Origin of the sequence: Xylanibacter oryzae DSM 17970 (assembly GCF_000585355.1) — a bacterium.
In the GTDB taxonomy this organism is placed as follows: domain Bacteria; phylum Bacteroidota; class Bacteroidia; order Bacteroidales; family Bacteroidaceae; genus Prevotella; species Prevotella oryzae.
This window is the reverse complement of record NZ_KK073873.1, coordinates 1,957,045-2,014,715: the sequence shown is the minus strand read 5'-3', so window position 1 is coordinate 2,014,715 and position 57,671 is coordinate 1,957,045. Positions and strand designations below refer to the sequence as shown.

37 protein-coding genes (2 of these 37 only partly in view) are annotated in these 57,671 nt (G+C 37.5%); 20 read left to right on the top strand and 17 right to left on the bottom strand.

Annotated elements, in window-relative coordinates:
• The 10 genes from sov to XYLOR_RS08025 all read left to right on the top strand — a co-directional run.
• Positions 1-897, top strand: partial view of a T9SS outer membrane translocon Sov/SprA gene (gene sov / locus XYLOR_RS08070; protein WP_036878319.1) — the final stretch only. It extends 6,597 nt beyond the left edge of the window; 897 of the gene's 7,494 nt are visible here — the last part of the coding sequence; the start codon falls outside the window, past its left edge; its stop codon occupies positions 895-897.
• Positions 898-2,034: 1,137 nt separating this feature from the next.
• Positions 2,035-2,271 (top strand): hypothetical protein, encoded by a 237-nt coding sequence (locus XYLOR_RS13810; RefSeq protein ID WP_154655707.1) that lies wholly within the window; start codon positions 2,035-2,037, stop codon positions 2,269-2,271.
• Between the two features lie 204 nt (positions 2,272-2,475).
• Entirely contained in the window at positions 2,476-4,239 is a 1,764-nt protein-coding gene (locus tag XYLOR_RS08060) for a fimbrial protein (RefSeq protein ID WP_154655706.1), read from the top strand.
• A gap of 60 nt (positions 4,240-4,299) precedes the next feature.
• The gene (locus XYLOR_RS08055; RefSeq protein WP_154655705.1) at positions 4,300-5,409 is read left to right on the top strand and encodes a hypothetical protein; all 1,110 of its coding nucleotides are present in this window, start codon (positions 4,300-4,302) and stop codon (positions 5,407-5,409) included.
• Between the two features lie 40 nt (positions 5,410-5,449).
• Positions 5,450-7,198, top strand: a complete 1,749-nt coding sequence (locus XYLOR_RS08050; protein WP_036878311.1) for a DUF4906 domain-containing protein — start codon at positions 5,450-5,452, stop codon at positions 7,196-7,198.
• Positions 7,199-7,320: 122 nt separating this feature from the next.
• The gene (locus XYLOR_RS08045) at positions 7,321-9,117 is read left to right on the top strand and encodes a hypothetical protein (protein ID WP_036878310.1); all 1,797 of its coding nucleotides are present in this window, start codon (positions 7,321-7,323) and stop codon (positions 9,115-9,117) included.
• A 63-nt stretch (positions 9,118-9,180) separates the two neighbouring features.
• Positions 9,181-10,338, top strand: coding sequence for a fimbrial protein (locus XYLOR_RS08040; RefSeq protein WP_245601974.1), 1,158 nt, complete (start codon positions 9,181-9,183; stop codon positions 10,336-10,338).
• Positions 10,339-10,361: 23 nt separating this feature from the next.
• Entirely contained in the window at positions 10,362-11,285 is a 924-nt protein-coding gene (locus XYLOR_RS08035) for a FimB/Mfa2 family fimbrial subunit (protein ID WP_084608574.1), read from the top strand.
• 18 nt (positions 11,286-11,303) lie between these two features.
• The gene (locus XYLOR_RS08030; RefSeq protein ID WP_036878307.1) at positions 11,304-13,049 is read left to right on the top strand and encodes a DUF4906 domain-containing protein; all 1,746 of its coding nucleotides are present in this window, start codon (positions 11,304-11,306) and stop codon (positions 13,047-13,049) included.
• 77 nt (positions 13,050-13,126) lie between these two features.
• Positions 13,127-13,852 (top strand): sensor histidine kinase, encoded by a 726-nt coding sequence (locus XYLOR_RS08025; RefSeq protein ID WP_051508946.1) that lies wholly within the window; start codon positions 13,127-13,129, stop codon positions 13,850-13,852.
• A gap of 72 nt (positions 13,853-13,924) precedes the next feature.
• On the opposite strand, the gene XYLOR_RS08020 is transcribed toward XYLOR_RS08025, so the two are convergent.
• The 17 genes from XYLOR_RS08020 to XYLOR_RS13380 all read right to left on the bottom strand — a co-directional run bounded on the left by XYLOR_RS08020 (position 13,925) and on the right by XYLOR_RS13380 (position 38,170).
• Positions 13,925-14,761: an FAD/NAD(P)-binding protein gene (locus XYLOR_RS08020; RefSeq protein ID WP_036878306.1), complete on the bottom strand. Its 837-nt coding sequence runs from the start codon at positions 14,759-14,761 to the stop codon at positions 13,925-13,927.
• Complete coding sequence (locus tag XYLOR_RS08015; RefSeq protein WP_036880943.1) at positions 14,754-15,770, bottom strand: 4Fe-4S dicluster domain-containing protein; 1,017 nt, start codon at positions 15,768-15,770, stop codon at positions 14,754-14,756. Before XYLOR_RS08015 ends, XYLOR_RS08020 begins: the two co-directional genes overlap by 8 nt.
• A 4-nt stretch (positions 15,771-15,774) precedes the next feature.
• Complete coding sequence (locus tag XYLOR_RS08010; protein WP_036878305.1) at positions 15,775-16,557, bottom strand: 4Fe-4S dicluster domain-containing protein; 783 nt, start codon at positions 16,555-16,557, stop codon at positions 15,775-15,777.
• Positions 16,550-17,017 carry a hydrogenase iron-sulfur subunit gene (locus tag XYLOR_RS08005; protein WP_036878304.1) on the bottom strand — a complete coding sequence of 156 codons (468 nt, stop codon included), beginning with the start codon at positions 17,015-17,017 and terminating at the stop codon, positions 16,550-16,552. Before XYLOR_RS08005 ends, XYLOR_RS08010 begins: the two co-directional genes overlap by 8 nt.
• A 12-nt stretch (positions 17,018-17,029) precedes the next feature.
• A complete protein-coding gene (locus XYLOR_RS08000; protein WP_036878302.1) occupies positions 17,030-19,033 on the bottom strand; it encodes a CoB--CoM heterodisulfide reductase iron-sulfur subunit A family protein in 2,004 nt (667 codons plus the stop codon).
• A gap of 12 nt (positions 19,034-19,045) precedes the next feature.
• Complete coding sequence (locus tag XYLOR_RS07995; RefSeq protein ID WP_036878300.1) at positions 19,046-19,891, bottom strand: CoB--CoM heterodisulfide reductase iron-sulfur subunit B family protein; 846 nt, start codon at positions 19,889-19,891, stop codon at positions 19,046-19,048.
• Positions 19,892-19,899: 8 nt separating this feature from the next.
• Positions 19,900-20,448 (bottom strand): 4Fe-4S dicluster domain-containing protein, encoded by a 549-nt coding sequence (locus XYLOR_RS07990; protein WP_036878298.1) that lies wholly within the window; start codon positions 20,446-20,448, stop codon positions 19,900-19,902.
• 280 nt (positions 20,449-20,728) lie between these two features.
• Positions 20,729-23,317 carry an ATP-dependent chaperone ClpB gene (gene clpB, locus XYLOR_RS07985; protein ID WP_036878297.1) on the bottom strand — a complete coding sequence of 863 codons (2,589 nt, stop codon included), beginning with the start codon at positions 23,315-23,317 and terminating at the stop codon, positions 20,729-20,731.
• Positions 23,318-23,418: 101 nt separating this feature from the next.
• A complete protein-coding gene (locus XYLOR_RS07980; protein ID WP_036878295.1) occupies positions 23,419-23,931 on the bottom strand; it encodes a DUF4252 domain-containing protein in 513 nt (170 codons plus the stop codon).
• A 165-nt stretch (positions 23,932-24,096) separates the two neighbouring features.
• The gene (locus XYLOR_RS13405) at positions 24,097-25,755 is read right to left on the bottom strand and encodes a fimbrillin family protein (protein WP_084608572.1); all 1,659 of its coding nucleotides are present in this window, start codon (positions 25,753-25,755) and stop codon (positions 24,097-24,099) included.
• 64 nt (positions 25,756-25,819) lie between these two features.
• Positions 25,820-27,538, bottom strand: a complete 1,719-nt coding sequence (locus XYLOR_RS07970; RefSeq protein ID WP_084608571.1) for a fimbrillin family protein — start codon at positions 27,536-27,538, stop codon at positions 25,820-25,822.
• Between the two features lie 64 nt (positions 27,539-27,602).
• Positions 27,603-29,303, bottom strand: a complete 1,701-nt coding sequence (locus XYLOR_RS13400) for a fimbrillin family protein (RefSeq protein WP_084608570.1) — start codon at positions 29,301-29,303, stop codon at positions 27,603-27,605.
• Positions 29,304-29,367: 64 nt separating this feature from the next.
• Positions 29,368-31,026 (bottom strand): fimbrillin family protein, encoded by a 1,659-nt coding sequence (locus XYLOR_RS14115; RefSeq protein WP_084608568.1) that lies wholly within the window; start codon positions 31,024-31,026, stop codon positions 29,368-29,370.
• Between the two features lie 64 nt (positions 31,027-31,090).
• On the bottom strand, positions 31,091-32,803 hold the full coding sequence (locus XYLOR_RS13390; protein ID WP_084608569.1) for a fimbrillin family protein: 1,713 nt from the start codon (positions 32,801-32,803) through the stop codon (positions 31,091-31,093).
• Between the two features lie 64 nt (positions 32,804-32,867).
• On the bottom strand, positions 32,868-34,526 hold the full coding sequence (locus XYLOR_RS14110) for a fimbrillin family protein (protein WP_084608568.1): 1,659 nt from the start codon (positions 34,524-34,526) through the stop codon (positions 32,868-32,870).
• Between the two features lie 160 nt (positions 34,527-34,686).
• Positions 34,687-36,285, bottom strand: a complete 1,599-nt coding sequence (locus XYLOR_RS07945) for a fimbrillin family protein (RefSeq protein WP_084608567.1) — start codon at positions 36,283-36,285, stop codon at positions 34,687-34,689.
• A gap of 64 nt (positions 36,286-36,349) precedes the next feature.
• Entirely contained in the window at positions 36,350-38,170 is a 1,821-nt protein-coding gene (locus tag XYLOR_RS13380) for a fimbrillin family protein (protein ID WP_084608566.1), read from the bottom strand.
• Between the two features lie 1,352 nt (positions 38,171-39,522).
• Here XYLOR_RS13380 and XYLOR_RS07930 point away from each other — a divergent pair.
• The 10 genes from XYLOR_RS07930 to XYLOR_RS13360 all read left to right on the top strand — a co-directional run.
• A complete protein-coding gene (locus XYLOR_RS07930) occupies positions 39,523-41,325 on the top strand; it encodes a DUF4906 domain-containing protein (RefSeq protein ID WP_084608565.1) in 1,803 nt (600 codons plus the stop codon).
• A gap of 12 nt (positions 41,326-41,337) precedes the next feature.
• The gene (locus XYLOR_RS07925; RefSeq protein ID WP_036878288.1) at positions 41,338-42,162 is read left to right on the top strand and encodes a fimbrillin family protein; all 825 of its coding nucleotides are present in this window, start codon (positions 41,338-41,340) and stop codon (positions 42,160-42,162) included.
• Positions 42,163-42,277: 115 nt separating this feature from the next.
• Positions 42,278-43,954 (top strand): fimbrillin family protein, encoded by a 1,677-nt coding sequence (locus XYLOR_RS13375; protein WP_084608564.1) that lies wholly within the window; start codon positions 42,278-42,280, stop codon positions 43,952-43,954.
• 64 nt (positions 43,955-44,018) lie between these two features.
• The gene (locus tag XYLOR_RS13370) at positions 44,019-45,626 is read left to right on the top strand and encodes a fimbrillin family protein (RefSeq protein WP_084608559.1); all 1,608 of its coding nucleotides are present in this window, start codon (positions 44,019-44,021) and stop codon (positions 45,624-45,626) included.
• Between the two features lie 64 nt (positions 45,627-45,690).
• Positions 45,691-48,387 (top strand): fimbrillin family protein, encoded by a 2,697-nt coding sequence (locus XYLOR_RS07905; protein WP_084608563.1) that lies wholly within the window; start codon positions 45,691-45,693, stop codon positions 48,385-48,387.
• A 64-nt stretch (positions 48,388-48,451) separates the two neighbouring features.
• Entirely contained in the window at positions 48,452-50,047 is a 1,596-nt protein-coding gene (locus XYLOR_RS07900; RefSeq protein ID WP_084608562.1) for a fimbrillin family protein, read from the top strand.
• Positions 50,048-50,111: 64 nt separating this feature from the next.
• Positions 50,112-51,776, top strand: a complete 1,665-nt coding sequence (locus XYLOR_RS07895; protein ID WP_084608561.1) for a fimbrillin family protein — start codon at positions 50,112-50,114, stop codon at positions 51,774-51,776.
• Positions 51,777-51,840: 64 nt separating this feature from the next.
• The gene (locus tag XYLOR_RS07890) at positions 51,841-53,706 is read left to right on the top strand and encodes a fimbrillin family protein (RefSeq protein WP_084608560.1); all 1,866 of its coding nucleotides are present in this window, start codon (positions 51,841-51,843) and stop codon (positions 53,704-53,706) included.
• Between the two features lie 64 nt (positions 53,707-53,770).
• A complete protein-coding gene (locus XYLOR_RS13365) occupies positions 53,771-55,378 on the top strand; it encodes a fimbrillin family protein (protein WP_084608559.1) in 1,608 nt (535 codons plus the stop codon).
• A 64-nt stretch (positions 55,379-55,442) separates the two neighbouring features.
• A protein-coding gene (locus XYLOR_RS13360) for a glycine-rich protein (protein ID WP_154655704.1) crosses the window boundary here: on the top strand, positions 55,443-57,671 show its 5' portion. 540 nt of this gene lie beyond the right edge of the window; 2,229 of the gene's 2,769 nt are visible here — the first part of the coding sequence; the start codon lies at positions 55,443-55,445; its stop codon lies off the right edge, out of view.

The window sequence follows — 57,671 nt, the reverse complement described above, 5'->3', positions numbered from 1 at the left end:
AAGTTTGATGTGGCAAATGGTACTGTCAATAAATACAGTGCTGATGTGATGATACCTGCATTTTTGTCTGCATACACATCCAGTGGCGGTGGTTTGGATATTTTCCCTACACTTGCACGCCTGTTGCCCAACTGGACATTGCGTTACAGTGGCCTGAGCCAGTTGCCTTGGTTTCGAGATCATTTCAGAAGTATCAATATCAACCATGCCTACCGTAGCATTTTCGCCGTTGGCTCATATAGCAGTTTCAGCACTTTTCATGAGTATATGGACGGACTTGGTTTCATAACCGATGCTACCACAGGTAACCCTGTTCCAAGTAGCATGTATAATGTCAGCTCAGTCAGTATCAATGAGTCATTCTGCCCATTGCTGGGTATGGATGTTACGTTCAACAATAATCTGACCTGTAAACTTGAGTACAGGTCTACACGTGTATTAAACCTGAGCATGACGAGTGTTCAGATAAACCAGTCGACCAGTAAAGACTGGGTTCTTGGTATGGGTTATAAACTTAACGACTTCAATCTATTTAATACCCGCAGTCATCATAAAGTTAATACATCCGGTAGTAATTCTAATATCAAGAGTCAGGATAAAAATAATTACATGCAGGGTAGGGATGATGCATTTAATAGCAACCTTAATGTCAGAATGGATGTGTCGTATCGCCGTCAGTCGGCTATAACAAGAGATATTGCTACAATGACCAGTGCTGCCAGTAGCGGCAATACAGCATGGAAGTGGACCTTTAGTGCTGATTATACATTAAGCAGACTTATCACGCTTACTGCTTATTATGACCGTCAGACCAATACTCCTCTGCTAAGCAGTAGCAGCTATCCAATTACCACTCAAGACTTTGGACTGAGTATGAGGTTCTCTCTTACAAGATAAATGGTCCATATTTAATTATTTCTTGATTGCGTTTTGCTTTCAGTCGGAGCTTAAAATGCTGACTGTCAGCTTGTTCGGCTGAAGGCAAATTCTCAACTAGTATAATTATCCGTTTTCGCCGATTATTCCCGGCACGTCCTTATTTATTGGTAAGGATTGTCTAGTATATAATAATTGGTGCGTTTTGCATAGTAAATCAGTGATGTGATGAAAAATATTTATAGATAATCTGTGAGAATAGCTAAACTAATAAGTTCCGAATGCATGTATATCGAATCATAAAAGCTATACTCTGAGAACTTTCGACATACGTCGAATAAGCTTGCGACCTAGGTCAAACGATCGTTCGACCTAGGTCGCAAGCTTGTAAAGCATTGTTTTGGTAATAAAAAGGTATTGCTTTCGTGTATTGAAAAGAGTCCTATTATGAAAACACACAGAAAGGCACAATGAAAATACCCAAAGATGGACAATATAAGTCCCATAAAAATTGCCTTCAGCCGAATAAACTTATAGTCAGTAACTTAAGTACCGACTGAAGGCAAAAAAGAAATAACTTTTTCAATATAAAATAATTTATCATTACATAAACGGGACAGTGATTAAAGTGTAATAACGTGAAATTAATGTTTGTTATTACCTAGTATTTGTTCTTTATTTCCACATTAATAACCTAAATTACGTATTTTATTAATTTATCGGTATAAAAATTTGTTTTATTTTTCAAATAGACATACCTTTGAATTTACAAAAAAAATTAATAAAAAGATATGAAAGAAGTGGGTGTTAAATATGTTAATATGTTTGCGAAATTGAATAATTTTGCTAACACACACACACACACACCTATATAGGCTCTTAATTTTTTTGAAGAAGATATATTATATATCTTCAAAAAAATGGTTGTTTTTATTTTTCTGTAGTTATTGTTATGCATGGAATTTTAATGTTTTAGCTAATGGCCTTTATAATTTCTTGGCCGTTATAAGCCTTTGTGTGCTTTTATCAAAATTACATTACCAAACTATTTATAAATTACCATTGCTTTTAACAAAGAAGCATAGTATTTCTGATAATAATAAATTTAAAATTATAATCAGGAATAATATAACATTATCAATTTTTATGAATAAGATTATGAAAAAAAAATCTTTTAGAATTAGTGATATAGCGTTATTGGCTTTATCTATGTCTGGCTTTTTTACATCTTGTAATAACGAATATCTAGTTAATACCAATAAACAAATAGGGGATCTGACATTAAAATTTACACTAAACCCTCAAACACGTGGTGCAGTCTATAAAGATCCGGGTATAGTCACAGAAAATAAACGATGTAATGATACCATAGAACAACAAGCATCATGCTGTTAATATGATGAACGAAGAAGTAGATATGGGTCGACTCGATTCCTTCCCATTTCTATTATCTCGCAGTGCCGACTAATATGTTCTCAGCGGAGACTCCCCCGGGTAGGCACTTGTGGTCGTGAGATTACAACGGTCATAGACTATGGCATGATGCTTTTAAAATTGAATTATGAGAATAAAATATTATTAAAGAATAAAATGAAATATATGTACTACATATTAAAACTATTAGCAGTATGTACACTTCTTATCTCGTGTGGATCAGAGACATCTGTATCTGAAGATGACATTTCGGAATCTTCATTGATACACTTGTCTCTGACATCCAATAAAACAGGTAATGGTAATATTAATACAAGGGCTAATGGAACTCTGCCTACAGATAATGGAGCGACGGCCGGTAATAACGAAGGCTATATTAATCATGTGTGTGCAGCATTGTTCGATACATCAGACCGTCTTGTTACTCTCCATGAGTATGATTATGCCAGGGGTTCTACAGAGACTATTGTAACCCGCAAGGATGCTACCCGGATGCTTGTATTTGCCAATGTACCGCTAGGTGTTTTCTCGGGTAAATACACTCTTAATGATTTCTATACAGTATCACAGAATTTGGGGTATACCACATCCGTAGACGGCAAGAGTATGACAGGGGTTACCACAGCAAACTCTCAGAGTATGAAGTCCCTGCCGATGTTGTCAGCAGTGCAGTCACTTGACTGGTCTTCCGGTGCAGTCCTTAATCCAACCGTAGGTCTTACCCGTATGGTAGCGCGCGTTGCACTGACAAGCCTTACCAAGACTTTCAGCGGTCCATATTCAGGTTGCAGCTTTACACCCACGGAAGTCTTTATGTATAATGCAAGCAACCAGCTTACCAATTGGAGTACACAGACAGTTTCGGGTAATGTAAGCGGAGAGAACACAGGTGCCAATGCCAACACCTTATATCTGGGCAGTGGCAAAATAAGTACTTATAGCGATCCATACTATTTCTATGTGTTCCCTCATAGCAGCACCAATCCTACAAAACTGGTAATAAAGGGCACCTTCAAGACTAATAGTGGCAGTACATACACCACCTACTATCCAATAACTGTAAACAGTAGTGCAAGTGGCAATATTATCTCGGCAGTACCATCAAGTACGGGTGATTCAAAGATAAGTCCTAATACTACTTATGACCTATCTGTAACTCTGAATGGTACGGGTGTAGCGAATGTGTCAGATGAACTTATTCCAACCAATGTTACCGTAACCACGAGTGTAGCCGGTTATACGAGTGCTACCATTCCTGAATATTTTGGTCCAAAGATAGGAGATATTTTATATTCAGATGGTTCATGCAATAGCTCTCTTATTTCAGGTAATATTCCTATCGCAATCGTATTCAGTACAACAACGAGTGCTGCAGACAAGGCAAAAGGTTTTGTTCATGGTTATGCCATGGCACTAAAGAATGTAAGTAACAGTTTGATTTGGGGACCAGAAGGTTCTACTCCTACCGGAAGTGCAAACACCACATTGGATATTACAGATTATGATGGCCTGACATATACAAGTCTGATAGATAACACTAGTTATCCTGCTGTAGTTGAAAATTATAGTCCTGCACAACTTGCTCCAGATGCAACAAGCGGATGGTATCTACCAAGTATAGGTCAGTGGTATCAGATACTTATAAATCTAGGAGGAATGTCAACAGTATTCCAAGATGATAGAAAAAATGGAACTTTACATTGGGACAATTCGTCAACGGTCTTTGTCAATGCAATAAATGCAGCTATGAATAAAGTAGGAGATGGTAATTATGATCCATTTACGACGGAATATCAATTTTATTGGAGTTCGTCTGAATACGATGCAGATAATGCATATATCCTGCTAATTTCAACTTCTAATAGTCTAGGCCTTACTAATATCGGCAAGAGTGACAATTCCAGCGTTAGACGAGTTATAGCTTTCTGACCTATTTGTTAATATATAGAGAATAAGATTTTAAAATACAATTAATTAAAATTAGAGATTATGAATAAAAATTATTTAGTTATCGCAGTGCTCATGTCTGTCATAACGCTGATGTCATGTACCTCTTCTGATAAAGAAGACAATGTGGATCCAAATGCTTGTCCGGCAAAAGTTTATCTTAATTTAAACACAAGCAGTTTGACTCGTGTAACAACAGATCCTACAAATGATGAAAAAACGATAAATGGCGGGTATGCCTGTGCCTTTGATGCCAGTGGGGCTAAAATCGGAGATGTTCAGCATTTCGACAGCTATGTAAGTACGAGCAAACCCCAAATAAATACTACAACTCAGGCCTCTCAGATAAGTGTGTCTGCAAATGTTAGTTCTGCGCAAACCGATTTTGCAAGTGTAACAAAGAGAAACCTTTTTGAAGGTGTCACTACTTTGTTGGCTAACACTACATCAAATGTACAGACTTATAACAGTCAGGATGCCAAGAAACTGCCAATGTATGGCAATACTACTCTTTCTTTTTCGAATAATTCGGCAACTCCAACGGTAAATCTAGACCACCTTGTATATAAGGTACAATCATCCTCAATAAGCAGTAATTTTAGCAATACAGGTTATGAAGGTGCTACTTTTGTACCCAAAGAGGTTTTCCTTTATAATGCGAATACCACCTGTACCCTAGATGGAGCAACGGGAAGTGTTCCTGCATCAGGTGAAAGTTCGGACGCAAGTTGCGCCTTTACTGCAACTAATACTTCATATCTGAGCAGCGGTGCTATTGCCTCTTATAATCCTGCAACGCCGACTATTTATACTTTTTATGCTTTTCCTAACACAACATCCGCTCCTACAAAACTCGTAATAAAGGGTACTTTCACTCCTAGTGGTGGTACAGCTGTGACGGTTTACTATCCAATTGTTATAAATAAGTATCAAAGTAATACACGTATAAGTCTTGATGGTGGTAGTACATATATAAATTCAGCACAGACAGATGACTCTAAAGTGTTGATGAACCATTACTATGCAATAAGTATAGTGATAAATGGTAGAGGGGTGGATCATGTAACAGACGAAATAAACCCGTCTTCAGCCACAGTTCAGATGCTTGTTAATGGGTGGACATCATATCAACAGATTGTAACTGTAAAATAGTGCTGATAAGAGTTTTTTCTGATGAAATAGTTTAATATATATGAAGAAGTTTATATTGAGAGAATTGCAAAATATCAAAAAACATATAATAAGGCATTGTTCATATTTATTGTTTTTGATGGCTTGTATGTCTTTACCATCATGCAGTTCTGTAGATATCCCAGAAATTTCTTCCGACCATGTATCGCTGACTGTAAATATAAGCAGGCAAAGCCCTACAATAGTTACACGAGCTATAAGTGATGCCATTGATAACATAGATATCCTTGTATTTGATGGTCAGGGCAATCTGATAGGCAGTGCTTATACATCAACTAGTCCAACTTCTGTTACATTGCCAGTAAGGGTTAGTGCAGGCTGTACAATATGTGCAGTAGCAAATACAGGCAGTAGTTCCTATCTTGATGGTATAAGTACGCTTGCAAAGTTGAGAGCAAAGGTTACGGCACCTGTATCAGACCCTGCATCAACATTGGGTATAATGTATGGTGAAACACCCAACGTGACAATAACGAACTCGACAGCTGCGCAGTCAGTGTTACTTAAGCGTATTTACAGTAAGTACACATTTACGATAACTCCGTCAAAAGAGATAACGATAACAGATTATCAATTATGTAATGTCCCTAATGAATGCTTTATTGCTCCGGATAGTTCAAGTAATCCGACTACAGGTTATAGTGGTATAAATTATAGTCCTGTTACGACATTGGTCTCTTCCGGTGGTGTAGTTACAGCCGGCCCTTACTATGTACTTGAGAATCTGGCCGGTAATAATAACTCTTTAACGGCATCAGAACAACGAACAAGTGCTAATGCCCCATCCTGTGCTTCTTATATATTGATAAATGCAAAAAGAGATGCTGGATGGGGAACTGGTTGGAAGTCAACCTATCGTATATATCTTGGAGGTGTGACTAATGACATATCTCCTGTTTTAGATTGCACCGATTTTAATATCTATCGTAATTACAATTATAATTGTAATGTATCAATATCTGGTAGTGGAATAAATGATATCCGTGTAACGTATTCCCCATATACTACACGTACAGATATCTATACAGGTGATGCCATCATAGGAAACTATCTTTATTCAGATGGAACATCCGGAACCACATTTAAATCAGGGCAGACTGTAGGAATAATCTATTCGAATGAACTTAATTTTGAACAATATAATGTAGATGGTTGCCGTCATGGAAAGGTTCTTGCTCTTAAAAATGCAAATGGAGGAGCCTGTTGTAATTGGTCAGGTGAATTTCAAACAAGTAATCCACCTGTTTTTTGTACAACTATGAAGGCAACGTATGAAGATATAGCTAGTGGATATGTCGGTACTCTAGATAAGGGTATGGCTGATTCACAATCAAATAACGCATGGTATTATTGCCATACTTACAATGACGGTATAACAAAGTCATTTACGAATACAGGTTGGTATCTTCCAAGTGGAGGTGATTGGTGGGATGTGATGGAGAATTTAGGCACATGGACTGCTGATCAGTATACAACAATAAAGGGTATGCGTACAAGTACAATAGGTATTAATAATGATATAATATTGAATCTGCCAGCAAGTACGTATTTTGATAACTTGAATACAAAACTGTTAAATGCCGGTGGAGATAAAATTAGTCTTAATACAGGTGCATTTAGTTTTTACACTGCGTCTGAGCACGACACTAATGGCGCTCTGAGGTTCATGTTCAACAGTGCTCGTATCTACTTGGGCTACAACAATAAGAATCTCACCATCAACTATGCTAGGGCAGTACTAGCATATTAATCGATTTATCAATTTAAAACTTTAAGTTTTTAGAAAATGAAAGATCAGTAAAATAAAGCCTTTTGACATAAAAATAAATGTACGATGGCATTGCTTTTAGAATATTGATGTTATAAGAATGGATGAAAACATATAAAATGAAAAATATATACTATATATCAAAACTATTAGTATTATGTATATTGCTTGGCTCATGTACCTCTGAGGCTCTTACGCCTGGATCAGATTTTTCAGAAAATGCATTTATCCATCTGTCTCTAACATCTAATAAGTCAGAAAATGATAGTAACAAAACTCGTGCAAATGGTCCTCTTCCTACTGATAATGGAGGAACTCCGGGCGGTAATGAAAAAACTCTAAATCATATATGTGCGGCTTTGTTTAATTCAGACGGTAATCTTGTTACTATTCATGAATATGATTATATATCAGGTACTACCGAAACGATAATGACACGTAAGGATGCAACACAAATACTTGTATTCGCAAATATCCCCTCGGGTGCTTTCTCCGGTAAATATACGATTAGCGATTTCTACACTGCATCTATTGATTTGGGCTATACTACATCCGTAGACGGAAAGGTTAAAACATGGGTCACAACAGCAAACTCACAGAATATGAAAGCACTCCCAATGATGTCGCCGGTGCAACCACTTCACTGGTTATCTAATACCATATTAAGCACAACAGCTAACCTGACTCGTGTCATATCGCGTGTAGCCATAACCGGACTTACAACAGATTTTAGTGGCCCTTCTTCCGGTTGTAGTTTTACTCCGACAGAGATCTTTATGTATAATGCTAATAATCAACTTACAAATTGGAATTCGAAGACTGCTACCGGCAATGTAAGTGGAGAATATATAACATCTAATATAAATACTTTATATCTTGGTAGCGGAATAATCAGTACTTATAGTGGTCCATATTATTTCTATGTGTTTCCACACGACAGTGATAATCCTACAAAACTTGTAATTAAAGGTCAATTTACCACAAATAGTGGTATTACATATTACACATACTATCCAATAACTATAAATAGTAGAGCTAATGGCAATATACTATCTAACATAACAGAAGGTACCGGTGATTCAAAGATAAGTCAGAATACTACTTACAGCATGGCTGTAACATTGAATGGAACAGGTGTTCCTAATGTGTCAGATGAACTTATACCGACAAATGTTACTGTAACCACTAGCGTAACTGATTTTACAAAAGCAATGGTCCCATCATATTTTGGTCCCAAAATAGGTGATATATTTTATTCAGACGGTTCATACAGCAGTACGCTTATTTCGGGTAAAACTCCTGTGGCAATAGTTTTTAGTACAACCACAAGTGCGACAGATAATACAAATGGTTTTATACATGGTTATGCCATGGCATTGAAGAATGCAGGTACAGGTGTTATCTGGGGACCTGGAAATACAAACCTTACAGGTAGTGCTAATACGACCTTAAATATTACTGATTATGATGGATTTACCTATACAGGGAAAATAAATGATAGTAATTACCCGGCAGCATATGCAGCAGCTACCACATTTAAGTCAACTATTCCAATACCTAGCGGAACCAGTGGCTGGTATCTTCCAAGCATTGGTCAATGGTATCAGATCTGTATAAATTTGGGCGGTATGTCAAGTTCATTTAATGATGGTAGAACAGGTGGTTATTTATATTGGTCTGGTGAGTCAACAGCTTGTGCGAATGCTCTAAATACAGCGATGAGCAAAGCCGGAAGTAATAATTATGATGCGTTTTCAGGAAATAATGAGTCTTACTGGTGTTCTTCTGAGTTTAATACGGGCTATGCCTACAGAACACTATTCGGCAGCGATGATAATCTGGCTCTAGGCTCTATTGCTAAGGTTGATGGTTTCTATGCACGTCCTGTCTTGGCTTTCTGATTTATTAAAATAAAATTATAAAAACGTGATAATAAATGAAATTAATTATAAAAACAAGAGATTATGAATAAAAATTATGTATTTATTGCAGTAATGATGTCATTATTAATGATGACATCATGTACATCTTCAGACACCGGAAATGGTGAAACTTCCGGTAGTCCCGCTATCGTTAATTTGAATCTAGGTCTTAAGACACGTTCTTCATCTACAACTGCACTCCCAAACCAAGCTTTTACCTATGGTGATGGCGAGGGAAAGGTAACTGCATTTTATGTAGGACTTTTTGATGGCAACCAAGGCAAAGTTACGATAGACACTAAGTCAGAGACGTCTATATCAACTACAACTCAGTCTCGCAACATACTTGTTGCTGCCAATACTACTAATGCAGCAGCAGACAAGACCGCATTTACAGCATGTAAATCAATGACAGATTTTAAGGCATTAACAGCTGATTTAAGTTATACAACAAGTGCAGATGCACAGTCAAATACAGCTTGCAATACAGCAAACGCTCAAAAAATGACAGGACTACCAATGTTCGGTGAGGTTGATAATTGTTTCAGTTCGTTTGCCTCTTCAAATACATCTACAGTAAATGTGCCTCTTTGTCGTCTTGTAGCCCGTATAGATCTTAACTCATTGACATCTGATTTCTCTCAGAGTTCATATCCTAATGCGTCATTCATTGTTAATGAGATATTTATGTATAACGTAAATGATATCTGTAGCTATGGTGGTACTCCAAGTCAGTCAGCCTCTCTTGCAGAATCGGAAACCGTTGGAAAATGTGAACAGACAAATGCGAGTGGTGCCATAAATGCAAATCTAAACAGTTTCGCATATCTGAGTAGTGGTGCCTTGACACTCTCAACATCACCATACGTTACATCATCAACTCCATATTACTTTTATGTATTTCCTCATTCCTCAACAAATCCTACAAAACTTGTAATAAAGGGTCGTTTCAAGACAAATAGCAGTGATACGGGTACAATACTGTATTATCCTATAATAATAAACGATGATGTTATGTCTGAAGAATCAATAACGACAGATAATGACGTAATAAAGGCCAATAATATATATTCATTGAGCGTAACTATTAAGGGCCGTGGTCTTACTGATCCTTCTCAGAATATAGTACCATCAACAGCTACAGTAACCTTTACTGTTACAGATTGGGCAACCAATAGTCAGACAGTTGTAATAAAATAATTTTTGATAGAAAATGTTTCCTTATGATGAAAATAGGATATTTCAATAAGTTACTAGCATGTTGCCTTATAATAATAGCCATTGTATCCTGTATTGATGATAACAACGCTAACTGTATAATGTGCTATGTGAGCGTATCCTCTAAAGATAGTACTGGCAAAGTACTGCCGTTGAATTTAATGATTAATCTCCGCGCATATCTGTTCAAAAATGGAAAATTTGAACGAATAGTTACAGCCGAACCAGATGGAAAATATCTTTTAAACTATGATAGTAGAATGGATTCTGTATCTCTGGTAATGATAGGCACTTCAGAAAAAGACAGTTTAGTTATGCATACTCCTGATGAGGGAGATGATATAGGTTCAATGGCGACAGGTGTAAAGTACGATTCAGTTAAAGAACAATATATATTGCCATCATCTCTATATTACGGCGTATACAATTATACTTCACATAAGTCTGTAAATAATATAACCTGGGCTAATATAGTTCTGATTAATAAGCCTGTAACAGTAAGAGTGGTAATTCGCCAGTTGAAAGAAACCTTTGGGGAAGGTCCATATAGAGTAGTACTTTCCGGATTCCGCAATTTTATGTCATTTACGGGCGAAAGTAAAGGTGATTCTATAACATATAGTCCAAAATTCAAATTTGATATGGACGATCAACTTGTTACTGATGCCGTTCGTTCATTACCTAGTATGATTGGCGAACATTTAACAGTCTCTGTATATAAAAGTCAAAGTGGTAAAAAATCTGAATCCAGAATATCTGGTTTAACATCACAACAATTATTGATTAGTGCAGACCGTGATGAAACTGGGAAATATGTATCCTTATGCTCAGGTGACAATAAAGTGGTGATAATAGACTTTAACAGTAAAAACATAACAATGAGCGTTATACCATGGAACGAATATATCAGAAATATAGTAATTCCATAATTTCAGATAGAAAATAATATGAGTATGAATAAGGTTCTTAATATAAAAGAACATCCAATAAAACTTAGTGTATGTCTATCAATGATAATAGCTTTTATTTTATTATCATCATGTAGTTCTGTGGATGTATCAGAAATGCAGTCTGGGCTGGTTTCGTTAAAGGTGACTATAAGTAAGCAAACTCAGACAACTGCTACGCGAACCATAAGTGATGCTATATATAATGTAATAATACTTGTTTTCAACAGTCGGGGGTATCTTATAGGTAATACCTATAACTCAACAAATCCAACTTCGGTTACTTTACCGGTAAGGGTTAGTAATGACTGTACTATATGTGCGATAGCAAATACCGGTAGCAGTTCATACCTTGATGGTATAAGTACACTCTCAGAGTTGAGGGCTAAAGTAACAGAACCTGTAGCAGATCCTGCATCAATATTAGGTATAATGTATGGTGAAACGTCAGGCGTAAACATAAATACATCAACAGTAGCACAGTCTGTATCGCTTAAGCGGATTTATAGCAAATATACATTTACGATAACTCCAGCAAAGGATATAACAATAACCGATTATCAGCTGTGTAATGTTCCTAATGAATGTTTTATTGCTCCGATTAATTCTAATAATCCAACTACAGGTTATAGTGGACTAAATTATAACTCCGTTACTACAGCTGTATCAGCAGGCAGTGTAGTTACCGCAGGTCCTTATTATGTCTATGAGAATATTTCAGGTAAAAATACCTCTTCAACTTCAGAAGAACAAAGAACAAGTGCGTATGCTCCTTCAGGTGCTTCTTACATATTGATAAATGCAAAAAGAGATACAGGATGGGGAACAGGTTGGAGTTCTACCTATCGTGTTTATCTTGGAGGTGTAACAAATGAGACGAATCCAGTCGTAGATTATGCCGATTTTAATATTTATCGTAACTATGATTATAACTGTAATATATCAATATCCGGGAGTGGAACAAATGATTTAAGGGTAACGTATACCCCATACTCTACACGAATGGATATATACACAGGTGATGCTCCGATAGGAAACTATCTTTACTCAGACGGAACAAATGGTACAACCTTTAGGTCAGGGCAGACGTTAGGCATCATCTATTCGAGGGAGTTGACACGTTCTCAATATGATGCCGGTTGCCGCCATGGTAAAGTGTTGGCGCGAGAATTGGCTTATAGTGACCATTGTCAATGGTCGGATGGTAACAATTCACCATATACCGATCGTACTAGCCATCCTTATGTCACAACCCTTAAGGACTGTTTTAATGATATAAGCAGTGTATATGATGCATTAGTAAATCAATCATTTATAAATACGTCCTCAAATTATGCATGGTATTATTGCAACAACTATAATGATGGCACAACAAAATCCTTTACAAACAGTGGTTGGTATCTTCCAACAGCAGGCGATTGGTTGGATGTTTTAATAAATTTGAGTAACCTTACAGATTCTCAGAAGAAAACAATAAAGCTTGCTCAGGCTTATACGGTAATTGGTGGCCTTAATATCATAGACAATTTAGATGGAACCTATTTTTCAGCATTGAATTCAAAACTGTCAGCTATAGGGGGACACTCGATACCAACCGATGGCAATGGTGCATGTAGTTTTTGGTCAGCATCGGAGTGTGATCTTGCTGACGCCGTGACGTTTACATTTGGTCCTTCATTCGTTTATGTCTGCCATGCAAGTAAGGCTTACTCCCTCTTATTTGTTAGGGCTGTGTTAGCATATTAGTCTATTCATGACTTTAGAATTTTATATAATGAATAAATAATATACTGAACGCGATAAACACACAAAAAAATAATATTATGAGAATAAAAGAGAAAATAACAGAAGTAGAAAATGTAGAAAAAATGAAGATTGCTTTTCTTCATAATATGAGTCATGAAATACGTACACCCTTAAATTCTATAATAGGATTTATGCAGTTGCTTGATACTGATGTCACGGCAGAGGAGCATAAGGTATTTATTAAAATAATACACCAGAATACAGAGTTATTAGTACGTATGATTGATAATATGCTTCTTATGTCTGCTCTTGAAAGTGGCGAATATCAGGTAGAGCCAATAGCATTCGACATAAGTTCTTTTTTGCATGATTTGTCTGAAAGTATTAAGGGAATTATTCATGACGATGTACGATTGAATATAATAAGGCATGAACCTCTTTATGTGTCTTTGGACAAGAACAGTATTATACGAGTACTTAAAGCCTTGATACTCAATGCCGACAAGTTTACACAAACAGGTAGTATTACAGTCGACTATAATGTTGGTGGTGATATGTTAAATGTACTGGTTACAGATACAGGTATTGGCATAGCAAAAAAGAATCAGAAAAAAATTTTTGGTAAATTTGAAAAACTGGATCAGTTTTCACAGGGTCTTGGTCTTGGCTTACCGATATGCAAAGCTATAGCCGAAAAGTTAGGCGGCAGTATAGGAGTGCAGTCAAAACTGGGATATGGGTCTACGTTCCGGTTTAGTATACCTTTGTTGTATTCTTCACTCAATAAGGAAATACTTGTATAGATATAAAAATCCCCAGTCACATTATGCAACCGGGGATCAAACATTCATTTAAATATTATTGATTACGATATATTAAAATTCAGGTGGAAGTGCGTTCAACTGTACTTTGCTGAATACAGGTCCGTCTTTGCAGACAAACATCGGACCAACATTGCATCGGCCGCATTTACCAATTCCACACTTCATACGGTTCTCAAGCGTAGTATATATGTTCTCATCCTTGAAACCGAGTTTCTCGAGCACAGGGAATGTAAACTTAATCATGATAGGAGGTCCACAGACAATAGCGACGGCATTGTCACTGCTTGGAGCTACCTCACCTAATACATTAGGAGTAAATCCAACTTTTCCTTTCCAGTCGGGCGTTTCACCACCCGGATCTACTGTGGCAAAGAGATTAACGTCAGGACGCTCTTCCCATTCCTTCAGTTCTTCTTTGTATACAAGGTCGTTCACTGTCTTGGCACCATAAACGATAGTTATATCGCCAAACTCATCCCTGCGATCAAGCACATTGTCTATCACTGCACGCATAGGAGGAAGAGCTATACCACCGGCTACGAAAACAAGATTTTTACCTTTCCAGTCGTCAAGAGGAAAAGAGTTGCCAAGCGGAGCACGTACTCCCATCGTCATGCCTTCTTCCAGACGGTCAAGTCCGGATGTTACTCGACCTGCCTTACGAAAAGTACACTCGATATACCCTTTGCGGGTAGGGGCGGAAGCTATACAAAAAGTACATTCGCCCTCACCAAAAGCTGAATATTCTGCGAAGTTACCTGCTTTGAATTCAAATTTATTGCCTTCTTCTTCATTCTGGAAACGTAGGCGCAATGTCTTTACCCCGGGAGCCTCGACAGTTATCTTGTCGACTACCATTACATAGGGTATGTATATATTATTACTCATTGTTTGCGATATTTGTTAGATGTTCTGCTATGTTCATGTCTACCGGACAGGCACGCGAGCAACGACCGCAGCCTGTGCAACCGTATATATCAAGACGGTCGGGCATATAAGAAAATTTATGCATTACACGCTGACGCCAGCGTGTGGCCTGCGTAGGACGTGGGTTATGACCTGATGTATGTTGGGTGAAGAGTGTAAATCCGCATGAATCCCAACAGCGTACGCGGCGACCGTGGTTACCATGAGCATCTTCTTGTATGTCGAAGCATGCACATGTAGGACAAACAAAGGCGCATGCTCCACATCCCAGACAACGCTCTGACTGGGCTTTCCATATAGGACTTTCGAAGGCTTTTGCCAGTTTATCATGTATCTGCTCTCGTGTAAACCTTACAGGTACTTGGGCTAATACCGACTCTTTATCAATGCTGTCGTCAGCTTTAGTAAAGCAATCCTTGCATAAGTCTATTAGTTTCTGACCTTTGTCTGTAAGTACTTCTACCAAAGTTTCTTTATCATTGATTTTGGTGAGCATAATGTCACTGCCTGCTGTATTGCCTGGTCCTCCACCTACAGATGTACAGAAGCAGCATCCGTCAGCTTTGTCGCATGCGAAAGAAACAACAACAAGGCGTGAGAAACGCTCATTGTACAGTTTGTCTTTATAGTCCCAATTGAATATCTTGGTAAGCGGACCGAAGCCAACTGCATCACATGGACGTGCACGCCAAATGACAGTGTCGAGGAAGTTCTCTTCAGCAACATCATATATTTTTGTATCAGTACCCTGTTTTTCATAAGCAAAAAGAGTCTCTGTATTAGGAAAAGCTGACGCTTTAACAGATGATGTAGTAGTGAGAGTATCGTATGCTACACTGTCGGCATCTTTTATCTCACTGAATTCTGCTTTGCTGCCGGTTTTGACCGGGGCAAGTACGCGTGGTACTGTCTCTATTATCTTAGCGAGCCATGTATGTATCAGGTCCGATTTTATTATAAGTCTTTCCATAATGTCATTTAATGAAGTTTTCTTTATCATTTACGTTATATGTAGACAGCACACTTCCGTCTTTCCATCCACCAAAAGTATTCTTGATGTCCATACCCATTTTCTTTGTGAGTATGCCGATAGGCAGTTCGAGAGGGCAGGCGGCTGCACATTCTCCGCAACCGACACATCTGCCTGACATGTGCATCACACGGTTAATCTGCCACTCCATATTGCTAAGCGGGGCAGCCCATGGCTCTATCCATTGAGGACAGTTGACCTCTGTTACGCAACGGTTGCAGTAACATAGTGGACAAGCTGCACGGCATGCATAGCAACGTACGCATTTGGATAGTTCGCTCTTCCAATATTCCCATCGCTCACTGCGACTCATCTTATCTATCTTCTCGATGGCGGCAAGTACTTTTTCATTTGGTACAGGTTCGTGAGTGTCTACATATTGTTGCATCTCGTCTATGTTGCCTAATGTAATGACATCATCGCCGTCGACAGTCATCAAAACGAGATTTTCAAGGTTAATCTGATTCTCTCGATTCAGTTGGATTACTGTCTTTATTACGTAATAATTGCCAACGACACCAATCTTGTCTTCTCCGATAATCTCTTTCTTTGTAAGATAAACAGCCAAGTTGCTACTACATTGATCATTGAATATCAATCGTTTACAATCCTCCGGCGTATGACAGAAAGCAGGACGAGGACGCTCTGTGCCCTGCTCGTAACCTATAATTATTTTTACTGTTCCCTCAGAAAGGAGGGTTGCAGTCTTTTCAGATAATTTACTCATGACTTATTTTTTCCTCCTCTAAGAATTTTGCAGCTTTTTTATATTCTGTATATGGTCCCATCTCACGTATTTTGCCTACCGTGTCATTAACGACATCAGCCCATTTGGCACCTTCGGCAGCTGAGACCCAAGACCAGCGTATTCTCTCAATGTCAATGCCCATGAAATCGAGCATGTCTCTGAACACCATCCAACGTCTGCGGGCGTGGAAGTTGCCACTGGTGTAATGGCAGTCATTAGGGTGACATCCTGATATTATGATTCCATCTGCGCCACCTGCAAAAGCTTTGAGTAGTAGCATGAAGTCGATGCGGCCCGTACACGGGAATCTCACAATCTCTACATTTGTGGCATATTTGATACGGCTGGTACCGGTCAGGTCTGCACCTGCATATGTACACCAATTGCAAACAAATGCTATGATGCGCGGCTCGAATATATTATTGTTATTTTCTTCCATTATAATAATGCTTTATTTGTTCAATAAGGCTGTTACCTCTGCGAACATCTCCTCATTGGTATAACCTTGTATGTCAATTGATTTAGAGCGGCAGAATGATACACATGTACCGCATCCCTGACAGAGTCCTGGATTGATTTTAGCCACGGTCTTTATTACTTTGCCTGTACGGCGGTCTTTAATCTCCTCGTGCTCTATAGCATTGTAAGGACATATGGTCTCGCACATAAAGCATCCTACACATGTACTGAACATTGGCGGGGCACAACGGTTGACAACAGCAACGATGGGCTCGCGAACGAGTGTAGGCTGTGACAACAGAGATACGGCTTTGACAGCTGCACCAGATGCGGATGCTACTGTCTCTGGTATATCCTTAGGAGCCTGACAGGCACCTGCCAGAAATATTCCGGCAGTATTAGTCTCTACAGGTTTAAGTTTTGGATGTGCCTCTGCAAAGAAATGGTATGGGTCGTAAGAAATGTGCATCTTCTGTGCCAATTCTTCTGCGCCCTTGTTGGCTACACCTGCGGTGGCAAGTACCACCATATCGGCTTCTATCTCAACCGGTTTTGCACCCAAAAGAGTGTCTACACCTTTGACAATAAGTTTGCCGTTCTTCTCATATACACGGGCTACACGACCGCGTACATAGTTTACATGGTCTTCTTCGACAGCGCGTCGTACGAATTCTTCATAGTTTTTACCGCCTGCACGTACGTCCATATAGAATATTGTAGACTCTCCATCGTGTACCTTGTGCTGATACAGCATGGCATGTTTGGCGGTGTACATACAGCAAATCTTTGAGCAATAAGGAATTCCTTTTGCAGGATCGCGTGAACCGCAACATGATATGAACACAATTTTCTTTGGTATCTGACCGTCTGAAGGGCGGCGTATCTCACCAAGAGTCGGACCGGAAGCGGAAGCCAGACGCTCGAACTGCAGTCCGGTAATTACATCTTTATATTTGCCGTAACCATATTCAGGGAAGAAATCTGTCTTCAGTACGTTGAATCCGGTGGTCACAATCACTGCGCCAATATCTTCAGTGATGAATTCATCCGGTTTATCGTATTCGATGGCACCGGTAGGGCAGAACTTCTGACATACCTTGCACTTGCCTTTCTGATAATAGTTGCAATGTTCTTTGTCTATGGCCGGTTTGTTAGGCACTGCTTGTGGAAATGGTGTGAAAATAGCTGTACGTGTGCCAAGACCTTCATTAAATTCACTTGGAATTTTCTTCTGAGGGCACTTAGTGGTACATAGTCCACAACCGGTACATTTGCTATAGTCTACACTCTTGGCCTTGAGACGTATCGTAGCCTTGAAATTGCCAATAAAACCGTCTAACTTTTCCAGTTCGGCATAAGTATAAAGGGTGATATTGGGATGTTGAGCTACCTCGACCATACGAGGCGTGAGAATACATTGAGAACAGTCTAGGGTAGGGAATGTCTCGGACAACTGTGACATATGACCGCCTATAGACGGACCTTTCTCGATAAGTATTACATTCTGTCCACAGTTGGCAATATCCAGACTGGCTTGTATACCGGCAATACCGCCACCTATAACAAGTGCCTTCTTTGTGATAGGAACCTCTATAGCATTAAGCGGTTTGTTGCGGCGCACCTTTTCAACTACACCTTTTACTATATCTATAGCCTTAAGCGTAGTAGCTTCACTCTTTTCGTGTACCCATGATACATGCTCGCGAAGATTGGCAATCTCGCAGAGGTAAGGATTAAGACCGGCCTCGCTACATGCGCGACGAAAAGTAGGTTCGTGCATACGAGGCGAACAAGAACCTACGACAACACCATCAAGATGATGTTCGCGTATGGCATTCTTTATAAGTGATTGTCCCGGGTCGGAACACATATATTTATAGTCGGTAGCAAACTCCACTCCCTCCATTTCGGATGCAGATTTAGCTACACGTTCACAATCCACTGTGGCACTGATGTTCTCGCCACAATGGCAAATGAAAACTCCTATTCTTGACATAACATTATTCTTTTATAGGGTATTGACTTTAACAAAATGGCGTTGCAACCCCAGTTTTTCAGGAGCAATGCCTACAGCCAATCCGATAGCTTGTGTGATATAAATAACAGGTGTGGATATTTCCTTACCTACATATTTGTCTATCTGAGGGCGACGCATATCCAAATTGGATTGGCACATAGGGCAAGCTACTATAATAGCTTCTGCACCACGGTCGGCAGCATCCTTAACGATATTACCTGAAAGCTTTGCCACCAGGTCAGTACGGGCAATAGACAGACTAGCTCCGCAACATTCGGTCTTGAATCCCCAATCAATAGGAGTGGCACCAATAAGTTGCATAAGTTCATCTAAAGAGGTAGGGTCTTCTACACGGTCGAAATCTATTATTTTGTGAGGGCGCACCAACAGGCAACCGTAATAGCAGGCTACCTGATGTTCAAATTTGTGTGATACCTTTTCGGCTATCTTATCCTTGATATATTTTTCGATAAACTGTACGACATTCAGTATTTTAATATCATTTTTGAATGTCATATTGATGCTCTTCTCTACTGATTTCTTAAGCATCTCATCTTTGTTAAGCTCATATTGGGCAACAGCAAGACGGTTGAAACAAGCAGCACAAGGTACGACAATTTCATCGAAACCCTGTTTCTCGGCAAGAGCAAGTGTTCTTGCGGGAAGAGCAAGTGAAAGATCTCTGTTTACAGCATGTGCTGCAGAAGCACCACAACAGTTCCAATCATCGATATCTATAAGTTCTATACCGAAAACAGGAGCCAATGCCTTAACAGATTCATTGTATTCTCTAGCCGTTCCATTGAGAGAACAACCGGGATAAAAACCTAATTTCATAGTAATTTCTATTTGTTATTAGTAGATTTGAAGATATTCTTTATGTTTCTCTTGCCTTTAATAGATTCAGGTATAAACTTCAATTTGCCTTTTGCCAGCATAGATGGAACGAGATTGACATCTTGCCAAAGGCGCAGTGTCCGTAGTTTGAATCCAATAGTCATGAAGACTTCACTCAGGCGTCCTGATGTTTTTACGGCACCAAGAAAAGATTGATAAAAAGAAAGAATGGGCTTTGCTTTAGGCGAAACACATTTGTTTTTCACAGAATCGGCACGCAGATAATCCATTATTTTAGGAATATCTACCTCCTTGGGGCATCTTCCGATGCAGTTTTCACAATTCTGGCATAGCCATATTGCTTCAGAAGAGATAATCTTGCGATAGTTCTCTTCATCATCGGTTTGCAGCATACGCATGATCATAGACGATGGGTAATCCATATCGTCAGCGAGCACGCAACCTGCTGTACATTTGCCGCATTGGTAGCACATATCAATGTCGACTCCGGTAGCTGCCTTTATACGGGTAGCAATTTGATGATTAGTAGTTGCCATTAGTTCGTATTATATACTTTTTAATTTAAGATTCTTTAGTTGCCTCTGATTATCAGTAGGTTATAGCCGCTTCTAGGCTTTTCTGTCGTTGTAGTAGTTTGTTCTTAATTATGCAAAGATACATATTATTTTTTCTATCGCAAGAAAATTAACGATTATTTTGTGTTATCGCACACAGTAAAAGAAATACTACCCTAATTTGGATAGTATTTCTTTCAGATTGAAACTAAAAACGATGAATCAAAACGTATTTAGTTATATATTATGCCTAATACTTGTGTTAGTTTTTGAATATTAATCCGTTATTATCTGCATCAATAATTATCGGTTTATCACGGTTTACTTCGCCTGCAAGAATCTTTTTTGACAAGTCATTGAGTACAAATCTCTGTATGGCTCTTTTTACAGGTCGTGCTCCATATTCAGGGTCGTAACCCATTTCTGCCAGATAATTGATGGCTGCACTTGTTGTATTAAGTGTGAAACCTTGTGGTTCTAGCATTCTTTTTACGATGTTCATCTGCAAGGAAACTACTTCACCTATTTCCGTTCTGTTTAGAGGTAAGAACATTATTGTTTCGTCTATACGATTAAGGAACTCGGGGCGAATAGTCTTCTTAAGCATCTCCATAAGTTTAATCTTTGTGTCGGCTATAAGGTCTTCGCTATTATCCGAATTTATTTGTTCGAATTGACTTTGAATATACTGGCTGCCAAGATTCGAAGTCATAATAATGATGGTATTCTTAAAGTTTACGACACGTCCCTTGTTGTCAGTAAGTCTGCCATCATCCAGAACCTGAAGCAGAATGTTGAATACATCAGGATTGGCTTTTTCAATTTCATCAAACAATACAACAGAATATGGTTTACGGCGTACTGCCTCTGTGAGTTGACCGCCCTCGTCATAACCTACATATCCAGGAGGGGCACCTATAAGGCGACTGACACTGAACTTTTCCTGATATTCACTCATATCTATACGAGTCATCATTGTCTCATCATTGAATAGATATTCTGCAAGAGCTTTGGCAAGTTCTGTCTTACCTACACCTGTAGTACCAAGAAAAATAAATGATGCAATAGGACGCTTGGGGTCTTGCAACCCTGCACGTGATCTACGCACGGCATCACTTACAGCAGTTATAGCCTCTTGCTGCCCGATTACACGCTTGTGTAACTCTTCCTCAAGATGTAAGAGCTTTTCGCGTTCGCTCTGCATCATACGTGTAACAGGTATGCCTGTCCATCTGCTTACCACTTCTGCAATATCATCTACAGTAACTTCTTCACGGATCATAGCGTTTCCTCCCTGAGTAGATTTCAATTGTTCTTGTATATGAGCAATATCGTCTTCGATAGTTTTCAGTTTGCTATAACGAATCTCTGCTACTTTCTCATAGTTGCCTTCACGTTCAGCTTTTTCGGCTTCAAACTTTAACTGCTCAATTTGCTGTTTATCCTGTTGAATTTTATTCACCAGTCCACGTTCACTTTCCCATTTTGCCCTGAAAGTTTTTTCCTGATCCTTAAGTTCTGCAATATCCTTGTCAAGCTGTTTTATTTTAGGAATATCATTCTCACGCTTTATTGCTTCGCGTTCAATTTCGAGTTGTTTCAGTTTGCGTGTGAGTTCATCCAGTTGTTCAGGCACAGAGTCACGCTCCATTCTAAGTTTTGCAGCTGCTTCATCCATAAGGTCTATAGCCTTATCAGGTAAAAATCTATCGGATATGTATCTTTCAGATAGTTGTACTGCGGCTATGCACGCATCATCCTGAATGCGGACTTTATGGTGATTTTCGTACCGTTCTTTTAGTCCACGTAAGATGCTTATGGCACTCATCTCGTCAGGTTCATTAACCATTATCGTCTGGAAACGACGCTCAAGAGCCTTGTCTTTCTCGAAATATTTTTGATATTCATTCAGTGTAGTGGCACCAATGCTACGCAATTCGCCACGGGCTAAAGCCGGTTTTAGAATGTTTGCTGCATCCATAGCACCTTCGCCTCCACCAGCACCAACAAGTGTATGAATCTCATCTATAAACAAGATAATATTACCATTGCTGTTTGTAACCTCTTTAATTACGCTCTTTAGTCTTTCTTCGAATTCACCTTTGTATTTAGCACCTGCCACAAGAGCTCCCATGTCGAGAGAAAACAATTGTTTGTCTTTAAGGTTTTCCGGTACGTCTCCTCTGACAATACGTTCTGCCAGTCCTTCTACAATAGCAGTCTTACCTGTACCGGGTTCACCTATTAATATAGGGTTGTTCTTAGTGCGTCGGCTCAGTATCTGGAGTACACGTCTAATCTCTTCGTCACGTCCAATAACAGGATCTAGTTTTCCGGCACGGGCATCCTCTACTAAATTTTTTGCATATTTAGATAGTGATTGGTAATTATCATCAGCAGATTGCGACTGTACTTTCTGTCCCTGTCGTAGTTCATTGACAGCAGCCTGCATATCCTTTTCGTTCATGCCGGCATCCTTAAGAATACGGCTTGCCGTAGAGTTCACTTTCAGCAGAGCTATTAGTATTAGTTCTGTAGAAACAAATTCGTCATTGCTTTTCTTTGCTAAGTCTATAGCATTTTGCAGAACCTCATTAGATTCTCTGCTCAGATATGGTTCGCCACCTTGTACTTTCGGTAGATGAGAAATTTCCTGTTCTATCAGAGTCTCAATCTGTTGAGAATTAACACCAAGTTTTTGAAAAATAAAATTTGTTACGTCTTTACCTTTAGACATAACACCTTTTAGTAGATGCACAGGTTCAATAGTCTGCTGTCCATTATGCTGAGTGATATTAACAGCATCCTGAATAGCTTCCTGTGCTTTAATTGTAAATTTGTCGAATGTCATATATTAATCTCCTTTCTTATTCATTTATAATATGTTATTCGATAAAGGAGTGTCAAAACATATGCCCAAAAAGAAAGGCTGTCAAACTGACAGCCTTTATGTTATATTTTAAGATTGCTTATCCTACTTATTATTTCTGTTATCTCCTGAGGTTTCAATTTTCCATAGAATTGTACAAAGTCGCAGTCACCACCTTTTGTTATAAGTACAACAACTTCTTTTGCTATTCCATTTTGCTCTTTGCAGTATACAGCTCCCAGTCCAGGTTTCTCTTCCATCTTCTTATATCCATAAGCAGATAGATCTTTTACTTTCTCATTAAAAGATGATTTTACACTTCCTGTACAGTTGTCAAGGCTAAGATATAGTACAGAGTCTATTTTCTCTACTACCTTATTAATATCCTCAGCACTGGCATTATTGTTTTTTACTTTGTCGGCTATTTCTTTTTGGTTTAGCATTTGTCCAACCAACATTTTTACCATGCTTTGTGGTACCATCATAAATTGGGCATTTTCTACTGTTTTGTATTGGTCTGTAATGTCATTAAGACTTTTACCAAAAGAAATTTGACATGCTAACAGCAAAATTAGGGATAATAATAATTTTTTCATTAATATCTATTTTAAATTTATGATTGCAAATATAACTATTTTATCCAATATTAATATTAGATGTTTATTAAATTTAACTCTACTATGCCTCATTACACTTAAATTGGCTGTTGTCTTATTCTTTGATTTATATGCTACTCACAATGACTAATATAATAAGGTATGCTAATTAGCAGAAATATAAGTTATGGTAGCATGTCCAGCATCTGAGCATATTCCATTAGTCATGCCAGTCGTACCACTAATTAAACTAGCTCCCAAATGTCCAGAACCACCGCCTGCAGCACCAGAGTAGGAGGTACCGCCTCCGCCATACCATCCTCCTCCACCACCTGCACCGTAATCAGATGTACTTGTATAACCGCATCCACCCTGTCCAAAACTGGCATTAATTAATGTGTTTGTTCCATTCCATACGGATAAATCAGGTGCAACAGAAGTTCCTCCTGATGTCTGGCTTCCACCTGGGGCAGATGCAGATACGGGTTGACCACTTACTTCTGATTTTCCAGAACTGCCGGAAATACCTCCTCCACTTCCTCCGTTGCCACCCCATTCAACTCCACCACCACCTCCGGCAACAATTAGAACTTCATTTTGATACGAAGCGTAATTTTTTAATTCACCTCTACTCGTAGTCGCAATATGGGTTGCTCCACCACCAGGAGCCTGACCTAATCCTCCTCCGTTATAACAACCAAATGGTGATGGTGATACAGGTCCATCTTGATATTGTCCGACAAAAACGTATAAAAGTTGGCCTGTATTTAATTTGATATTTCCATAACTATATCCACCATATGCTTTTATTCCATCAGCCCATCCAGCTCCACCGGCAGCTCCCCATACTTCAAGTTTATATGTACCTGCATAAGGCGCAGTAAAGATTTGGGCACTACCTGTATATCCAAAAGAGGAAACAATCGTTTTAGACAGATTATAAGTATAAGAACTGCCAGCATTCCATGCACCTGATATCGTAGTAGAGAATGTAGTCCCATTATTATATAGCAATGTAACACTTGCATTGCTGAACGTTTGAGGAATCATCATCATAGTAAAAGCATCAGATGTAATATTTGCTCCAGCCGAACCTGTAATTACAGTAGATGGTGAGACTGTAAATGATGTTGTTGTTGAACCTAAAGTCCATCCACTGCTAAAAGTATATGTGCCTGAATTGTTTATTCCACTTATCGTTATTGATTTTACAGTTCCACTAGGCAGCCCATTAGTTCCTACAGCAAACTTTACAGCTGCAAATATATGATTAAATGCTAAAGGTGTAGATGAATTAGTATTTCCACTAATCTTGTTTCCTGTAGCAGTCATTATATCAATTTGGTTTGCGGCATCACTTTGTACTGTATATGATAAACTAGGAGCAGATCCTGCTGTATGCGTAATACTACTAGAAATACTGGTAGGATAGTATGCATAGAAGCTAACTGTTTTAGTTGCAACTCCAGGCCAATAGTGAGAAGCAACTGTCTTCCACATATTATTAGTATAAGATACAGTCTCGTCTTTTATGATAGTGCTGTAGTTTTTTGTTCCATCATAAACATCTGCAATCAAATTAAAACTACTTGCTTTATCTAATGATGAACCAGAGACAGGCATAGCTCTCGTATTCAAATCAGAAGAACTGTCATTATTTTTCCATTCAGGTACAGATACAGAGAAGTTCAATAATTTAGTATTATCATTATCAAAAATATTATTTTCACTAGTGCAAGAACAGATGCACAAACAGACTATTAGTAATAAATATAAAGAGTATAATGAGTCTGTACACTTATTATTATCAAATTTCCTAGACATATCCGATTCCTTTTCCTATGTCTCTTCTCTCCGCGAGAGAAGAGAAACAAAAAAGAATCAGCAATTAATTAGCAGAAACGAATGTTATTCTTGCATAACCATTGCCTGCATGTCCTATTTCTGTTCCACCTGAAGGTGAAGGCATTGAAGCGTTACCTGCAATCATTTGTGAATTGGTAAAAACATATCCTGAATAATGATTAGGTGATCCTGTGTGTGTAATATTATCAGATGTTGATGATCCTGATATTGCATTACAACCAGAATAACCTGATATAAACGAGGATCCACCTGTCGAAGCACAATGTTCCGTTCTTGTTGTGTTTAAAATTTGGCTAGTTGTGTTTCCTCCGTAATATCCACCTCCACCACCTGTTCTATCTCCAGCAGCACCTATCCCGAATTGATAACCACTTGTTTGAGTCACTTTTAAAGCGATAAATTCCTGATCATAAAATAAATGTCGAGAATCTATTGATTCTAATCCACCAGCAAAACCAAGCCTATCATAAGCACTAACAACACCTCCGCCTCCACCAGCAACCATTATACGCGATTTTAAAGAATTAAAATCATCCCAATTTCCACTAATTAGTCTAAAATCTGTAGCCCCACCTCCTGAGTAATTATTTCCATCACTGCATCCAGATGTTACAGCTCCGCCACCATTCCATGATGGATTTGCTGTTATTATTCCAGTAATACCAGACTGTCCAACGTAAACATATATTATTTGGTTTTTATTTAATGAAATCAATCCACTAGTATAGCTACCAATATTACATGTTGTAATACCAGCTCCCCAAGCTTCAAATTTATATGTACCTGTATAAGGTGCTGTAAAAGTCTGTGATGCACCTGTATAATCATAATTATAAATTATAGTTTTAGACAAATTATAAGTATAAGAGCCACCTGCATTCCATGTACCAGATATTGTAGTTGAGAATGTTGTTCCATTGCTATAAACCAATGTAACAGTAGCATTACTAAAAGTTTGAGGAATCATCATCATAGTAAAAGCATCAGATGTAATATTTGCTCCCGCAGCTCCTGTAATAACAGTAGATGGTGAAACAGTAAATGGTGATGTTGATGATCCTAAAGTCCATCCACTACCAAAAGTATATTTACCCGAATTATTTATACCACTTATAGTTATTGATTTCACCGTTCCACTAGGTAGTCCACTCGTTCCAACCGAGAATTTGACAGCAGCAAAAATATGACTAAAACTTAATGGTGTAGAAGAGTTTATATTACCACTAACATTATTACCGTTAGCAGTCATTATATCAATCTGATTGACTGCATCATTTGGGACAGTGTATGATAAAGTTGGTGCAGATCCAGCAGTATGAGTAATACTGCTGGAAATACTATTAGGGTAGTAAGCATAGAAGTTAAGAGTCTTATTTGCAGTTCCAGGCCAATAATGAGGAGTAGCTGTCTGCCATATGTTATTAGTGAAAGATACAACCTCATTATTTATGATAGTGCTGTAGCTCTTTGTTCCGTCATAAGCATCAGCAATAATATTAAAACTACTTGCTTTATCAAATGATGAACCTGATATAGGTGTAGCCCTTGTATTCAGATTTGAAGTACTGTCATTATTTTTCCATTCAGGTATCGATACAGAGAAGTTTAATAATTTAGTATTGTCATTATCAAAAATACTATTTTCACTTGTGCAAGAACAGATGCACAAACTGATTATTAGTAATAAACATAAAGAGCATAATAAGTCTATATACTTATTCCTTTCAAATTTCCTAGACATATCCGATTCCTTTTCCTATGTCTCTTCTCTCCGCGAGAGAAGAGAAACGTAAAGAAATCAGTAATTAATTTGCAGAAACAAATGTTATTCTTGCATAACCATTACCGGAACAAATATTATTTTCCATTATCCCGTTTGTTATGTAATTGGTATTTATATATCCAGATCCTCCCGATCCAGCACTATTATCATAGCCTCCCATACCACCATACCAGCCACTTCCGCCTCCGCCTCCACAGCATCCACCTCCATGAGCTTTTCCACCATATCCGAATCCTCCAATACTATTTGAAAGTATAAAGCCATTACCTGGTTCTGTCTGCGTTCCTCCCGAATAAGATAAAATTCCATTTTGGTTTGATGATGTACCATTTGAGCTTCCTCCAATTGTTCCACCGCCGTATCCTCCATCGTAACAACTATTAATAGGCATTGCAATACCATCTATTGTATTATAAGCATTAGGCCAATAACTAGCACCGCCACCTCCTCCAGCAACAATTACAATCTCATTTTGATATGACAGATAATTTGTTAAAGTACCACGATTTGTAATTGCTATATGCGTAGCTCCACCTCCTGTCGAACCATATTTTGCAGTATTTAGTCCACCACCCCCATTGTATCCTCCACTATTCAGATCAACTGCAACATCAGATATATTTTGCATACCTTGTCCACCAATGCATATATATATATTATCTTTACTACATAAATGTATATATCCAGTAGACTTACCGCCTTTTCCTCCATGACCATATGTTTGATCTCCACCTTGGGCTCCATAAACTTCAAGTTTATATGTACCCGCATAAGGTGCTGTGAATGTCTGTACAGCGCCAGTATAATTGTAATTAAAAGCAACTGTTTTAGACAGATTATAAGTATAAAAACTGCCAGCATTCCATGTACCGGAGATTGTAGTAGAAAATGTAGTTCCATTGCTATAGACCAATGTAACGGTTGCATTGCTGAAAGTTTGTGGGATCATCATCATAGTAAAAGCATCAGATGTAATATTTGCTCCAGCCGAACCTGTTATTACAGTAGATGGTGAGACTGTAAATGATGATGTTGTTGAACCTAAAGTCCATCCACTGCCAAAAGTATATGTGCCTGAATTGTTTATTCCACTTATCGTTATTGATTTTACAGTTCCACTAGGCAGCCCATTAGTTCCTACAGCAAACTTTACAGCTGCAAAGATATGATTAAATGCTAAAGGTGTAGATGCATTAGTATTTCCACTAATCTTGTTTCCTGTAGCCGTAATTATATCAATCTGGTTGGTACCATCATTAGGAACTGTATATGATAAAGCAGGCGCAGATCCTGCAATATGAGTAATACTACTGGAAATACTGGTAGGGTAGTATGCATAGAAGCTAACTGTTTTAGTTGCAACTCCAGGCCAATAGTGAGACACAGTTGTTTTCCACATATTATTAGTATAAGACACAGCCTCGTTATTTATGATAGTGCTGTAACTACTATTTCCATCGTAAGCATCAGCAATGATGTTAAAATTACTTGACGTTCCTAATGATGTGTCTGAAATAGGCATAGCTCTAGTATTCAAATAAGAAGTATTGTTGTTATTTTTCCATTCAGGCACAGATACTGAAAAATTCAATAATTTACTATTGTCATTATCAAAAATATTATTTTCACTTGTACAAGAGCATATGCACAAAATAACTATTAGTAATAAATATAAAGAGCATAATGAGTCTGTACACTTATTATTATCAACTTTTCTAAACATATCCGATTCCTTTTCCCATGTCTCTTCTCTCCGCGAGAGAAGAGAAACGTAAAGGTATCAGTTTCTAATTAGCAGAAACAAATGTTATTCTTGCATAGCCATTTCCTGAATGTCCTGTTTCAGTACCACCAAATGGAGAAATGAAAGTCTGATTTCCTGCGACAGTCGTTCCTGTTACTCCTGTTCCTATATGACCAGATCCACCACCGCCACCACCACCACTTACGATGTTAGTTCCAGCCCCACCATACCAGCCACCGCCACCACATGCGCCCCAGTCACTAGATGTTTCTGGTGTGCTATTGGTATATCCAAAACCACCTGTTCCAAATGAACCAACATAAGCTCCTGAACCTGTACTTGTCTGTGAACCTCCTGTTGTGGTTATGCCATTATAATATCCACTTCCTCCAGTTATACCTCCTCCGTATCCGCTATATCCATAAAAGTCGACACCACCTGCTCCCCCTGCAACTATGAGGACTTCATCTTGATTATTCACATAATTTGATAGAGTGCCTCTATTATTTGTTTTTGTAATATGTGAAGCGCCTCCACCACCTCCTCCATATCCAAAAATTCGATATCCTCCATTATATCCGCCTGTAGCAGAATTGCCGGTTCCTCCTACGCAAATATATAAAGTTTCATTTTCTAAAAGATGTATTGTACCATAAGAATAACCTCCTTTGCCTATGTCTGAGTCACTTACAGGACTATTCGTTGCGCATCCACCTTGCGCTCCCCATACTTCAAGTTTATAAGTACCTGTATAAGGTGCTTTAAAAGTCTGTGATGCACCTGTATAATCATAATTATAAATTATAGTTTTAGACAGATGATAAGTATAAAAACTGCCAGCATTCCATGTACCTGATATTGTAGTAGAGAATGTAGTTCCATTACTATATAGCAATGTAACACTTGCATTGCTGAACGTTTGAGGAATCATCATCATAGTAAAAGCATCAGATGTAATATTTGCTCCAGCCGAACCTGTTATTACAGTAGATGGTGAGACTGTAAATGAAGATGTTGTTGAACCTAGAGTCCATCCACTGCCAAAAGTATATGTGCCTGAATTGTTTATTCCACTTATCGTTATTAATTTTACAATTCCACTAGGTAGCCCATTGGTTCCTACTGCAAACTTTACAGCCGCAAAGATATGATTAAATGCTAAAGGTGTAGATGCATTAGTATTTCCACTAACATTATTCCCTGTAGCGGTTATTATATCGATTTGGCTTGCAGCATCATTTGGAACAGTGTATGATAAAGTTGGTGCAGATCCAGCAGTATGAGTAATACTGCTATAAATGCTAGTAGGGTAGTATGCATAGAAGCTAACTGTTTTATTAGCAGCTCCCGGCCAATAGTGAGTTGAAGTCGTTTGCCACATATTATTAGTATAAGATACAGCCTCGTCTTTTATGATAGTGCTGTAGTTCTTTGTTCCATCATAAGCATCTGCAATAATATTAAAACTACTTGACGTTCCTAATGATGTTCCCGAGATAGGAGTAGCCCTCGTTCTACTATTTGGAGTGCTGTCATTATTTTTCCACGAAGGTACTGAAACAGAAAAGTTCAATAATTTACTATTATTATCAAAAATATTATATTCACTTGTGCAAGAAGAAATGCATAAAACAACTACTAGTAATAAATACAAAGAGCATAATAAGTCTATATACTTATTCCTTTCAAATTTCCTAAACATATCCGATTCCTTTTCCTATGTCTCTTCTCTCCGCGAGAGAAGAGAAACGTAAAGAAATCAGGCTTCAATTTGCAGAAACGAATGTTATTCTTGCATAGCCATTACCGATGTGTCCTGTTTCCGTTAATCCTGTTGGGGATATTATTGCAGTTTTGCTGTCTGATATTGAAGTCTTAGAAAATATATATGTAGGAGAATAAGTGTTACAACCTGATTGTCCTGATATGTATGAAGAACCACCACCGCCATTTCCGTCATATAGATCCCTTGCTCCACCGCCACCGCCATAATATCCACTTCCACCACCACTCGCATAGCTGCAGCCAGTCCCTCCATATCCAAGTCCACCAGCTGTCGCATTTCCCCAAGAACCAGAGCCGCCAGAACCACCTGCACTTTGAGTTCCTCCTTTTCCCGCAGTAGATATTGAACCATTGTAACCAGATAAACCTCCTGCTCCACCAGCAAGTCCATTTCCACCTCCGCCTCCACCAGCTCCCGCAACCATAATACGAGAATTAAGCGATTTTGTATCATTCCAAGCTCCTGTTATTACTCTTATATCGGTAGATCCACCTCCTCCAGTTCTTCCATTCTCAACATATCCTGTAGTGTCACCGTTTCCACCACCATTCCATCCGCCTCCGCTAATAGTTCCACCTGAAGTTGTTTGTCCTTGTTGTCCAACATATACATATAAGACAGTTCCTTTTGATAATTTAATTTCACCATTAGTATAACCGCCAGTTCCACCTATCCCAGTATCTAATGTGCCGAGTGTCCCACCCTGGGCTCCCCAGCATTGAATCCTATAGGTTCCTGTGTAAGGAGCTGTAAATGTCTGCGAGACACCAGTATAATCATAATTATAGATTATAGTTTTAGACAAATTATAAGTGTAAAGACCACCTGCATTCCATGTACTTGATATTGTAGTAGAAAATGTAGTACCATTACTGTAAGCCAATGTAAGAGAGGCATTGCTGAAATTTTGAGGAATCATCATCATAGTAAAAGTGTCAGATGCAATATTTGTTCCCGCTGCTCCTGTAATAGCAGTAGATGGTGAAATAGTAAAAGCAGATGTTGATGAACCAAGAGTCCACCCTCTACCAAAAGTGTATGTACCTGAATTGTTTATGCCGCTTATCGTTATTGATTTTATAGTTCCGCTAGGTAGTCCATTGGTTCCAACTGCAAACTTTACAGCTGCAAAAATATGATTGAATGCTAAAGGAGTAGATGAATTAGTGCTACCACTAACATTAATTCCTGTAGCAGTCATTATATCAATTTGGCTGGCTACATCATCTGGAACTGTGTATGATAAAGTAGGAGCAGATCCGGCTGTATGCGTAATACTGCTGGAAATACCAGTAGGGTAGTAAGCATAGAAGTTAACAGTTTTATTTGCATTTCCAGGCCAATAGTGAGTTGAAGTTGTCTGCCACATATTATTAGTATAAGATACAGCTTCGTTTTCTATGATAGTGCTGTGGTTTTTTGTTCCATCATAAGTCTCCGCAATGATATTAAAGCTACTTGCTTTATCAAATGATGCACCAGAGACAGGCATAGCTCTAGTATTCAAATCTGAAGAGTTGTCATTATTTTTCCATTCAGGTACGGAAACTGAAAAGTTCAATAATTTACTGTCGTTATTATCAAATATATTATTTTCACTTGTGCAAGAACAAATGCACAAACAGACTATTAGTAATAAATATAAAGAGTATAATAAGTCTGCATACTTATTCCTTTCAATTTTCCTAGACATATCCGATTCCTTTTCCTATGTCTCTTCTCTCCGCGAGAGAAGAGAAACGTAAAGGTATCAGTTTCTAATTAGCAGAAACAAATGTTATTCTTGCATAGCCATTTCCTGAATGTCCTGTTTCAGTACCACCAAATGGAGAAATGAAAGTCTGATTTCCTGCGACAGTCGTTCCTGTTACTCCTGTTCCTATATGACCAGATCCACCACCGCCACCACCACCACTTACGATGTTAGTTCCAGCCCCACCATACCAGCCACCGCCACCACATGCGCCCCAGTCACTAGATGTTTCTGGTGTGCTATTGGTATATCCAAAACCACCTGTTCCAAATGAACCAACATAAGCTCCTGAACCTGTACTTGTCTGTGAACCTCCTGTTGTGGTTATGCCATTATAATATCCACTTCCTCCAGTTATACCTCCTCCGTATCCGCTATATCCATAAAAGTCGACACCACCTGCTCCCCCTGCAACTATGAGGACTTCATCTTGATTATTCACATAATTTGATAGAGTGCCTCTATTATTTGTTTTTGTAATATGTGAAGCGCCTCCACCACCTCCTCCATATCCAAAAATTCGATATCCTCCATTATATCCGCCTGTAGCAGAATTGCCGGTTCCTCCTACGCAAATATATAAAGTTTCATTTTCTAAAAGATGTATTGTACCATAAGAATAACCTCCTTTGCCTATGTCTGAGTCACTTACAGGACTATTCGTTGCGCATCCACCTTGCGCTCCCCATACTTCAAGTTTATAAGTACCTGTATAAGGTGCTTTAAAAGTCTGTGATGCACCTGTATAATCATAATTATAAATTATAGTTTTAGACAGATGATAAGTATAAAAACTGCCAGCATTCCATGTACCTGATATTGTAGTAGAGAATGTAGTTCCATTACTATATAGCAATGTAACACTTGCATTGCTGAACGTTTGAGGAATCATCATCATAGTAAAAGCATCAGATGTAATATTTGCTCCAGCCGAACCTGTTATTACAGTAGATGGTGAGACTGTAAATGAAGATGTTGTTGAACCTAGAGTCCATCCACTGCCAAAAGTATATGTGCCTGAATTGTTTATTCCACTTATCGTTATTAATTTTACAATTCCACTAGGTAGCCCATTGGTTCCTACTGCAAACTTTACAGCCGCAAAGATATGATTAAATGCTAAAGGTGTAGATGCATTAGTATTTCCACTAACATTATTCCCTGTAGCGGTTATTATATCGATTTGGCTTGCAGCATCATTTGGAACAGTGTATGATAAAGTTGGTGCAGATCCAGCAGTATGAGTAATACTGCTATAAATGCTAGTAGGGTAGTATGCATAGAAGCTAACTGTTTTATTAGCAGCTCCCGGCCAATAGTGAGTTGAAGTCGTTTGCCACATATTATTAGTATAAGATACAGCCTCGTCTTTTATGATAGTGCTGTAGTTCTTTGTTCCATCATAAGCATCTGCAATAATATTAAAACTACTTGACGTTCCTAATGATGTTCCCGAGATAGGAGTAGCCCTCGTTCTACTATTTGGAGTGCTGTCATTATTTTTCCACGAAGGTACTGAAACAGAAAAGTTCAATAATTTACTATTATTATCAAAAATATTATATTCACTTGTGCAAGAAGAAATGCATAAAACAACTACTAGTAATAAATACAAAGAGCATAATAAGTCTATATACTTATTCCTTTCAAATTTCCTAAACATATCCGATTCCTTTTCCTATGTCTCTTCTCTCCGCGAGAGAAGAGAAACGTAAAGAGAATCGATACTTATCTAATGTTAGTTAGATGCAATTTTGTATAAATAAAATATCATATTATTTGTTGTTGAAATATTTATAAAATAGCAATAAATCTATTTCATATTAAAATGCGATAACAGAACGTAGCTTCTCTGAATCATCAGGATTCCTTCCTTTATGTGGATCTGCACCTCCTGTATAAACACTATTTGATAAAATATTTGTAAGTGACCCATAACTAGAATTTTGTTCAGAACTACACCAATACCAATAACCAACAAGAGTATCTGAGTTTGTGTTTTTAACAACTGATTCTATCATTGAACTGATAGAAGTTGAATTAGTCCAATATATATTATAAGATCCTGTCTGGTTATCTAAACTATATGTTACATCAGAACTTTTTCCTATATTAGATATAAATAAAAACCATTGCCCTACACTAGGCAGATACCACCCACTCGAGTTACTTGGTGTTATAACATTATAATTTCTTGCATTATAAAATGCTGGATAATTTGTTGCAGAATATGTTAAAGCTCCTTTGTTTTTTAATATATGCAAGAAGTGGTCATATCCATCGTAGTCTGTTTGAAGACTAGATGATTCTATTGTCATATTATCAGAAGAACCTTCTGATAATGACCAGCAAGTTGGTGCATCAGCATTACTTAATGCCATTGCATAACCATGTGTGAAACCATAAATATTATCCTTTGTACTTGTTCTATTACTAAATATAATTGCGATGGGTGTCTTTTGAGGATTCTCAGCTATAGTCCCCCAAGTTCCATCACTATAATAATAATCGCCAATATTTACTGGTTTTGATAAATTATATATATATGTTTTCCCTGCAGTCCAATTACCTGATATAGTTTTTGTATATGTTGTTCCTGTGCTATAAGTTAAGATAATTGTAGCACTACTAAAAGCTTGTGGAATCATCATCATTGTAAAAGCGTCAGATGTAATATTTGCTCCCGCTGTTCCAGTTATTGTGGTAGATGGCGATACTGTAAATGATGATGTTGTTGAACCTAAAGTCCATCCACTGTTAAAGGAGTATGTTCCTGAATTGTTTATGCCACTTATCGTTATTGATTTTATAGTTCCGCTAGGTAGTCCATTAGTTCCTACTGCAAACTTTACAGCTGCAAATATATGATTAAATGCTAAAGGAGTAGATGAATTAGTGTTTCCACTAACATTATTTCTGGTAGCAGTCATTATATCAATTTGGTTAGCTACATCATTTGAAACTGTGTATGATAAAGTAGGTGCAGATCCTGCAGTATGAGAAATGCTACTATAAATACTAGCAGGGTAGTATGCATAGAAGCTCACTGTTTTATTTGCAGTTCCAGGCCAATAATGAGAAGTAGCTGTCTGCCATATGTTATTAGTGAAAGATACAACCTCATTATTTATGATAGTGCTGTAGCTCTTTGTTCCGTCATAAGCATCAGCAATAATATTAAAACTACTTGCTTTATCAAATGATGAACCTGATATAGGTGTAGCCCTTGTATTCAGATTTGAAGTACTGTCATTATTTTTCCATTCAGGTATCGATACAGAAAAGTTTAATAATTTAGTATTGTCATTATCAAAAATACTATTTTCACTAGTGCAAGAACAGATGCACAAACTGATTATTAGTAATAAATATAAAGAGCATAATAAGTCTATATACTTATTCCTTTCAAATTTCCTAGACATATCCGATTCCTTTTCCTATGTCTCTTCTCTCCGCGAGAGAAGAGAAACGTAAAGAAATCAGGCTTTAATTAGCAGAAACAAATGTTATTCTTGCATAACCATTACCAGTGTGTCCTGTTTCTGTTCCACCTGAAGGTGTAGGCATTGAAGTATTACCGGCTGTCATTTGAGAATTTGTAAAAATATATTTCGAGTAATGATTTGGAGAATTTGCAGATTGAATTTTATCAGATGTTGATGATTCTAATATTGCATTACAGCCTGTGTAACCTGATATAAACGAAGAACCACCGCCTCCTCCGCCATGTCCTCTATTTGATGCCCCACCTCCATAATATCCTGAACCTCCTGCGCATCCTCCTAATACAGATTTGAATCCATCGTTTGTTCCTCCATATCCGAATCCACCCTTATTTAATCCTGAATCTATTATTAAGCCTTTAGTAGGATCACCATCAACATATTCAAAATTATTTTTAGTATTTCCTCCCGATGTTTGTGTTCCTCCTGATGCCGTATAAGAAAGACTACCATTTTGGGTATAATCATTACCGTCTATACCATTAAGACCACCACCTCCACCTGCAATTCCAGAATATTTTGAGCCTAATTCACAAAAACCGGTACCACTTCCTCCTCCTGCCACCATTATTCTAGACTTTAAACTATTAAAATCCAAACAATTTTTTGAGTAAACAAGTCTAACATCTGTAGCACCTCCACCTGCACAGCCTGTCTGTAAACCATTTGCATCAGCATGGCTGCTTCCATTACCTCCACCGTTCCATCCACCTACCAGACTATTTTTGGTCGGATTTTGTCCAACATATAAATATACGATTGTTCCTGCTTTCATTGAAATTTCACCTTCAGTGTATCCTCCCTTACCTCCATCTCCATTATCACAGCATGCCCCTTGAGCCCCCCAACATTCTATTTTATATATTCCATCCAATGGTATAGTATATGTCTGAACATCGCCTGTATAAGTAAAATTAGCAGTTTGTATTATTTTCGAAATATTATACGTATAAATTTTCCCCGCTTCCCAAGTCCCGGATATCGATTTAGTAAGTGTTCCATTGTTGCTATACGTAACAGTAATGCTGGCATTGTTGCTTAATGTCTGCGGCATCATCATAAAAGTTGTTACACCAGATGTTATAGAAGTACCTGCATTACTTGATGCTGATACTGCTTGAGAAAATGAAGTAAGTAATGATGTGTTCGGATTCCATGCTCCACCAAAAATATAATTTCCGAAATACTGTATATTGTTAAGCGTAACTTGTTTTATGGTACCATTAGGCATTCCACTACTGCCAACTGAAAAGTTTATGGCTGCAAATATATGATTAAAGACCAAAGGTATAGATGAATTGGTATTACCACTAACATTAACTCCAGTAGTAGTTATTATATCAAATTGGCTTGCAGCATCACTAGGTACTGTATATGATAAATTAGGAGCAGATCCTGCAGTATGAGAAATATTGCCAGAAATGTTAGTCGGATAGTATGCGTAGAAACTCACAGTATTAGTTGAAGTTCCAGACCAATAGTAAGTTGAAGTTGTCTGCCACATATTATTAGTATAAGATACAGTCTCGTCTTTTATGATAGTGCTGTAGCTACTATTCCCATCATAAACATCAGCAATCATATTGAAACTACTTGATGTATTAAAGGATTTTGCAGATATAGGTATTGCCCTCGTTTTAGAGGCCGAAGAGCTGTCATTATTTTTCCATTCAGGTACAGACACTGAAAAGTTAAATATTTTACTACTATCAAAAATATTATTTTCATTAGTACAAGAACATATTATAAAGATAGCTATTAACAATAAATATGATGAGTAATTCTCTCTATTTACCACATTCATTCTAAACATTTCGATTCCTTTTTCTATTCTCTCCGCGAGAGAAGAGATATAACTTAATTAACACCTAAAGCAAAATCAAATTGTATTTATAAATCAAATTATAGAGTAACTCTTAATTTCTCACACTTATAGTTTAAGCTTAAAATTGTATTAGAAATAAATACTCTTTAAAATATTTGTTTCAATAAAAAAACATTTTCAAACCTCAATCTCACTAATATTGTGTAATTATCTAAAATGTAGTAAGTTATACGAGTGAGGTTTGATTTTATAACCTCACTAAACCTCACTATTGTCTTTTTCCAAAGGTGGTTGACTGTTTAATTGTTAATTGACAATATAAGTTGTCTTAAATAATTACTTTTTAAAAATTATCACTCCAGGTTGACTTCGTAACTTGTTTCTAGACGAAACATTAATCAAGAATCTGGAATATTTTGAACGCAAAATAATATTTTCTTTTATTAGTAAATAGTTTAATATTGCGTTGATAACTATAAGAAGTTTATTCTTCTATATATAATAATTCAGATATACGCTTTATCTTTTATAGTTGATTGCACTAATATATACAGACATTTTAATGATTTTATTAGAAATAATCTTTGGGTTTTGAAAAGTATGAATATTAAATAGCAAAACAACTTGTTTTGATAGACAAATCAACTTGTTTTGTGTAAAGAAACAACTTATTTTGTTTATCAAAACAAGTTGTTTTCAAAGGGATTAATATAGCTAAAATATTGATACTATGTAAATAAAGATAATCTACCAGTATCAGATTTTGTTAATATAATGTGTCCACGCAATTTTAAAAGATTTATTATATATAAGTAATATTATTAAAAGTGAGGTTTAGTGAGGTTATAAAATCAAACCTCACTCGTATAACTTACTACATTTTAGATAATTACATAATATTAGTGAGATTGAGGTTTAAAAACGTTTTTTATTAGTATAACGAAAACCTTATTGAAATGTAGCAAAAAGCGAAGCAGATATTTAAAGGCTCATACTTAAGTTAATTTAGCAACGAGTTCTATTATATTTACCATTTGTTAAAATTAAATCACTAAGATATATCAATTGTTTAGATGACACTAACGAAAAAGCCATTTTTAAAATAGCAAAGCACATTTCGTTATATTCAAGAACAGGTACTATTTTCAATTTAGCACGATATTTTTATAAAAAAGGCTATGTTTTAAAGAATTAATACTGTTTAATCGATACAAAATGTTAAAAGTTTCAGAAAATTTGTTTAGTTTCCAAATTAAGTTTACTTTTGCAGCATTATTAATAAAAATGTCCCTCTCTCGCGGAGAGAAGAGACATAGGAAAAGGAATCGGATATGTCTAAGAAAAATAATGTAAATAGATATAAGGGCTATTTACTATCTTTTTTAATACTGCAATTAGATTTAATGCTATGTTTTGCATTATTTACATCATGCGCTACAAGTCAGGAGACTACAGATAAAACACAAGAGACTACAAAAATAAATGTTTGTGTCAAAAATAAAGTGCCGAATGATATTACAAGAACTGTTAGCGATGAATCTATAAACGACATAAATGTTTTTATCTTTGACAATGACGGTTTTCTCATCGGACATAAATATTCATCTGGGACTTCTACTTATGTTGATACAAGAATAGCCAACAGCTGTAAAGTATGTGTAATAGCCAATTATGGTAGTGATATCAATAATATATCTACATATAATGGACTAAAAAAAATGATAACACCAGAAATAGGTTCTGCTACTGATATTTCAAATAAGACTACCGAAATAATGTATGGAGAACAAAGTGCTTCAATATCAAATACCACAAGTACTATATCCATAATACTTGAGCACCTTTATAGTAAATATACTTTTACAATTAACCCGTCTAGTGGTGTAACAATAACAGGATATCAGTTGTGTCATGTTTCTAATATTAGCTATCTTGTAGAAGATGGAACAATGAGCAATCCCTCTTCTGCATATCTGGATTTTGGAAGTGTAATATCTTCATCAACTTCATCTTTTACTACAGGTCAATACTATATATATGAGAATTATCCGGGGGCAAACAAAAATAATATTGGAAATGCAAAAGACAGGAACAGTTTGAACGCTCCTTCGAATGCAAGCTATCTGAAAATAACTGCGAAAAGTACATCAAACAATAATCCTTGGAACTCTACCTATTACGTATATCTTGGAGGCATAAAAGAAACTGATATTTCTGATTTTAATATTCCGAGAGACTATAATTTCAGCTATACAATAAGCATAACTGGTAGTGGATATAACGATGCTAGAGTTTCTTTTACTGCTGGACTAATGACAAGTACAAATAATGGTCAATGGAATAGTGGAGGAAATAGTACGGTCGCAAGTAATTTTGATGGTCCTGTTAATATTGGAGAATACTATTTTAGTGACGGGACGTGGGGTACTCTTGCAGATCATGCAACAAAAACAGTTTGGCCTATCGGAATAATATTTAGTAATACGACTAGCTCTAACGATAGAGGGCATACGTGGGTCCATGGTTATGCAATGGCATTACAAACAGCATCAAAGCTAATTCCTTGGGAAAGTGCTAATGATGGGGTTGTTGATAACAAGGATGTTAGTACTAATTTCCCAAACACTTTCGATAAAATGAAATTGGATATAGATGGTTATACTCATTGTCTCTCAATTAAAAATTATGGTGGTAGTAATTCTAAAATTCTAAGTAGTTCAAACTATCCAGCTTATTATTCCGCACTTAATTTTGGGAATGGAACTTATGGAAGTACTATAAATGCAGCACCTAAAACGAATAATAGTGGATGGTTCCTGCCTAGCATAGGTCAATGGTACTATTTTATGCTGAATTTAGGTAAAGCCGTTTTCACAGATAATGGGACTAGCGGAGTATCTGTTCAAGCATCAAGCACTATTGAGAACTCAATAAATACATACATAAATATAGCAAAGACATATAATAACACATCTGAAACTGTTTACTCTATTTCTTGGAATTGGTGTAGTTCTGAATATAATGTTTCAATAACTTGTGATGCTGCTTTTTCTGGAGATGCCGTGTACATAATAGGGAACTTGCCTAAGGATTATATTGATAATATGGTTGTACGATCAGCAATAGCTTTTTAGAGTCATATAAATATGAAAAATAAGTTTTTCCTTGTACTGATATTTGCTATACTAATGTCAGCATGCTCAAGTGATAATGAAAATAGTTTTTTATTGTTTAAAGCCAATTATAGGTCTTGGTCATTGTATAATAATGGTTTAACAAGAGCTGCAGAAAATTCTTATTCTACATCATTTACATCAGGCGATAAGATAGGATTGTATGTCATAAATGGGGTTGGTTCTGTTACTACTGCAAATCTATGTTTAACTTATGATGGAAGTACATGGAATTACCCTATTGGAACAAACCCGCTGTATTATAATACGTCAAATACTCCTAGTTCTAAATTTTTTATTTATTATCCTTATCAGCAGGTGTTGACAAATGGACCTGTTTTAGGTTCTTCTACATCTGCTTCAACAGCTGAAACATTCTTTTCATCTGCTATCACGAATTGGAATATACCAAAAGACCTATCTACTCATGATAAATATACAGCAGCAGATCTTATGGTTGGAATGGGAAATTTAGGAACAGTACTCCAAAATAATGCGTACTACATAATATCATTCACAATGTATCACCAGATGTCAATGTTAGAACTAAATTATCCTTTCCTCAGTAGCACAAGTTCTGCATACGGTCTTACACTATCAACAGGTGAAACCCCGTTACATGTTTCTAATGGGACATATAGACTATTGGTAAGACCAAATATCAGTATAAATATAACTGGATTTTATTGCAGGTCTACATCTACAGCAAATAAATATACGTTTTCTACAACATTTACATCTCCTTCTGCAGGTAAATATTATACAGTTACAATTGATGGTGGATCTGCAATACCATAATTAATATACATAGAATAGTGTATAAATATGATTAAGCTGTTTCCCTCTAAATTCCTCTATCTTTTTTGTTTCTCTTCTCTCGCGGAGAGAAGAGACATAAGAAAAGGAATCGGATATGTCTAGGAAATTTGAAAGGAATAAGTGCTACTATTCATTATACTCTTTATTTTTATTACTAATAGCCAGTTTGTGCATCTGCTCTTGCACAAGTGAATATAATATATTTGATTGTAGTAATACTAAATTATTGAACTTTTCTGTTTCAGTTCCTTCGTGGAAAAATAATGACAGCACTCCAAATAGTAGAACGAGGGCTACTCCTATCTCCGGATCATCATTTAACGAAGCAAGTAGCTTCAATATCATTGCTGATGCTTATGATGGAACAAAAAACTACAGCACTATCATAAAAAACGAGTCTGTATCTTTTACTAATAATATGTGGCAGACAGTTGCTCCTCATTATTGGCCTGGAACTGCAAATAATACAGTCAACTTCTATGCTTACTACCCTACTGGTATTTCTAGCAGTATTACGCATACAGTAGGATATGCACCAACTTTATCATATACTGTTCCAGATGATGTTGCTAGCCAAATTGATATAATGACCGCTACTGGTAATAATGTTAGTGGCAGCACTAATTCATCTACGCCTTTATCATTCAATCATATTTTTGCAGCTATACAATTTTCTGTTGGTAGCAACGGATTGGGAAGTGGTACTATATCTTCAATATCCATAGGTAATGTTTACAATTCAGGTACATATACTTTGGGAACTGGGTGGACTTTAGGGACTTCTATGAAAACATTTACAATTATTCAACCTAAAAATATAGCAGGAACATCCGGTGAAAATATTTATTCGGGAACATATACTCTTATGATGATACCACAGACTGTTACAAATGCAACAATAACCATCACGTATAGTAATGGAGGAACACTTACTAAAACTATATCTGGAACATGGGAGGCAGGGAAAACATATAATTACAAAATATCATTTATGAGAGAATATAATTACACTGGTGATGTTCAATTATTTACAGCTCCAATTTCAGGTACTTATAAACTTGAAGCTTGGGGGGCACAAGGTGGAGGTCCTTCATCATCGTCTGTAACAGGTGGTAAAGGTGCATACGTTACAGGTTCTATATCTTTAGCTAAAGGATTTTCAATATATATCTATGTTGGGCAACAACCTTCGGCTGGCATTGGTGGATGGAATGGAGGTGGATCTAATCTAACCGCATCTTATGGCGGTGGAGGTGCTACAGACATATCATTAAATAATGGTAATTGGAATGACGCATCTCATCTGTATTCTAGAATAATTGTAGCCGGTGGAGGTGGTGGATATGGATCTGAGTTGTCTACAAATGTATATCAAGGTGGAGATGGTGGAGCATGGAATGGTGGAAATGGTGTTGGTGATGACCCTGGATATGGAGCGACAATAAGTGCTGTTGGTGCTAACTCATCAAGTTCATGTAATACAAATGCCGTTAATCCTGGATTTGGATATGGAGGTAGTAGTAGTTGGTATGTTGAAGGTCTAGGTGCAGGAGGAGGTGGATGGTATGGTGGTGGCTGTGCAGGTGGCGAAAATCTTAATGGCAGCGGAGGTGGTGGTTCATCATACGTTTGGACTTCTTCATTTGCAACTTATTATCCATCTTCATCATATAAGCCAAGTATTAGTTATTATCTATCAAATGTTAATTCACAAGCAGGAGTAAAATCTGGTAACGGCTATGCCAGAATAACCTTCGTTTCTGCTAATTAAAGCCTGATTTCTTTACGTTTCTCTTCTCTCGCGGAGAGAAGAGACATGGGAAAAGGAATCGGATATGTCTAGGAAATTTGAAAGGAATAAGTATGCAGACTCATTATACTCTTTATATTTATTACTAATAGCCAGTTTGTGCATCTGTTCTTGCACAAGTGAAAATAGTATTTTTGATAATGACAATACTAAATTATTGAACTTTTCCGTATCGGTACCTGAATGGAAAAATAATGACAGTGTTTCAAATAGTAAAACAAGGGCTACTCCGATTTCTGGCTCATCATTTGATAAAGCAAGTAGCTTTAATATTATTGCGGATGCTTATGATGGAACAAAAAACTACAGCACTATCATAAATAACGAGGCTGTGTCTTATACTAATAATATGTGGCAGACAACTGCACCTCACTATTGGCCTGGAACTACAACTAAAACAGTGAGCTTCTATGCATACTACCCTGCTAGTATTTATAGTAGCATTTCTCATACTGCAGGATCTGCTCCGACTTTATCATACACAGTTCCTGATAAGGTATCAGATCAAATTGATATAATGACTGCTACAGGTAATAATGTTAGTGGTAATACTAATTCATCTACTCCTTTAGCATTCAATCATATTTTTGCTGCTGTACAGTTCTGCGTAGGTAGCGCTGGTATGCCTACCGGCACAATAACAGGTATTGCGTTAAATAATATTTTATATAAGGGTACATATAGCCTGAATGGTACATGGATTCAAGACGCAACATCTAAAAAGGCTTTCTCACAGATTATATCATTCTCAACAAATACCAGTACAACAATCACTACTGGCGCGACGACTTTTATGATGATGCCACAAACACTCGGTAGTGATGCAAGTATAACTATTACCTATAGCAATGGTGGTACACTCACTAAATCTATATCTGGAAATTGGGAAGCTGGTAAAATATATACATATAATATTTCGAAAACTATATCTTTAGCTGCATTTGATTATACTGGAGGTGTTCAAACCTATACAGTTCCTCTAACAGGAACGTATAAATTGGAAGTATGGGGAGCTGAAGGTGGATATAATACGACATCACTTAATGGTGGTAAAGGAGGTTATTCTTTTGGTAATATTAAATTGAATGGTAGTCAAATAATATACATACAAGTAGGAGGATCCGGCAATATTGGTAATGGATATAATGGTGGAGGTTTAGGGCAAGCTATTGGAGGTGGCGCAACACATATGTCTACATCATCAGGATTATTAAATACAATGTCAACTAATATTCTTATTGTGGCAGGTGGAGGTGGAGGAGCTACAGATGGCTATGTTGGTGGAGATGGCGGCGGAATTTCTGGCTCAGATGGCGTAGGAGTTCATCCTAATGCATCTACTACAGGTAAAGGCGGAACTCAAACTTTCGGAGGATCTGGAGGAACAAGTACAAATTATGGTATTGCGGCTTCTGGCGGTTTTGGTTATGGTGGTTCTGGAGTAACATCAAATGAATCAGGCCCAGGTGGTGGAGGCGGCTGGTATGGAGGAGGAGGTACTCCTGTTGGAGGTGGTGCAGGTGGTGGTTCAGGTCATCTAAGTCAAAGTCTTATAAGCGGAACTACCGGTATGCAAAATGGAATCCGTTCTGGTAATGGTTATGCAAGAATAACCTTTATTTCTGCAAATTAAAGACTGATTCTCTTTTGTTTCTCTTCTCTCGCGGAGAGAAGAGACATGGGAAAAGGAATCGGATATGTCTAGGAAATTTAAAAGGAATAAGTATATAGACTTATTATGCTCTTTATATTTATTACTAATAGTCTGTTTGTGCATCTGCTCTTGTTCAGAAAGTGAAGGTTTTGTGTATTCTAATTTATCCACGAATAAGATTTCATTTAAAGCGATAACTACGGAAGGCTGGATTAATGGTACTTCTAATAATTCTTCGCAAGATTCTAAAACGACCCGTTCCGTACTTCAGAGTAATGAAAACGGTCCGCTTATTGTAAAATCTAATTTGCATACGCCTCTTTATCTTCATCCGGTAACACAGATAGGAATACATATACAGAGCGCAAACGATAAGCCGATGACTAAAAGTGGTGCGCGTATCATTGATGAGTCTACAGAAACTGTTGTTCCTACCCGTGGTTCTCCTTATACATCTTCAAATATGGTCAATTCTTTCGGCGTATTGGCTTACCGAACCCCAAGTACAGCTACAGACTTAAGCGGTGCCGCCCCTGATTTCATAAATAATCAGGAAGTGTCTTTGGCAGGTGGCATGTGGAAGACCGGCACAGACTATTTTTGGCCTGATAATGGTGACAAACTTTCATTCTTCTCATATAGTCCTTTTGGTAATAGCAATGTGACAGTTGCGGGTGCATCATCATCAGGTACTCCTTCTGTGACATATACAGCAAATACAGATGTCCCAAGCCAGCCGGACCTTATGACCTCCAAGTCAATCAACCAGACCAGAAGTAAGTCGTCAGCCAATGTGGGCGTCAATATGACATTTTCTCATGCTCTTACAGCTATCACCTTCGCTGTAGGTAAGGATATGGTTCCTGGTGTTTTCAAAAGCATATCAATAAAGAATGCAATAACTACAGCTACGTATAATCTATCAACCAACACTTGGAATACAAGTAGCGGAACTAGTACCGGCAATATAAGTATCAATCTAAATGGAACAACTGGCGTTACGATAGATGGAACGTCAGATGTTGCCCTTACAAGTGGAACAAACACAATGATGATGATTCCCCAATCATTTGCCTCCGGCAGTACAGCTGTAATAGAAGCCGTCTTTAATAATGGCAATGGAGACAAGACACTTACCGCCTCTCTGGCCGGTACTACTTGGGCGGCTGGTACATCAATAATATACAAGCTTTCTACATCATCTGTAAATACCATGACTCTTGGAACAATCTCCTATCCAAGTTCTTGGGGTGGCGTTGCTACTCCTACTACAAGTTTTTCAACAGGTAATGAAATAGGACTTTTTGTTGTAGACCAGAATAACAATATAAAGAATTCGAATGTTAAAGCCACCTATAATGGTAGTAGTTGGGTGTTGTCTACCGGTTTGCTTTTTTCTCCTCAGTATAAATACTTTGCTTATTATCCTTATCAGTCAGGCTATACTTCATCCAGTGTATCACCTTCAGCAACAAGTTCTGATGCATTCTTTTCGAGTGTGATATCAGGTTGGACAGTTACATCAGACCAGAATACAGCAAATAAGTTCAATCCAAATGATCTTCAGGTTTCTATGGGGACAATAAGCAGCACTGCCAGCAGTATCACTTTTAATATGGCACATAAGATGGGACTGGCGATAATAACCCTAGGAGCCAGTAGTATACCTACTACCAGAACATATACAATAGGAAGTTCTACAACTTATAGTGATTCTTCCGACAAAACTACAGTTACTGCCTCAAGTAATTTCTCGGAGAATATACCTCTTCTGTATAACAGTAAATACTATTATATTGCCAAAGCTGCAACAAATACAACGTTTAATAGTGCAGCAACAGATAATAATGCATGGTCAATAACACAAAGCATTTCGTCTGGTACTTGTAATTCATTGATAGCAATAACAACTAGAGCATTCTATAAATTTATAGCAAATTTCAACTATATAGGTAGTGTGCAAAGTTTTACCATTCCATTGGCAGGAATTTATAAGATTGAAGCATGGGGAGCACAAGGTACAACGACACCTAAACAAGGTAGTATGACATCTATAGGTTATGGAGGTCTAGGAGGGTATGCCGTTTGCCAAATTACAAAAGAAAAAAAATCTAATTTGTTTATTTGTGTAGGCAAGGGTGGCGAATCATATTGTAATTACTCATGGTTTTCTGGGGATGCATATTCTAATCCGACAGCTTATAGAACACGAATATACAATGGTGGTGGTGCAGGTCATGCATTTGGCGGAGGTGCAACTCATATTGCATTAACAAATAGAGGAGAACTCTATAATTATGAAAATTATAAATCTGAAATATTAATAGTTGCCGGTGGTGGTGGTGGTAATGAATTAATTTCAGGAAATGCAGGAAGTGGAGGTGGATTAAATGGTGGAGCTGGCTATGATGTACCAACGTTTGGTTGTACCGGTTATGGTGGAACACAAACAGCAGGAGGACTAAGTGGAGCTGCGGTAACAAATAGTCAGACATATGGAGCTGGAAATAATGGTACATTTGGTTTAGGTGGAAATTCTTACATAAGCTACAGCGTATACGAGGAAGGCGCAGGTGGTGGTGGCGGTTGGTACGGTGGTGGAGCATCAACATGCTATGCCGGCACTGGCGGTGGTGGAGCTGGCTATGTAAATAGCTCTTTAACTTATAATTCTACTATAACAAATGGGGTCAGAGAAGGTGATGGATACGCTATTATTACATTAATAACACCAAATTAAAGACTGATTCCTCTTCGTTTCTCTTCTCTCGCGGAGAGAAGAGACATAGGAAAAGGAATCGGATATGTCTAGGAAAGTTAAAAGGTATAAGTATATAGACTTATTATGCTCTTTGTATTTATTACTAATTGTCTATTTGTGCATCTGTTCTTGCACTAGTGAATATAATATATTTGATAGTGGTAATAGTCAATTATTGAACTTTACGGTATCTGTACCTGAATGGAAAAATAATGACAGTACTTCAAATAGTAAGACGAGGGCTACTCCTATCTCCGGATCATCATTTAACGAAGCAAGTAGCTTCAATATCATTGCTGATGCTTATGATGGAACAAAAAACTACAGCACTATCATAAAAAACGAGTCTGTATCTTTCACTAATAATATGTGGCAGACAGTTGCTCCTCATTATTGGCCTGGAACTGCAAATAATACAGTCAACTTCTATGCTTACTACCCTACTGGTATTTCCAGTAGTATTACGCATACAGTAGGATATGCGCCAACTTTATCATATACTGTTCCAGATGATGTTGCTAGCCAAATTGATATAATGACTGCTACCGATAATAATGTTAGTGGTAACACTAATTCATCGGCTCCTTTAGCATTCAATCATATTTTTGCAGCAGTACAGTTCAGCGTAGGTAGTGCTGGTATGCCTAATGGTACAATAACAGCCATTGCGTTAAATAATATCTTATGTAAGGGAACCTATAGCCTGAATGGAACATGGACTCAAGACGCAACATCTAAAAAGTCATTTTCACAGACCTTATCAGTATCAACAAATGCCGGTACTTCTATAACATCAGGTGCCACAACTTTTATGATGATGCCACAGACATTAAGCAGCGATGCAAGCATAATTGTTACTTATAGCAATGGTGGAACTCTTACTAAAAATATATCTGGAACTTGGGAAGCTGGTAAAGCATATACATATAATATTTCGAAAACAAAATCGAAAACATTTGATTACACCGGTTATATCCAAGCTTATACAGTACCTCTTACAGGAACTTATAAATTGGAAGTTTGGGGTGCTCAAGGTGGAAATGGTGGAAATGGTGGATATGCATATGGGAATATATACTTAACTCAAGGTAATATATTATACTTTTGTATAGGCGGAGCTGGAACTTTTAATCTAAATGGCAGTATTTTATCCAATCCTCTTACTGCTGGATATAATGGTGGTGGTTATGGACAATGTGGAGGTGGTGGAGCCACACATATAGCTATGACTAATAGAGGAGTACTTAAAAACTATTTATTATATCAAGGAGAAATACTACTTGTTGCAGGTGGTGGTGGCGGTGGAGATAACGGTGGCTTACCCGGTACCGGTGGTGGAATAAATGGCAGTGATGCAAGCGTGGGTGGTTCTGGAGGTACACAAAATACAGGTGGAGCAGGCATTGGAAGTGGTTCTTTTGGACAAGGAGGAAATATAGAAACGACAAATGACGATTCTGCAGGTGCAGGTGGCAGTGGTTGGTATGGTGGTGGTTCATCCACACAGCCTCAAAATTGTTCCGGAGGAGGAGGATCTGGACATTTAGGTTCTAGCTTAATCAGTGGTACCACAGGTATGTCAAGCGGCATAAGATCTGGAAACGGTAGTGCTACTATAACATTCGTTTCAGCAAATTAATTACTGATTTCTTTACGTTTCTCTTCTCTCGCGGAGAGAAGAGACATAGGAAAAGGAATCGGATATGTTTAGGAAATTTAATAATAATAAGTGTACAGACTCATTATGCTCTTTATCTTTATTGCTAATAGTAGTTTTGTGCATCTGTTCTTGCACAAGTGAATATAGTATTTTTGATAATGACAATACTAAATTATTGAACTTTTCTGTTTCTGTACCTGAATGGAAAAATAATGACAGCACTTCAAATACTAAAACTAGGGCTACTCCGATTTCTGGATCATCATTTGATAAAGCAAGTAGCTTTAATATCATTGCAGATGCTTATGACGGAAAAAGTAGCTACAACACTATCATAAAAGATGAAGCTGTCTCTTTCACTAATAATATATGGCAGACAACTGCACCACATTATTGGTCTGGAACTGCAACTAATACTGTGAGTTTCTATGCATGCTATCCTACTAGTATTTCTAGCAGTATTACGCATACAGCTGGATCTGCTCCTACTTTTTCATACACAGTTCCAGATGATGCAACTAACCAGATTGATATAATGACGGCTACCGAAACAAATGTTAGTGGAAACACTAATTCATCTACTCCTTTAACATTCAATCATATTTTTGCAGCTATACAATTTTCTGTTGGTAGCAACGGATTGGGAAATGGTACTATATCTTCAATATCCATAGGTAATGTTTACAATTCAGGTACATATACTTTGGGAACTGGATGGACTTTGGGGACTTCTATGAAAACATTTACTATTAATCAACCTAAGAACATCTCAGGAACTTCAGGCGAAGATATTTATTCAGGAACGTATACTCTTATGATGATACCACAGACTGTGAAAAACGCGACAATAACTATTAATTATAGTAATGGAGGAACACTTACTAAAACTATATCTGGAACATGGGAGGCTGGGAAAACATATAATTACAAAATTTCATTTATGAGAGAATATAATTATACTGGTAATATTCAATCATTTACAGTTCCTATTTCTGGTACTTATAAACTAGAAGTTTGGGGTGCTCAAAGCGGAGGATGGGGTGGACATATAAATGCTCCTGGAGGTTATGCTGGTGGTTATAAAAAATTAACTAAAGGAGATGTCTTATATATTGTAGTAGGAGGCAAAGGATATGATGTAAATCACTATACAGATGGAACTAGTTATAATGGTGGTGGTACAGGATATATATCACAAAACGAAATATATGGAGGTGGAGGAGCTACACATATAGCTACACATTCAGGATGTTTAAAGGACCTTTCTGATTTCAAATCTACAATATTACTTGTGGGAGGAGGAGCAGGAAGTAATGGTGGATGGGCTGGAGAAGATGTTTCTCTATTTGAGTGTGGTGGTGGGGAAGTTGGATTAGGCAGTAATACAATCTACATATATTGGATTGATGAATCAAAAAATATTAAGGGTACTATGTCAACAAAGGGCAACACTGGTGGAACACAAACGGGAGTAGGCCCTGATGGTATTAAAGGAGGATTCGGTTATGGTGGTAATACAAGTGGTTGTGCTGGAGCTGGTGGAGGTGGCTGGTATGGAGGAAATGCATCTGGAGATGGTGGTGTATCATCACAAACCAATGGTGGCGGCGGTTCTGGGTATATTGGAGGTGTCGACGATGGTTCTTTTCAGACAGGAGTACGTTATGGCAATGGTTATGCAAGAATAACCTTTGTTTCTGCAAATTAAATACTGATTCTATTTTGTTTCTCTTCTCTCGCGGAGAGAAGAGACATAGGAAAAGGAATCGGATATGTCTAGGAAATTTAAAAGGAATAAGTATGCAAACTTATTATCCTCTTTATATTTATTACTAATTACCAGTTTGTGCATCTGCTCTTGTACAAGTGAATATAATATTTTTGATAGCAATAATAGTAATTTATTGAACTTTACAGTATCTGTACCTGAATGGAAAAATAATGACAGTACTTCAAATAGTAAGACAAGAGCCATGCCTGTCTCAGGATCATCATTAGATAAAGCAAGTAGCTTTAATATTATTGCGGATGCTTATGACGGGAAAAGTAATTACAGCACTATTATAAATAAAGAGTCTGTTTCTTTCACTAATAATATGTGGCAGACAGTTGCTCCTCATTATTGGCCTGGAACTGCAAATAATACAGTTAACTTCTATGCGTATTATCCAACTAGTATTTCTAGCAGTATTACGCATACTGCAGGGTTTACTCCTACTTTTTCATATACAGTGCCTGATAAGGTATCAGATCAAATTGATATAATGACTGCTACAGGTAATAATGTTAGTGGTAATACTAATTCATCCACGTCTTTATCATTCAATCATATTTTTGCAGCTGTACAGTTCAGCGTAGGTAGCGCTGGTATGCCTACCGGTACAATAACAGGCATTGCGTTAAATAATATCTTATATAAGGGTACATATAGCCTGAATGGTACATGGACTCAAGACGCAACATCTAAAAAGACGTTCTCACAGGATGTTTCATCTTCAACAAATACTGGTACTACTATAACATCAGGTGCAACGACTTTTATGATGATACCACAAACACTAGGCAGTGACGCAAGCATAACTATTACCTATAGCAATGGTGGTACACTTACTAAATCTATATCTGGAAATTGGGAAGCTGGTAAAATATATACGTACAATATCTCGAAGATAATACAGACTGCTAATTTTAACTATACGGGTGATGTTCAGACATATACAATACCATTGGATGGAACATATAAAATAGAGTGTTGGGGAAGTTGTGGAGGAGGAAACTCAACTACTATAGGAGGAAAAGGTGGATATGTTTGTGGAAACCTAAAGTTAACCAGAGGTTCTATACTATATGTATATGTTGGGGAAAAAGGAGATATCTTTGATGAAAGTGTTCCTTTGACAACGGAGACATACAATTCAACTAAAGATCCATCGGATGCTGTATTATTCACATTAGGAAGAACAGGACATATAATATTTAACAACGGTGGAGAATCAGTTAGTGTTATTTTGTATAATAAACAGAATTGGACATATGCTGGCGGTGGGTCAACAGATATAAGACTCTCAAACGGAAAATGGAATGATTTTAATTCTCTTAAAACAAGAATTCTTGTTGCAGCAGGGGGAGGTGGTGCTTGTACTTACAATACGAACTTGAATGGAGCTGATGCAGGTTCTTTATTGGGCTTATCTGGAAAGGGTAATGGTGGTCGTGTCGGTAATGATGCAACGGGTGGTGAACAAAACCAAGGGGGACTTCATGGCACAGGTGATCATATGTATCCTAGTACACCTCGGGCTGGATTTGGTTACACTTCATATAATTATGTTACTACAGGTGGAGGAGGTAATGGATATTATGCGGGAGGTAATGGAAATCATGGTTGTGGCACTGTTGGCTCTGGAGCAAGTGGTTCTTCGTTTATATCAGGTTATTCTGGTTGCAATGCCATTGATAAATCATCAACATCTGATAATATTACTCACACAGGATCTCCTAATCATTATTCTGGATATATTTTTACAAATTCGCAAATGATTGCTGGTAACGCTTCTATGCCAGCACCTTCAGGTGGAACAGAAATAGGACATACTGGCAATGGCTATGCAAGAATAACGTTCATTTCTGCAAATTAGAGCCTGATTTCTTTACGTTTCTCTTCTCTCGCGGAGAGAAGAGACATAGGAAAAGGAATCGGATATGTCTAGGAAATTTGAAAGGAATAAGTATGCAGACTCATTATACTCTTTATATTTATTACTAATAGCCAGTTTGTGCATCTGTTCTTGCACAAGTGAAAATAGTATTTTTGATAATGACAATACTAAATTATTGAACTTTTCCGTATCGGTACCTGAATGGAAAAATAATGACAGTGTTTCAAATAGTAAAACAAGGGCTACTCCGATTTCTGGCTCATCATTTGATAAAGCAAGTAGCTTTAATATTATTGCGGATGCTTATGATGGAACAAAAAACTACAGCACTATCATAAATAACGAGGCTGTGTCTTATACTAATAATATGTGGCAGACAACTGCACCTCACTATTGGCCTGGAACTACAACTAAAACAGTGAGCTTCTATGCATACTACCCTGCTAGTATTTATAGTAGCATTTCTCATACTGCAGGATCTGCTCCGACTTTATCATACACAGTTCCTGATAAGGTATCAGATCAAATTGATATAATGACTGCTACAGGTAATAATGTTAGTGGTAATACTAATTCATCTACTCCTTTAGCATTCAATCATATTTTTGCTGCTGTACAGTTCTGCGTAGGTAGCGCTGGTATGCCTACCGGCACAATAACAGGTATTGCGTTAAATAATATTTTATATAAGGGTACATATAGCCTGAATGGTACATGGATTCAAGACGCAACATCTAAAAAGGCTTTCTCACAGATTATATCATTCTCAACAAATACCAGTACAACAATCACTACTGGCGCGACGACTTTTATGATGATGCCACAAACACTCGGTAGTGATGCAAGTATAACTATTACCTATAGCAATGGTGGTACACTCACTAAATCTATATCTGGAAATTGGGAAGCTGGTAAAATATATACATATAATATTTCGAAAACTATATCTTTAGCTGCATTTGATTATACTGGAGGTGTTCAAACCTATACAGTTCCTCTAACAGGAACGTATAAATTGGAAGTATGGGGAGCTGAAGGTGGATATAATACGACATCACTTAATGGTGGTAAAGGAGGTTATTCTTTTGGTAATATTAAATTGAATGGTAGTCAAATAATATACATACAAGTAGGAGGATCCGGCAATATTGGTAATGGATATAATGGTGGAGGTTTAGGGCAAGCTATTGGAGGTGGCGCAACACATATGTCTACATCATCAGGATTATTAAATACAATGTCAACTAATATTCTTATTGTGGCAGGTGGAGGTGGAGGAGCTACAGATGGCTATGTTGGTGGAGATGGCGGCGGAATTTCTGGCTCAGATGGCGTAGGAGTTCATCCTAATGCATCTACTACAGGTAAAGGCGGAACTCAAACTTTCGGAGGATCTGGAGGAACAAGTACAAATTATGGTATTGCGGCTTCTGGCGGTTTTGGTTATGGTGGTTCTGGAGTAACATCAAATGAATCAGGCCCAGGTGGTGGAGGCGGCTGGTATGGAGGAGGAGGTACTCCTGTTGGAGGTGGTGCAGGTGGTGGTTCAGGTCATCTAAGTCAAAGTCTTATAAGCGGAACTACCGGTATGCAAAATGGAATCCGTTCTGGTAATGGTTATGCAAGAATAACCTTTATTTCTGCAAATTAAAGACTGATTCTCTTTTGTTTCTCTTCTCTCGCGGAGAGAAGAGACATGGGAAAAGGAATCGGATATGTCTAGGAAATTTAAAAGGAATAAGTATATAGACTTATTATGCTCTTTATATTTATTACTAATAGTCTGTTTGTGCATCTGCTCTTGTTCAGAAAGTGAAGGTTTTGTGTATTCTAATTTATCCACGAATAAGATTTCATTTAAAGCGATAGCTACGGAAGGTTGGATTAATGGCACTTCTAATAATTCTTCGCAAGATTCCAAAACGACCCGTTCTGTGCTTCAGAGTAATGAAAACGGTCCGCTTATTGTAAAATCTAATTTGCATACGCCTCTTTATCTTCATCCGGTAACACAGATAGGAATACATATACAGAACGCAAACGATAAGCCGATGACTAAAAGTGGTGCGCGTATCATTGACGAGTCTACAGAAACTGTTGTTCCTACCCGTGGTTCTCCTTATACATCTTCAAATATGGTTAATTCTTTCGGTGTGTTGGCTTATCGAACACCAAGTACAGCTACAGACTTAAGTGGTGCAGCCCCTGATTTCATAAATAATCAGGAAGTGTCTTTGGCAGGTGGCATGTGGAAGACCGGCACAGACTATTTTTGGCCTGATAATGGTGACAAACTTTCATTCTTCTCATATAGTCCTTTTGGTAATAGCAATGTGACAGTTGCGGGTGCATCATCATCAGGTACTCCTTCTGTGACATATACAGCAAATACAGATGTCCCAAGCCAGCCGGACCTTATGACCTCCAAGTCAATCAACCAGACCAGAAGTAAGTCGTCAGCCAATGTGGGCGTCAATATGACATTCTCTCATGCTCTTACTGCTATCACCTTCGCTGTAGGTAAGGATATGGTTCCTGGTGTTTTCAAAAGCATATCAATAAAGAATGCAATAACTACAGCTACGTATAATCTATCAACCAACACTTGGAATACAAGTAGCGGAACTAGTACCGGCAATATAAGTATCAATCTAAATGGAACAACTGGCGTTACGATAGATGGAACGTCAGATGTTGCCCTTACAAGTGGAACAAACACAATGATGATGATTCCCCAATCATTTGCCTCCGGCAGTACAGCTGTAATAGAAGCCGTCTTTAATAATGGCAATGGAGACAAGACACTTACCGCCTCTCTGGCCGGTACTACTTGGGCGGCTGGTACATCAATAATATACAAGCTTTCCACATCATCTGTAAATACTATGACCCTTGGAACAATTTCCTATCCAAGTTCTTGGGGTGGCGTTGCTACTCCTACTACAAATTTTTCAACTAGTGACGTAGGAATTTATGTTGTAGACCAGAATAACAATATAAAGAATTCGAATGTTAAAGCCACCTATAATGGTAGTAGCTGGGTGTTGTCTACCGGTTTGCTTTTTTCTCCTCAGTATAAATACTTTGCCTATTATCCATATAAGGATAGCTATACTTCATCCAGTGTATCACCTTCAGCAACAAGTTCTGATGCATTCTTTTCGAGTGTGATATCAGGTTGGACAGTTACATCAGACCAGAATACAGCAAATAAGTTCAATCCAAATGATCTTCAGGTTTCAATGGGGACAATAAGCAGCACTGCCAGCAGTATCACTTTTAATATGGCACATAAGATGGGACTGGCCGTAATAACCCTTGGATCAAAGAGTGTCCCAACTACAAGAACTTATACAGGAGGTAATTCGACCTATTCAGATTCTTCTGACAAGACTACAGTTACTGCTTCAAGTAATTTCTCAGGAAATCAACCTCTATTGTACAATAATAAGTATTATTATATATCTAAGGCAGGTACAAGTACCACATTCAATAGTATAACAGCAGATAATGATGCATGGTCAGCACCTCTTTCAGCAACAATACCATCAGGAGGTTATTCAGCATTGACAGCAACAAATGCAAGTCGCGTATTTTATAAGTTTATAGCAAACTTTAATTATACAGGTGATGTTCAGAGTTTCACTATACCATTATATGGAACTAGTAAATTTGAATGTTGGGGAGCTTCAGGGGGAGATATGACATATGTAGGTGGAAATGGTGGATATACTGTAGGTAGTTTATCGTTAAATAATGGGAATGTTTTTTATGTATATGTTGGACAATCTAATGGAGGATATAACGGTGGGGGAGTTTCTTACCAACCGACGATTGGAGGCTCTGGCGGTGGTGGAACAGATATTAGGCTTGTAAATGGGAATTGGAATGATTTTAATAGCTTAAAATCACGAATAATAGTAGCTGGTGGTGGTGGCGGCGCA

What these genes read in the sequence shown, in the direction of transcription:
- XYLOR_RS14115 (WP_084608568.1), bottom strand. Translation starts at nt 31,026, where the DNA reads ATGTTTAGGAAATTTGAAAGGAATAAGTATATAGACTTATTATGCTCT.
- XYLOR_RS08020 (WP_036878306.1), bottom strand. Translation starts at nt 14,761, where the DNA reads ATGAGTAATAATATATACATACCCTATGTAATGGTAGTCGACAAGATA.
- XYLOR_RS07895 (WP_084608561.1), top strand. Translation starts at nt 50,112, where the DNA reads ATGTTTAGGAAATTTAATAATAATAAGTGTACAGACTCATTATGCTCT.
- XYLOR_RS08000 (WP_036878302.1), bottom strand. Translation starts at nt 19,033, where the DNA reads ATGTCAAGAATAGGAGTTTTCATTTGCCATTGTGGCGAGAACATCAGT.
- XYLOR_RS07990 (WP_036878298.1), bottom strand. Translation starts at nt 20,448, where the DNA reads ATGGCAACTACTAATCATCAAATTGCTACCCGTATAAAGGCAGCTACC.
- XYLOR_RS07995 (WP_036878300.1), bottom strand. Translation starts at nt 19,891, where the DNA reads ATGAAATTAGGTTTTTATCCCGGTTGTTCTCTCAATGGAACGGCTAGA.
- XYLOR_RS13365 (WP_084608559.1), top strand. Translation starts at nt 53,771, where the DNA reads ATGTCTAGGAAATTTGAAAGGAATAAGTATGCAGACTCATTATACTCT.
- XYLOR_RS13380 (WP_084608566.1), bottom strand. Translation starts at nt 38,170, where the DNA reads ATGAATGTGGTAAATAGAGAGAATTACTCATCATATTTATTGTTAATA.
- XYLOR_RS08040 (WP_245601974.1), top strand. Translation starts at nt 9,181, where the DNA reads ATGAATAAAAATTATGTATTTATTGCAGTAATGATGTCATTATTAATG.
- XYLOR_RS08050 (WP_036878311.1), top strand. Translation starts at nt 5,450, where the DNA reads ATGAAGAAGTTTATATTGAGAGAATTGCAAAATATCAAAAAACATATA.
- XYLOR_RS08010 (WP_036878305.1), bottom strand. Translation starts at nt 16,557, where the DNA reads ATGAGTAAATTATCTGAAAAGACTGCAACCCTCCTTTCTGAGGGAACA.
- XYLOR_RS07970 (WP_084608571.1), bottom strand. Translation starts at nt 27,538, where the DNA reads ATGTCTAGGAAATTTGAAAGGAATAAGTATATAGACTTATTATGCTCT.
- XYLOR_RS07890 (WP_084608560.1), top strand. Translation starts at nt 51,841, where the DNA reads ATGTCTAGGAAATTTAAAAGGAATAAGTATGCAAACTTATTATCCTCT.
- XYLOR_RS13405 (WP_084608572.1), bottom strand. Translation starts at nt 25,755, where the DNA reads ATGTCTAGGAAATTTGATAATAATAAGTGTACAGACTCATTATACTCT.
- XYLOR_RS08035 (WP_084608574.1), top strand. Translation starts at nt 10,362, where the DNA reads ATGATGAAAATAGGATATTTCAATAAGTTACTAGCATGTTGCCTTATA.
- XYLOR_RS08005 (WP_036878304.1), bottom strand. Translation starts at nt 17,017, where the DNA reads ATGGAAGAAAATAACAATAATATATTCGAGCCGCGCATCATAGCATTT.
- XYLOR_RS07900 (WP_084608562.1), top strand. Translation starts at nt 48,452, where the DNA reads ATGTCTAGGAAAGTTAAAAGGTATAAGTATATAGACTTATTATGCTCT.
- XYLOR_RS13810 (WP_154655707.1), top strand. Translation starts at nt 2,035, where the DNA reads ATGAAAAAAAAATCTTTTAGAATTAGTGATATAGCGTTATTGGCTTTA.
- XYLOR_RS08060 (WP_154655706.1), top strand. Translation starts at nt 2,476, where the DNA reads ATGTACTACATATTAAAACTATTAGCAGTATGTACACTTCTTATCTCG.
- XYLOR_RS13370 (WP_084608559.1), top strand. Translation starts at nt 44,019, where the DNA reads ATGTCTAGGAAATTTGAAAGGAATAAGTATGCAGACTCATTATACTCT.
- XYLOR_RS08030 (WP_036878307.1), top strand. Translation starts at nt 11,304, where the DNA reads ATGAGTATGAATAAGGTTCTTAATATAAAAGAACATCCAATAAAACTT.
- XYLOR_RS08045 (WP_036878310.1), top strand. Translation starts at nt 7,321, where the DNA reads ATGAAAACATATAAAATGAAAAATATATACTATATATCAAAACTATTA.
- XYLOR_RS07925 (WP_036878288.1), top strand. Translation starts at nt 41,338, where the DNA reads ATGAAAAATAAGTTTTTCCTTGTACTGATATTTGCTATACTAATGTCA.
- XYLOR_RS08055 (WP_154655705.1), top strand. Translation starts at nt 4,300, where the DNA reads ATGAATAAAAATTATTTAGTTATCGCAGTGCTCATGTCTGTCATAACG.
- XYLOR_RS13390 (WP_084608569.1), bottom strand. Translation starts at nt 32,803, where the DNA reads ATGTCTAGGAAAATTGAAAGGAATAAGTATGCAGACTTATTATACTCT.
- XYLOR_RS13375 (WP_084608564.1), top strand. Translation starts at nt 42,278, where the DNA reads ATGTCTAGGAAATTTGAAAGGAATAAGTGCTACTATTCATTATACTCT.
- XYLOR_RS08025 (WP_051508946.1), top strand. Translation starts at nt 13,127, where the DNA reads ATGAGAATAAAAGAGAAAATAACAGAAGTAGAAAATGTAGAAAAAATG.
- XYLOR_RS07930 (WP_084608565.1), top strand. Translation starts at nt 39,523, where the DNA reads ATGTCTAAGAAAAATAATGTAAATAGATATAAGGGCTATTTACTATCT.
- XYLOR_RS13400 (WP_084608570.1), bottom strand. Translation starts at nt 29,303, where the DNA reads ATGTTTAGAAAAGTTGATAATAATAAGTGTACAGACTCATTATGCTCT.
- XYLOR_RS07905 (WP_084608563.1), top strand. Translation starts at nt 45,691, where the DNA reads ATGTCTAGGAAATTTAAAAGGAATAAGTATATAGACTTATTATGCTCT.
- clpB (WP_036878297.1), bottom strand. Translation starts at nt 23,317, where the DNA reads ATGACATTCGACAAATTTACAATTAAAGCACAGGAAGCTATTCAGGAT.
- XYLOR_RS14110 (WP_084608568.1), bottom strand. Translation starts at nt 34,526, where the DNA reads ATGTTTAGGAAATTTGAAAGGAATAAGTATATAGACTTATTATGCTCT.
- XYLOR_RS07945 (WP_084608567.1), bottom strand. Translation starts at nt 36,285, where the DNA reads ATGTCTAGGAAATTTGAAAGGAATAAGTATATAGACTTATTATGCTCT.
- XYLOR_RS08015 (WP_036880943.1), bottom strand. Translation starts at nt 15,770, where the DNA reads ATGGAAAGACTTATAATAAAATCGGACCTGATACATACATGGCTCGCT.
- XYLOR_RS07980 (WP_036878295.1), bottom strand. Translation starts at nt 23,931, where the DNA reads ATGAAAAAATTATTATTATCCCTAATTTTGCTGTTAGCATGTCAAATT.